This is a genomic window from Bradyrhizobium sp. Arg816 (assembly GCF_029989365.1).
Classification (GTDB): Bacteria; Pseudomonadota; Alphaproteobacteria; order Rhizobiales; family Xanthobacteraceae; genus Bradyrhizobium.
In genome coordinates, this window is sequence record NZ_JAPRAQ010000033.1 from 1 (window position 1) to 56801 (window position 56801).

The 56801-nt window shown below is 63.9% G+C and carries 54 protein-coding genes, 1 tRNA gene and 3 pseudogenes (1 of these 58 running past the window's edge); 31 read left to right on the top strand and 27 right to left on the bottom strand.

What is annotated here, in order from left to right; genetic code table 11:
• A partial coding sequence (locus OWC48_RS41425; protein ID WP_282525168.1) for a hypothetical protein occupies nt 1-1146 on the top strand: 1146 nt, incomplete at its 5' end.
• Between the two features lie 83 nt (nt 1147-1229).
• Here OWC48_RS41425 and OWC48_RS41430 read toward each other — a convergent pair.
• The 3 genes from OWC48_RS41430 to OWC48_RS41440 form a co-directional block, all read right to left on the bottom strand.
• Nucleotides 1230-1496, bottom strand: coding sequence for a hypothetical protein (locus OWC48_RS41430; RefSeq protein WP_028151045.1), 267 nt, complete (start codon nt 1494-1496; stop codon nt 1230-1232).
• A gap of 256 nt (nt 1497-1752) precedes the next feature.
• Nucleotides 1753-1983 carry a hypothetical protein gene (locus tag OWC48_RS41435; RefSeq protein ID WP_014492498.1) on the bottom strand — a complete coding sequence of 77 codons (231 nt, stop codon included), beginning with the start codon at nt 1981-1983 and terminating at the stop codon, nt 1753-1755.
• 37 nt (nt 1984-2020) lie between these two features.
• Entirely contained in the window at nt 2021-2266 is a 246-nt protein-coding gene (locus tag OWC48_RS41440) for a hypothetical protein (protein WP_282525169.1), read from the bottom strand.
• Nucleotides 2267-2414: 148 nt separating this feature from the next.
• On the opposite strand from OWC48_RS41440, the gene OWC48_RS41445 reads away from it, so the two are divergent.
• Both OWC48_RS41445 and OWC48_RS46995 read left to right on the top strand, forming a co-directional pair.
• Entirely contained in the window at nt 2415-2840 is a 426-nt protein-coding gene (locus OWC48_RS41445) for a DUF5413 family protein (protein ID WP_282525170.1), read from the top strand.
• Nucleotides 2841-2901: 61 nt separating this feature from the next.
• Nucleotides 2902-3442 (top strand): annotated as a pseudogene (locus tag OWC48_RS46995) (DUF4112 domain-containing protein).
• A gap of 137 nt (nt 3443-3579) precedes the next feature.
• Here OWC48_RS46995 and OWC48_RS41455 read toward each other — a convergent pair.
• The 4 genes from OWC48_RS41455 to msrA form a co-directional block, all read right to left on the bottom strand.
• Nucleotides 3580-3873: a hypothetical protein gene (locus OWC48_RS41455; RefSeq protein WP_014492502.1), complete on the bottom strand. Its 294-nt coding sequence runs from the start codon at nt 3871-3873 to the stop codon at nt 3580-3582.
• Between the two features lie 214 nt (nt 3874-4087).
• Nucleotides 4088-4252: a DUF3309 family protein gene (locus OWC48_RS41460; protein WP_282525172.1), complete on the bottom strand. Its 165-nt coding sequence runs from the start codon at nt 4250-4252 to the stop codon at nt 4088-4090.
• 107 nt (nt 4253-4359) lie between these two features.
• Nucleotides 4360-4779: a peptide-methionine (R)-S-oxide reductase MsrB gene (msrB, locus tag OWC48_RS41465; protein ID WP_282525173.1), complete on the bottom strand. Its 420-nt coding sequence runs from the start codon at nt 4777-4779 to the stop codon at nt 4360-4362.
• A 45-nt stretch (nt 4780-4824) separates the two neighbouring features.
• On the bottom strand, nt 4825-5529 hold the full coding sequence (gene msrA, locus OWC48_RS41470) for a peptide-methionine (S)-S-oxide reductase MsrA (protein ID WP_282525174.1): 705 nt from the start codon (nt 5527-5529) through the stop codon (nt 4825-4827).
• A 262-nt stretch (nt 5530-5791) separates the two neighbouring features.
• Here msrA and OWC48_RS41475 point away from each other — a divergent pair, with 262 nt between their 5' ends.
• Nucleotides 5792-7459, top strand: coding sequence for a caspase family protein (locus OWC48_RS41475; protein ID WP_282525239.1), 1668 nt, complete (start codon nt 5792-5794; stop codon nt 7457-7459).
• 238 nt (nt 7460-7697) lie between these two features.
• Here OWC48_RS41475 and OWC48_RS41480 read toward each other — a convergent pair whose 3' ends face one another.
• From OWC48_RS41480 to napE, 6 genes are all read right to left on the bottom strand, one after another.
• Entirely contained in the window at nt 7698-8813 is a 1116-nt protein-coding gene (locus tag OWC48_RS41480; RefSeq protein ID WP_135216357.1) for an ATP-dependent RecD-like DNA helicase, read from the bottom strand.
• Nucleotides 8814-9064: 251 nt separating this feature from the next.
• Complete coding sequence (locus tag OWC48_RS41485; protein WP_282525175.1) at nt 9065-9718, bottom strand: NapC/NirT family cytochrome c; 654 nt, start codon at nt 9716-9718, stop codon at nt 9065-9067.
• A complete protein-coding gene (locus tag OWC48_RS41490) occupies nt 9715-10185 on the bottom strand; it encodes a nitrate reductase cytochrome c-type subunit (RefSeq protein ID WP_282525176.1) in 471 nt (156 codons plus the stop codon). Before OWC48_RS41490 ends, OWC48_RS41485 begins: the two co-directional genes overlap by 4 nt.
• Entirely contained in the window at nt 10182-12695 is a 2514-nt protein-coding gene (napA, locus tag OWC48_RS41495) for a nitrate reductase catalytic subunit NapA (protein WP_282525177.1), read from the bottom strand. The genes OWC48_RS41490 and napA overlap by 4 nt, the downstream gene beginning before the upstream one ends.
• A 17-nt stretch (nt 12696-12712) precedes the next feature.
• On the bottom strand, nt 12713-13027 hold the full coding sequence (locus tag OWC48_RS41500; protein WP_282525178.1) for a chaperone NapD: 315 nt from the start codon (nt 13025-13027) through the stop codon (nt 12713-12715).
• A gap of 26 nt (nt 13028-13053) precedes the next feature.
• Complete coding sequence (gene napE, locus OWC48_RS41505; protein ID WP_027532529.1) at nt 13054-13239, bottom strand: periplasmic nitrate reductase, NapE protein; 186 nt, start codon at nt 13237-13239, stop codon at nt 13054-13056.
• 328 nt (nt 13240-13567) lie between these two features.
• Between napE and OWC48_RS41510 the strand changes: the two genes are divergently transcribed.
• The 16 genes from OWC48_RS41510 to OWC48_RS41585 all read left to right on the top strand — a co-directional run bounded on the left by OWC48_RS41510 (nt 13568) and on the right by OWC48_RS41585 (nt 29664).
• Nucleotides 13568-14431, top strand: a complete 864-nt coding sequence (locus tag OWC48_RS41510) for a transglutaminase family protein (protein WP_282525179.1) — start codon at nt 13568-13570, stop codon at nt 14429-14431.
• Nucleotides 14432-14552: 121 nt separating this feature from the next.
• Nucleotides 14553-14801 (top strand): hypothetical protein, encoded by a 249-nt coding sequence (locus tag OWC48_RS41515; RefSeq protein ID WP_166080580.1) that lies wholly within the window; start codon nt 14553-14555, stop codon nt 14799-14801.
• 385 nt (nt 14802-15186) lie between these two features.
• Nucleotides 15187-16326: a helix-turn-helix domain-containing protein gene (locus OWC48_RS41520; RefSeq protein ID WP_282525240.1), complete on the top strand. Its 1140-nt coding sequence runs from the start codon at nt 15187-15189 to the stop codon at nt 16324-16326.
• An 86-nt stretch (nt 16327-16412) separates the two neighbouring features.
• A complete protein-coding gene (locus OWC48_RS41525) occupies nt 16413-17651 on the top strand; it encodes an acyltransferase family protein (protein ID WP_282525180.1) in 1239 nt (412 codons plus the stop codon).
• A gap of 56 nt (nt 17652-17707) precedes the next feature.
• Entirely contained in the window at nt 17708-18913 is a 1206-nt protein-coding gene (locus OWC48_RS41530) for an LLM class flavin-dependent oxidoreductase (protein ID WP_282525181.1), read from the top strand.
• Between the two features lie 275 nt (nt 18914-19188).
• Entirely contained in the window at nt 19189-19977 is a 789-nt protein-coding gene (locus OWC48_RS41535) for a LuxR C-terminal-related transcriptional regulator (RefSeq protein ID WP_282525182.1), read from the top strand.
• 164 nt (nt 19978-20141) lie between these two features.
• A complete protein-coding gene (locus OWC48_RS41540; RefSeq protein WP_282525183.1) occupies nt 20142-21023 on the top strand; it encodes a L,D-transpeptidase in 882 nt (293 codons plus the stop codon).
• 229 nt (nt 21024-21252) lie between these two features.
• The gene (locus OWC48_RS41545) at nt 21253-22065 is read left to right on the top strand and encodes a hypothetical protein (RefSeq protein WP_282525184.1); all 813 of its coding nucleotides are present in this window, start codon (nt 21253-21255) and stop codon (nt 22063-22065) included.
• A gap of 248 nt (nt 22066-22313) precedes the next feature.
• Complete coding sequence (locus OWC48_RS41550; RefSeq protein WP_282525185.1) at nt 22314-23480, top strand: cytochrome P450; 1167 nt, start codon at nt 22314-22316, stop codon at nt 23478-23480.
• Nucleotides 23481-23997: 517 nt separating this feature from the next.
• Complete coding sequence (locus OWC48_RS41555) at nt 23998-24948, top strand: sulfonate ABC transporter substrate-binding protein (RefSeq protein ID WP_282525186.1); 951 nt, start codon at nt 23998-24000, stop codon at nt 24946-24948.
• A 38-nt stretch (nt 24949-24986) separates the two neighbouring features.
• The gene (locus tag OWC48_RS41560) at nt 24987-25949 is read left to right on the top strand and encodes a sulfonate ABC transporter substrate-binding protein (protein WP_282525187.1); all 963 of its coding nucleotides are present in this window, start codon (nt 24987-24989) and stop codon (nt 25947-25949) included.
• Between the two features lie 8 nt (nt 25950-25957).
• Nucleotides 25958-27124 carry an FMNH2-dependent alkanesulfonate monooxygenase gene (ssuD, locus tag OWC48_RS41565; RefSeq protein WP_282525188.1) on the top strand — a complete coding sequence of 389 codons (1167 nt, stop codon included), beginning with the start codon at nt 25958-25960 and terminating at the stop codon, nt 27122-27124.
• A complete protein-coding gene (gene ssuC / locus OWC48_RS41570; protein WP_282525189.1) occupies nt 27121-27927 on the top strand; it encodes an aliphatic sulfonate ABC transporter permease SsuC in 807 nt (268 codons plus the stop codon). Before ssuD ends, ssuC begins: the two co-directional genes overlap by 4 nt.
• A 20-nt stretch (nt 27928-27947) precedes the next feature.
• Nucleotides 27948-28796, top strand: a complete 849-nt coding sequence (locus OWC48_RS41575; RefSeq protein WP_282525190.1) for an ATP-binding cassette domain-containing protein — start codon at nt 27948-27950, stop codon at nt 28794-28796.
• A 32-nt stretch (nt 28797-28828) separates the two neighbouring features.
• The gene (locus OWC48_RS41580) at nt 28829-29410 is read left to right on the top strand and encodes a flavin reductase family protein (protein WP_282525191.1); all 582 of its coding nucleotides are present in this window, start codon (nt 28829-28831) and stop codon (nt 29408-29410) included.
• A 98-nt stretch (nt 29411-29508) separates the two neighbouring features.
• A complete protein-coding gene (locus OWC48_RS41585) occupies nt 29509-29664 on the top strand; it encodes a hypothetical protein (protein ID WP_028160973.1) in 156 nt (51 codons plus the stop codon).
• Between the two features lie 115 nt (nt 29665-29779).
• Here OWC48_RS41585 and OWC48_RS41590 read toward each other — a convergent pair whose 3' ends face one another.
• The 9 genes from OWC48_RS41590 to OWC48_RS41630 all read right to left on the bottom strand — a co-directional run bounded on the left by OWC48_RS41590 (nt 29780) and on the right by OWC48_RS41630 (nt 39487).
• Entirely contained in the window at nt 29780-30928 is a 1149-nt protein-coding gene (locus OWC48_RS41590; protein ID WP_282525192.1) for a M20 family metallopeptidase, read from the bottom strand.
• Between the two features lie 254 nt (nt 30929-31182).
• A complete protein-coding gene (locus OWC48_RS41595) occupies nt 31183-32568 on the bottom strand; it encodes a sigma-54-dependent Fis family transcriptional regulator (protein ID WP_014492540.1) in 1386 nt (461 codons plus the stop codon).
• A 51-nt stretch (nt 32569-32619) separates the two neighbouring features.
• The gene (gene fliN / locus OWC48_RS41600) at nt 32620-32970 is read right to left on the bottom strand and encodes a flagellar motor switch protein FliN (RefSeq protein WP_282525193.1); all 351 of its coding nucleotides are present in this window, start codon (nt 32968-32970) and stop codon (nt 32620-32622) included.
• A complete protein-coding gene (locus OWC48_RS41605) occupies nt 32967-33596 on the bottom strand; it encodes a FliH/SctL family protein (protein WP_282525194.1) in 630 nt (209 codons plus the stop codon). The genes fliN and OWC48_RS41605 overlap by 4 nt, the downstream gene beginning before the upstream one ends.
• A complete protein-coding gene (gene fliG / locus OWC48_RS41610) occupies nt 33596-34687 on the bottom strand; it encodes a flagellar motor switch protein FliG (protein WP_282525195.1) in 1092 nt (363 codons plus the stop codon). Before fliG ends, OWC48_RS41605 begins: the two co-directional genes overlap by 1 nt.
• Before the next feature lie 17 nt (nt 34688-34704).
• Nucleotides 34705-36315 carry a flagellar basal-body MS-ring/collar protein FliF gene (gene fliF, locus OWC48_RS41615; RefSeq protein WP_282525196.1) on the bottom strand — a complete coding sequence of 537 codons (1611 nt, stop codon included), beginning with the start codon at nt 36313-36315 and terminating at the stop codon, nt 34705-34707.
• A 188-nt stretch (nt 36316-36503) separates the two neighbouring features.
• Complete coding sequence (locus OWC48_RS41620) at nt 36504-36779, bottom strand: DUF1153 domain-containing protein (protein ID WP_002714638.1); 276 nt, start codon at nt 36777-36779, stop codon at nt 36504-36506.
• Nucleotides 36780-37182: 403 nt separating this feature from the next.
• Nucleotides 37183-37890: a flagellar hook assembly protein FlgD gene (locus tag OWC48_RS41625; protein ID WP_282525197.1), complete on the bottom strand. Its 708-nt coding sequence runs from the start codon at nt 37888-37890 to the stop codon at nt 37183-37185.
• A 13-nt stretch (nt 37891-37903) separates the two neighbouring features.
• Nucleotides 37904-39487, bottom strand: a complete 1584-nt coding sequence (locus OWC48_RS41630) for a flagellar hook-length control protein FliK (RefSeq protein ID WP_282525198.1) — start codon at nt 39485-39487, stop codon at nt 37904-37906.
• A gap of 358 nt (nt 39488-39845) precedes the next feature.
• Here OWC48_RS41630 and mnmA point away from each other — a divergent pair, with 358 nt between their 5' ends.
• The 5 genes from mnmA (at nt 39846) to OWC48_RS47100 (ending at nt 43100) form a co-directional block, all read left to right on the top strand.
• Nucleotides 39846-41027, top strand: coding sequence for a tRNA 2-thiouridine(34) synthase MnmA (gene mnmA, locus OWC48_RS41635; RefSeq protein ID WP_028160966.1), 1182 nt, complete (start codon nt 39846-39848; stop codon nt 41025-41027).
• A 20-nt stretch (nt 41028-41047) separates the two neighbouring features.
• Nucleotides 41048-41686 (top strand): class I SAM-dependent methyltransferase, encoded by a 639-nt coding sequence (locus OWC48_RS41640; protein ID WP_282525199.1) that lies wholly within the window; start codon nt 41048-41050, stop codon nt 41684-41686.
• Between the two features lie 185 nt (nt 41687-41871).
• Nucleotides 41872-42234, top strand: a complete 363-nt coding sequence (locus OWC48_RS41645) for a hypothetical protein (RefSeq protein ID WP_282525200.1) — start codon at nt 41872-41874, stop codon at nt 42232-42234.
• Between the two features lie 275 nt (nt 42235-42509).
• Nucleotides 42510-42586 (top strand) — tRNA-Met (locus OWC48_RS41650).
• Nucleotides 42587-42827: 241 nt separating this feature from the next.
• Entirely contained in the window at nt 42828-43100 is a 273-nt protein-coding gene (locus OWC48_RS47100) for a hypothetical protein (protein WP_282525201.1), read from the top strand.
• Nucleotides 43101-43175: 75 nt separating this feature from the next.
• On the opposite strand, the pseudogene OWC48_RS47105 reads toward OWC48_RS47100, so the two are convergent.
• The 3 genes and pseudogenes from OWC48_RS47105 to OWC48_RS41670 form a co-directional block, all read right to left on the bottom strand.
• Nucleotides 43176-44213: pseudogene (locus tag OWC48_RS47105) on the bottom strand (recombinase family protein); the annotation flags it as partial.
• Nucleotides 44113-44421: a hypothetical protein gene (locus OWC48_RS41665; RefSeq protein ID WP_282525202.1), complete on the bottom strand. Its 309-nt coding sequence runs from the start codon at nt 44419-44421 to the stop codon at nt 44113-44115. The pseudogene OWC48_RS47105 and the gene OWC48_RS41665, both read right to left, overlap by 101 nt.
• A 365-nt stretch (nt 44422-44786) precedes the next feature.
• Entirely contained in the window at nt 44787-45704 is a 918-nt protein-coding gene (locus OWC48_RS41670) for a hypothetical protein (protein WP_282525203.1), read from the bottom strand.
• Between the two features lie 264 nt (nt 45705-45968).
• Here OWC48_RS41670 and OWC48_RS41675 point away from each other — a divergent pair, with 264 nt between their 5' ends.
• From OWC48_RS41675 to OWC48_RS41685, 3 genes are all read left to right on the top strand, one after another.
• Nucleotides 45969-46304: a helix-turn-helix domain-containing protein gene (locus tag OWC48_RS41675; RefSeq protein WP_282525204.1), complete on the top strand. Its 336-nt coding sequence runs from the start codon at nt 45969-45971 to the stop codon at nt 46302-46304.
• Nucleotides 46297-47544 (top strand): type II toxin-antitoxin system HipA family toxin, encoded by a 1248-nt coding sequence (locus OWC48_RS41680; protein WP_282525205.1) that lies wholly within the window; start codon nt 46297-46299, stop codon nt 47542-47544. Before OWC48_RS41675 ends, OWC48_RS41680 begins: the two co-directional genes overlap by 8 nt.
• Before the next feature lie 104 nt (nt 47545-47648).
• Nucleotides 47649-48665: a hypothetical protein gene (locus tag OWC48_RS41685; protein ID WP_282525206.1), complete on the top strand. Its 1017-nt coding sequence runs from the start codon at nt 47649-47651 to the stop codon at nt 48663-48665.
• A gap of 172 nt (nt 48666-48837) precedes the next feature.
• Here OWC48_RS41685 and OWC48_RS41690 read toward each other — a convergent pair whose 3' ends face one another.
• On the bottom strand, nt 48838-48984 hold the full coding sequence (locus OWC48_RS41690; protein ID WP_282525207.1) for a hypothetical protein: 147 nt from the start codon (nt 48982-48984) through the stop codon (nt 48838-48840).
• A gap of 420 nt (nt 48985-49404) precedes the next feature.
• Entirely contained in the window at nt 49405-50442 is a 1038-nt protein-coding gene (locus tag OWC48_RS41695) for an IS110 family transposase (RefSeq protein WP_282525208.1), read from the bottom strand.
• Between the two features lie 403 nt (nt 50443-50845).
• Here OWC48_RS41695 and OWC48_RS41700 point away from each other — a divergent pair, with 403 nt between their 5' ends.
• The 3 genes and pseudogenes from OWC48_RS41700 to OWC48_RS41710 all read left to right on the top strand — a co-directional run.
• Entirely contained in the window at nt 50846-51808 is a 963-nt protein-coding gene (locus OWC48_RS41700; protein WP_282525209.1) for an ArdC family protein, read from the top strand.
• Between the two features lie 103 nt (nt 51809-51911).
• Nucleotides 51912-54028: pseudogene (locus OWC48_RS41705) on the top strand (ParB/RepB/Spo0J family partition protein).
• Nucleotides 54029-54211: 183 nt separating this feature from the next.
• Nucleotides 54212-56801: the 5' portion of a bifunctional class I SAM-dependent methyltransferase/DEAD/DEAH box helicase gene (locus OWC48_RS41710; RefSeq protein ID WP_282525210.1), read on the top strand. It continues 1733 nt past the right edge of the window; 2590 of the gene's 4323 nt are visible here — the first part of the coding sequence; its start codon is at nt 54212-54214; its stop codon lies beyond the right edge, outside the window.

Below are 56801 nucleotides of genomic sequence, written 5' to 3' on the forward strand. Positions count from 1 at the left end.
ATGCCGGAGCCGCCGGCTGCTCCGCCGGCCGGACGTGACCGCCCGCCCGGGCGCCGTCCGCCCGACATCGGGCCGCCGCCGCCTCAGCCGCCGGCACCGGGCGTCCGCGGTTTTCGCGACATCACCGCCGACGTGAACGATCTCGGCGGCGCTGCCGCGCAGGCCAACCGCGCCGCGCGTCGCACCTACGCCAATGTGCCCTCGCCCTCGCCGGAGTTCGACCGGCTGGAGCCGAGCCTGGAAAATCGCGCCGGCGAGCAGGACGCGCCCTATTCCTACGACGAGTCGATCGAGGAGGCCGAGCGCTACACGCCGCAGCCGCCGTCGCCGCGTTCGCGCGTCGCGCCCGAGCGCGAAGCCAAGAAGCGCGCCCGCACCGGCTCTGCCTTCCCGTTCAAGAGCGCGATCGCCGTCGGCATCGTGCTGATCCTGGTCGGCGCCGGGATCCTCTGGGGCAAGCCCCTGATCCAGACCGTGAGCGGCCTGTTCAAGTCCTCGCCGACCCAGGTGGTGGAGGCGCCGAAGGATCCGGCCCAGCCGCAGAGCAAGCCCAAGATTCCGGATCGCGTCGGCCAGCCTTCGGCCAGCGACCAGCCGGTCGCGCCGGTGGCGCAGAAGGTCGTGCTCTATGACGAGGATCCGTCCGACCCGAAGGGCAAGCAATATGTCGGCTCGGTGGTGTGGCGGCTCGAGCCGATCAAGGCCTCGGGCAACCAGAAGGCCGACGTCGCCGTGCGCGCCGACATCGAGATCCCCGACCGCAAGTTCAAGATGACGATGTCGTTCCGCCGCAACACCGACTCGTCGCTGCCGGCGAGCCACACTGCGGAATTGACCTTCATCCTGCCGCCGGACTTTCCGGGCGGCAGCATCTCCAACGTGCCGGGCATCCTGATGAAGTCGAACGAGCAGGCGCGCGGCACGCCGCTCGCGGGTCTCGCGGTCAAGGTCACCGACGGCTTCTTCCTGGTCGGCCTCTCCAATGTCGACGCCGACCGCGCCCGTAACGTCCAGCTCCTGAAAGAGCGCTCATGGTTCGACGTGCCGCTGGTCTACGCCAACCAGCGCCGCGCCATCATCGCCATCGAGAAGGGCGCACCCGGCGAGCGCGCCTTCAACGATGCGTTCGCGCAGTGGGGCGATTAGGGCCGGCGCGCGACCGATGTTCACCTCTCTCGATGAGAGAGGTGAATCGAACTCTCAAACGATCCGATCGGGAATGAACCGGCCTACTGCGCGGCGGCCTCTCGCTTGCGCGCGGCGGCGTGCTCGCGGTCCATCACGGCGCGGCAGCCGGGGCTGACCTGCGCCTTCTTCTGCACCATGCAGGCCCTGACGCGCGAGATGTCGGGTATCTCACTGGAGCACAGGCGCATCGCATCACCTGTGCACATCTGCTGTGCTTCGGACGAGAAGGCGAGGCCGGGCGATGTCTGGAGTACGATGGCGGTGGTTGCGAAAGCGAACAGCGAAACGATGGTCGTGTAGCGTGTCATGACGAATGCGTCCCCAAGTTCCGTGGTTTGAACCACTTGGTTTTGGGGCGCCGCACGCGGCTTGATCTGCCGCATGTCACAGCCTTCACGCCGGGAACTTTGGTCCCGCATGTGGTCGCTCGATCTCTCGTGGTGTTCGAATCGAAAAGTGCTGCGCCGCCCGATTCGAGTATGCGCCATTGTCACGCGGCTGCAATGGTCCGCTCGAATGAATTCGCAGTTGTTGCGTGTCCGTCACGCAGCATGCGGCGCGAGATCAGATCAACCGATCGGACGACGCGCTCGCTTCTTCCGCATCGCTCGCGCCTGATGCTGCAGGGTGTTCCTCGACGGCGGTGACGCCTTTCGCAGTGAGCTCGAACAGATCGCCGTCCTTCATCACGTAGCCGTCGGCGATCAGCTCGCCGATCTTGCCGTGCCGGTCGTCGGCAAAGGCGACCGACTGGCTGATGTCCCGCAGGATCGAGAGCTGTTCGTCGCGCAACATGGCTTCACTCTCCGTGCGCCGGGGATCGTTCCCGGCCTTACATGCCGTGGCTCTGAAACACCTTGCTGCAGGACTTCGAGAGCTTGGCCCGGTTGGCTTGCAGGCACCCCTGCACCGCGCCGTCATTGCCGAGGTCCTTGCGGCAGAACCGCGAGGCATCGCGCGAGCAGGCGTTCTGCTCCTGCGGCGTACCCATGTGGCCTTGCGCGAGAGCAGGCGTGATCGAGATACCGCTCAGGGTTGTCAGGGCGAGCGTCGCCATAAGGACGGATTTCCGGGACATCGACAAACTCCAATCTGACTGCTGGTATGAATTTCAGTCCTGTCTGAACTCGTCGCCTTGCCGCTTGTTCCCGTCAGGACGGGCCGGGGCCCCGCTATTCAAGGTTCCCGCGTCGCTGCTATAACAGCGGCGAAGGATGAGGATACTGATGAAACGCTATCTGGTGTTTGCTCTGGTCGGTCCGTTCGTCGGCGGGTTCCTGCTGCTGCTGACGACGACCTATCAATCCGGTTATTGGGCCCAGACCAATCTCGGCGAGGTCGGAAAGCTGTTCGCGGTGTTCTTCAAATCGCTGCAATACAGCTATCTGTTCGGCTTCCTGCCCTCGCTGATGATCGGTGCGGTCGACGACATCCTGATCCATATCCGCCGGATCGGCCCGGTGCTGCGGATGCTCCTGGTCGGCCTGTTCGCCTTCGTGCTGGCGTCACTGACCTACAGCTCGCGCGGGCCGGATTCGGGCGCGGTGCAATTCATCCTGTACGGCTTGGTCGGATTTGTGCCGGCAGTGCTTTCATCCTGGCTCGTGCATAAATATGTCGAGGAGCCGCAGCCGGCTGCGGCTCAGACCTGAACGCGCGACGTTCGGGCGCGGCGCGGCAACTTCCGCCACACCAGTGCGTTCTCCAAAGGCCATGGCCATGCCCGACGACGATTCTTGCTCCGCGCCGACCCCGTGCCGAGTCCCGCCCGCGCGGGAGTTTTTCGGGCACTGAAGCGCGCGGGCCGATCATCGACCAGGACGGCCACGAGATCCGTCCCGAAACGCTGGAGCAGGGGTTTCGCGAGTTTCGCTTCGAGTTCGGCCAGGGAAACCCGTTCGGCAATCTGACGCGGGAGCAGCGGGTGGCGCGGATCGAGGCGATCGCAAAGCTGCTCGATGTCGCCTTCGTCCTGCCCGGCACGAATATCCGCTATGGCATCGACGGGCTGATCGGGCTGATCCCGGTCGTCGGCGACATCATCACCACCGCGATCTCGCTGTGGCTGGTGCGCGAGGCCCGCGCGCTCGGCGCGCCGTGGTATCTCACCGCGCGCATGCTCGGCAATGTCGCGGTCGACGGCGTGGTTGGCATAGTGCCGTTCGCGGGCGATGCCTTCGACGTCATGTTCCGCGCCAACATGCGCAACGTCCGACTGCTCCGCCGCTGGCTCGACAAGCAGCCGCGGATTTAGCGTGGCGCTTCTTCGCCTCTCCCCGCGAGCGGGGAGAGGGGAAAGAAAAGAAGAGAAGAGGCGTCGCCTCCAAACGCGAAAAGCGCGACGGCCTTTCGGCCATCGCGCTTTCAGCGCATATCGGGCTTAGCGAAAACTTACGCCGCGTCGGCGTCGGTCTCGGCGGCCGGCGCCGGCCGGGGCCGGCGGGGCAGCGGGAAGGCTTCGCTCTCATAGAGCGAGCGGATGCCGTTCTGGTCGAAGCGTGCTTCCTCGACCTGGAGATAGGCGCCGTTCAGCGAATCCGTCGGCAACTGCTCCATCGCGAACTGCACGGCTTCGGCCGCGGTGCCGAACCGGCGATAGGTAAAGCCCGCGCGCTTCTTCTTGCGGATCGCGGCGGGGAAGAGCTCGGCGGAGGTGTTGAAGTTGAACGGACGCAGTGGACGCATGGTCAAAGACCTCGTGATCTTGTCTGGGGCTTTAAGCGCGTGGGGTTTTGAAAGGCAGGGGCCACCATCGAGTGGGCCCGCCGCACATGTCATTTTCGCCCTCTAATATAGGCTGTTTTGACAGAAATGCGACCCCCGCGATGGGAGATGATGAATCCGCGCATGGCAGCTCCGCGAGCGCTATAAACCAAGTAATTCCAATGCGTTAGATGGTTTACAGTTTGCCAAGCAGCAGCAGCACGATCAGTATCACCAAAACGACGCCGCCGATCCCCATGCCGGAATGGCCCATGCCATAGCCGTAACCACCGAACCGGCCGGACATGCCGCCCAGCAGATAGATGATCACCAGGATGATCAGGATGGTCCCAAGCGTCATGGCATCCTCCCTGGCGGCTGCCGGATCGCGCGCATCGGCCGCACCGCCAGAAGAGAAAAGCACATCGCGCCGCCGGGTTCCATGACGGAACCGGGCGGCGCGCAATGTTATTTGGGCTCGAGCTTCAGCGCGGCCGAGTTGATGCAGTAGCGCAGGCCGGTCGGGCCGGGGCCGTCGGGGAAGACGTGGCCGAGATGGCCGCTGCACTTGGAGCACAGCACCTCGGTGCGGACCATGCCGTGGCTGGCATCGTGCTCCTCGTCGACATGGCTCTCGACCGCGGGCTGGGTGAAGCTCGGCCAGCCGCAGCCGGAATCGAACTTGGCATCGGACTCGAACAGCTCATTGCCGCAGCCGGCGCAGACATAGGTGCCGGCGCGGTGGTCGTGCTCATATTCGCCGGAGAAGGGACGCTCGGTCGCCTTCTCGCGCAGCACCGCGTACTGCATCGGCGACAATTCGCTGCGCCACTGCTCTTCGCTCTTGATGACCTTGTCGTCGGTGGTTTTCGTCTTGGTGTCGGGCATGGGTCTCCCGTTTGCTTGGTGAACTTGTTTTCGGTGATCTTGCGATCAGTTGGTGGCCTTGCTGGCGCTCACCAGCGTCGGCTTCTCAATGTAGTTATCCGCGAACAGCTTTTTCAGGTTCTCGACCTTCGGAATGTCGTTGTAGGCGATGTAGGGCTGGTTCGGGTGCAGCGTCAGATAGTCCTGGTGATAGGCCTCAGCCGGGTAGAACGCTTCCAGCGCGCCGACCTTGGTCACGATCGGCCTGCCGAACACCTTGGCGGAGTTGAGCTGGGCGATATAGGCATCCGCCACCTTCTTCTGCTCGTCGGAGGTGGTGAAGATCGCCGAGCGATATTGCGTGCCGGTGTCGGGGCCCTGGCGGTTGAGCTGGGTCGGGTCGTGCGCCACCGAGAAGTAGATCTGGAGGATCTTGCCGTAGGAGATCTTCTTCGGGTCGTACTTGATCTCGACCGACTCGGCGTGGCCGGTCCGGCCGCTCGAGACCGTCTGGTAATCGGCCGTCGCCTTGGTGCCGCCGGCATAGCCGGAGACTGCGTTGACGACGCCGGCGGTGTGCTGGAAGACGCCCTGGACGCCCCAGAAGCAGCCGCCCGCGATGACGGCGGTCTGGATCCCGGTTGCGGGCGCGGCATCCACGGTGGGAGCGGGGATCACGACCGCATCCTCCGCGGCCCTGGACGGCAAGGCGAAGGCCAGCGTCAGTGCGGCGGTGGCGGCGAGCAGCGAGGCGAGGGCGGTGCGGCGCATGGCGATCCTCTTCGGAAGGTCTGACAGTGTAGGGCGGCCGGGGACGGGCGAACAGCCTGTTTGGCCGCGTTTTCGGACATCTGAAATACGGGCGCAGACGGCGATTGTTACGGGGAAACGGACACGAGTCTGTGAAAAATAGCCTCAGACGGTGCGGCTTGGCGAGGCCGGGAACTCCGGGCTAGATGAACGCGCGCGATCGGCGCTCGACTCAAATATGTGGTGGCTGGAGCTGACCTGACAACATGCTGCGCGTCATCCCCTGACCCTCGCCATCCTGATCTCAAATGCCGCGATCGCCGCGGCCGAGCCGCAAGCCGGCGACGACCTCGCCACCTGTCGCGACCGCCAGGCGGAGGGCCAGGCCCGCGCGACGGCCTGCGACAATTTGTTGAAGGCCGATAAGCTCGGCGGCAAGGACAAGTCGCTCGCGCTCGTCGTGCGTGGCAATGCGCTGATCAACAAGCGCGACTATGACCGCGCCATCGAGGCGCTGTCGTCCGCCATCGATCTCGATCCGGAAAATGTCGGCGCCATCAACCTGCGTGGGCTCTCCCATGAGCGCAAGGGCGAGGACGATCTCGCCATGGCCGACTACAATCTCGCCATCCAGAAGCGCGCGAATTTCGGCTATGCCTACAACAATCGCGGCACCATCCATCTGCGCCGGGGCGCGCTGCAAAGCGCGCTCGACGACTTCAACCTGTCGATCAAATACACGCCCGCGTTCCTGCTCGGCTGGACCAATCGTGCCCGCATGCGCACGCTGAACAAGGATTTCGACGGCGCGATTGCCGACTTTGCGGCAGCCGAGAAGATCGACCCCGCCGCGCCGCAGATCGCCGGCAACCGCTGCATCACCTACGGCATGATGGGCAAGTACGACCAGGCTTTCGCCGACTGCGATGGCCTGATCCAGAAGCAGCCCAAAAATACCTTCGCGATCAACAATCGCGCCGAGGTCAACGTGATGAAGGGCGACCTCGACGCCGCGCTGAAGGACTACAACACGGTCATCCAGCTCAATCCGAACAGTGTGCGCGCCCATTCCGGCCGCGGCCAGATCTACGAGCGCAGGAAAGATCTCGCCCAGGCCCGTGCCGATTATCGTGCGGCGGCCTATTCGCTGACGAGGTTCGACGAGCCCGACGTCGCACGCGCCCGCGCCATCGCGCAGGAGCGCCTGGCCGCACTGACGCCGCAGGCGCCGGCCGGGTCCACCGGGCGCCGCGTGGCGCTCGTGATCGGCAACGGCGCCTACAAGAACGTCCACGCCTTGCCCAATCCGCCGCGCGACGCGAAAATGATTGCAAACGTGTTGCGCGATGTCGGCTTCCAGACCGTGATCTCCGTCAGCGACCTCTCCCGCGACAAGTTCTTCGAGGCGCTGCAGACGTTTGCCACCGAAGCGGAGAATGCGGATTGGGCGGTGGTCTATTACGCCGGGCACGGTTTCGAGATCGGCGGCGTGAACTATCTCGTCCCTGTCGACGCCAAGCTTGCCGCCGACAGGGACGCCGAGACCCAGGCGGTTGCGCTGGAGCAGGTGATCGCAGCGGTGGGCGCTGCGAGAAAAGTGCGTCTGGTGATGCTGGATGCCTGCCGCGACAATCCCTTTGCGCCGGCCATGCAACGCACGCTGTCGCTCAAGCTGGTGGACAAGGGCTTTTCCAACATCGAGCCCGGCGCCGGCTTCATGGTGGTCTACGCCGCCAAGCACGGCGAGACCGCGCTGGACGGCGACGGCGGCGCCGACAGCCCCTTCGCCACCGCGCTCGCCCGCGAGATCAAGGTGCCGAAGGTCGAGATCCGGAAACTGTTCGACATCGTCCGCGACGACGTCTGGTCCGCCACCAAGCACGAGCAGCAGCCGTTTTCATACGGCTCGCCGCCGGGACGCGAGGATTTTTATTTCGTGGCGGGGAAATGAGGGGTTGAGAGGCCGTAGCCCGGATGGAGCGCAGCGAAATCCGGGAATCGCGAGCGCGGACCCGCCCCCCGGATTACGCTTCGCTCCATCCGGGCTACAACAGTGCCGTAGGGTGGGCAAAGCGACTTGTCCGCCGTAGCTCGAAGAGCGAAGGCGGAAGCGTGCCCACCATTTTCACTGCGCGCTCGGATAGATGGTGGGCACGGTGCTTCGCGCCTTTGCCCACCCTACGGCAGCTTCAAACGACAATACTCAACCGCTTCGCCGCGCGCGTAATCCCCGTGTACAGCCACCGCGCCCGGCTATCCTGGAACGCAAAGCTCTCGTCGAACAGCACGACGTCGTCCCATTGCGAGCCCTGCGATTTGTGCACCGTCAGCACATAGCCGTAGTCGAACTCGTCATAGGGCTTGCGTTGCTCCCAGGCGATCGCCTCGACGCCGCCCTCGAAGCAGTCGGCGCGCACCGAGACCTTCGTCACCTTGTGCCCGAAGTCTTCATCCGGCGACAGCCGCATACTGAGGATGCGCGATTTCGAGCGCGAGGTGTTGCGCGATTTCACGCGCCACAGGCCGCCGTTGAACAGGCCCTTCTTGCGGTTGTTGCGCAGGCACACCAGCTTGTCGCCGGCGACCGGGAAGACGTCCTCGATGTTCTGGCGCTGGCGCACCCGCATGTTGTAGGCGCGGCGCGTGTTGTTGCGGCCGACCAGCACCTGGTCGGCGCCCATGACGCGGTCGGGATCGAGCTCTTTCCGCGACACCACCTCGCTCTCGCCGTAGCGGCCGATGTCGAGCTCGCGGCCCTCGCGGACGTCCATCGACATCCGCACGATCGGATCGTCCTGGGCCTGGCGGTGCACTTCGGTCAGCATCGCGTCGGGCTCGGTGTTCGTGAAGAAGCCGCCGCCCTGGATCGGCGGCAGCTGGGCGGGATCGCCCAGCACCAGCAGCGGGCAATCGAACGACATCAGGTCGCGGCCCAATTCGGCATCGACCATCGAGCATTCGTCGATCACGATCAGCTTGGCCTTGGAGGCCGGCGCGTCGTCCCACAGCTCGAAGCTCGGCTGCTCCTCGCCGGATTCGCGCGCGCGGTAGATCAGCGAGTGAATGGTGGAGGCCTCATCGCAACCCTTGTTGCGCATGACCAGCGCCGCCTTGCCGGTGAAGGCGGCGAACTTCACCTCGCCGTCGACGCCTTCGGCGATGTGCCGCGCCAGCGTGGTCTTGCCGGTGCCGGCAAAGCCGAACAGGCGGAACACCGGCGGCGTGCCGTTGCGGCCGGGTTTTGCCTTGAGCCAGTCGCCAACGGCTTTGAGCGCGGCATCCTGATGCGGGGTGAAAGTGGCCATGTCTGTCTTGAGGAAGGGGCGAAACGATGCGATTCGCCATCCCCCAAAACTAACCATTCGCCCCGCCGGTTCAAGCGCGGGACCACCGTTCCCTGCGGCCATCCTTCGAGACGCCCGCCTTTGGCGGGCCCTCAGGATGAGGACGGAGTGTGTGGCGCCGGTTTCAACAGGCCAGGATGCCGCTTAGCCTCATCCTGAGGAGGCTGCGAAGCAGCCGTCTCGAAGGACGAGGCGCTTGCTCAGGACCCGCCCTACTGCCACCCAGGCACGCCGCGCATGTCGGGCAGATGGTGGGCGATGCCCTTGTGGCAGTCGATGCAGGTCTTTTCCTTGGTGAACAGGAAGCGCTGGTGCGCCACCGAGGCCCGCGGCGACTGCTTGGTGATGTCCATGGAATCGGCGCTGTGGCAGTTGCGGCACTCCAGGGAATCGTTGGCCTTGAAACGCGCCCATTCGTGCGCGGCGAGCTCGAGCCGGTGATCCAAGAATTTCTCGCGGGTGTCGATGGTGCCGAAGATCTTGCCCCAGACCTCCTTGGAGGCCTGCATCTTGCGCGCGATCTTGTCGGTCCAGTTGTGCGGGACGTGGCAGTCCGGGCAGGTCGCGCGCACGCCGGAGCGGTTGGTGAAGTGGATGGTCGACTTCAGCTCGGCGAAGACGTTTTCGCGCATCTCGTGACAGCCGGTGCAGAACTTCTCGGTGTTGGTCAGTTCCAGCGCGGTGTTGAAGCCGCCCCAGAAGATCACGCCGGCCGCAAAGCCCGCGAGCACCAGCACGCCGAGCCCGAACACCGAGCTCGGCCGGATCAGCACCTGCCAGAGCTCTAGCGCGAAGTCCCAGCAGCGCAGGATAAAGCTACGCTTGGCTTCCACCTTTCCCTTGGGCTCGTCAGCAGCCGTCGTCATCGGCGGCCACCGGGGCTTGAGCGGGAGAGCAGCGTGTCGATGTCGATGAAATCGTTGCTCACCGGCGGCGTCGCGGTGTTCTGCGGCACGTGGCATTCCGTGCAGAAGAAGCGCCGCGGCGAGATCGAGGCCAGGAACTGGCCGTCGCGGTCCATGAAATGCGTGATCGAGACCATCGGCGCCTGTGATTCCGCGATGCGTGCCCGCGCATGGCAGGACAGGCATTTGTTACCGTTGAGGTCGATCTGGTAACCGTCGATGGTGTGCGGGGTCACCGGCGGCTGCTCCGGGTAGTTGCGCACCTCTCTCTCGGACGTATTGCGGTTCGGCAGCATCGGCGGCGCCGCGCCCTCGTCATTGAGCGGGGCCGGGCCGCGCAGGCCTGAATTCACCGTCTGTGCGGTGAGAGAGCTCGCGCCCGCGGCGATCGCGACCGCGAGCAGGGCTATGCCAAATCGTTTCATCATGACAGGTTCACCCGCTCGATGCGCACGGCGCATTTCTTGTAATCGGTCTGCAGCGAGATCGGATCGGTGGCGTCCAGGGTCACCTTGTTGATCATCTTGGATTCGTCGAACCACGGCACGAACACGAGGCCACGTGGCGGCCGGTCGCGGCCGCGCGTCTCGACGCGGGCGCGGATGAAACCGCGGCGGGATTCCACCTTCACTTCGTCGCCGCGCCGGAGCTTGGCTTCCGACGCATCGTCGGGATGCATGAAGCAGACGGCCTCGGGGAACGCCTTGTAGAGCTCGGGCACGCGGCGCGTCATGGTGCCGGAATGCCAGTGCTCCAGCACGCGGCCGGTCGAGAGCCAGAACGGATATTCGCTGTCGGGCGATTCCGCCGGCGGCTCGTAGGGCAGAGCGAAGATGCGCGCTCTGCCGTCGGGATAGCCGTAGAACTGCACGTCGGTGCCCTGCTTGACGTAGGGATCGCTGCCCTCGCGGAAACGCCATTTGGTTTCCTGGCCGTTGACGACGGGCCAGCGCAGGCCGCGCTCGCGGTGATAGGCCTCGAACGGCGCGAGGTCGTGACCGTGGCCGCGGCCGAACGAGGCGTACTCTTCAAAGAGCCCCTTCTGCACGTAGAAGCCGAACGCCTTGGATTCCGTGTTGGCGTAGCCTTCCTCGATCTCCGAGGTCGGAAACTTGTCGACCTGGCCGTTCTTGTAGAGCACGTCGAACAGCGTCTTGCCGCGAACCTCCGGCTTCTTTGCGATCAGCTCCTCCGGCCAGACTTCCTCGATCTTGAAGCGTTTTGAAAATTCCATGAGCTGCCAGAGATCGGACCTGGCCTCGCCGGGCGCGTTGACGAGCTGGTGCCAGAACTGCGTGCGCCGCTCGGCATTGCCATAGGCGCCTTCCTTCTCCACCCACATTGCGGTCGGCAGGATCAGATCGGCGGCCAGCGCCGTCACCGACGGATAGGCGTCCGAGACCACGATGAAATTGTCGGGGTTGCGGAAGCCCGGATAGGTCTCCTCGTTGACGTTGGGACCGGCCTGGAGGTTGTTGTTGACCTGCACCCAATAGGCGTTGATCAGGCCGTCCTTCAGCATCCGGCTTTGCAGCACGGCGTGGGCGCCGTTCTTGTCGGGAATGGTGCCTTCCGGCAGCAGCCAGAGATGCTCGGCCTTGTCGCGGTGCGCCTTGTTTGTCACGACCATGTCGGCCGGCAGGCGGTGCGAGAAGGTGCCGACCTCGCGCGCGGTGCCGCAGGCCGAGGGCTGGCCGGTCAGCGAGAACGGGCTGTTGCCGGGCGAGGAGATCTTTCCGGTCAGGAGATGGATGTTGTAGACGAGGTTGTTGCACCAGACGCCGCGCGTGTGCTGGTTGAAGCCCATGGTCCAGAACGAGACCACTTTTGTCTTCGGATCGGCGTACAGCTCGGCGAGCGCCTCTAGCCGGTTCAGCGGCACGCCGGACATCTCGGCAGCTTTCTCAAGCGTGTAGTCCGAGACGAATTTTACGAATTCGTCATAGCTCATGTCGGTGGAGTCGTTGGCTTTGGCCGCACCGGTTGCTTTTTTCTGGAGCGGATGCTCGGGCCGCAATCCATAGCCAATGTCGGTCTGCCCGCGCCTGAAAATCGTATGCGCAGCGACGAAGTCCTTGTTGACGCGTCCGGTCTTGATGATGTGGTTGGCGATGGCGTTGAGGATGTAGAGGTCGGTCTGCGGCTTGAACACCATGCCGATGTCGGCGAGGTCGAACGAGCGGTGCTCGAAGGTCGAGAGCACGGCGACGCGGACATGCGGCGCGGACAGCCTGCGGTCGGCGAGGCGCGTCCACAGGATGGGGTGCATCTCCGCCATGTTGGAGCCCCACAGCACGAAGGCGTCGGTGGCCTCGATGTCGTCATAGCAGCCGGCCGGCTCGTCGATGCCGAAGGTGCGCATCATGCCGGCGACGGCGGAGGCCATGCAGTGGCGCGCATTGGGGTCGATGTTGTTGGTGCGGAAGCCGGCCTTGTAGAGCTTCGAGGCGGCGTAACCTTCCCAGATCGTCCACTGGCCGGAGCCGAACATGGCGAGACCGTTCGGCCCGCGCTTCTTCAGCGTCTCCTTCCACTTCACCTCCATGATGTCGAAGGCTTCGGTCCAGCTGATTGGCGTGAACTCGCCGTTCTTGTCGTACTTGCCGCCGGTCTTGCGCAGCATCGGCTGCGTCAGGCGGTCGTGGCCGTACATGATCTTGGAGAGGAAGTAGCCCTTGACGCAATTGAGGCCGCGATTGACCTCGGCCTTGATGTCGCCGTGGGTGGCGACGACGCGGTTGTCCTTGGTCGCGACCATCACGGAGCAGCCGGTGCCGCAGAAGCGGCAGGCGGCCTTGTCCCATTTCAGTTCGCTGTTGTCGCGCTCGGCGACGAGATTGGCGGCGAGCGCCGGTGCCGGCATGCCCGCAGCGGCGGCCGCGATCGCGGCGGCCTCGAGCTTCAGCATCTGGCGGCGGTCGAGCTTCGGCGATGTCATGATGGCTCTCCCGGCTCTTAGGCGGTTTCGATGGCGTGGAAGACCAGCGCCGCGGAATAGACGTTGGGCAGCGACTGGATGGTGTTGAGCAGGGTGCCGAGGCTGCCGGCATCCGGCGCTTCGGTCACCACGACGAGCTTGCCGCGGGCGTCGCGGCCGTGGATCTCGCAGCCGGGCATCGCGGCGATCTCGGCTTCCAGCTCATCCAGGTGCTCGGGGCGCGCCTGCACGATGATGCTGGCGATCTCGCAGCCTGGCGGCGCGACGACGCGGTCGGCGGTGAGCACCCGGCCGGTGATCAATGCGCGGCGGTTGAGTGTGGATTGGGCCATGATGCCTGTCTTTCGCTGTTCGGAGGTCAATGCGGGGAGGGTGGCGGGCCGGGAGGACCGGCGAACATCTGGTAGATCCAGACGCCGAGCCCGTATGAGCCGACCGTTCCGACCGCGAGGACGGGCATCACGACCGCGGTCAGGAACAGGAAAGCGAAAATCTCCATGCGCTTACGGCGCACGCGCGAAGTCGTGTCGTCAGGGGCCGACATATTCGGTCTCTCTGAAAGGTATAGGAATCGGGACGGCATCCGGGCCGTTGCCTTGCTGCAATTTAAATGGAGCAGGGCCGCTAACGCGTTGATCTGGATCAACCCGTCGACTTGACCGGATGTCGCGGCGCGGCCAACGGACCGTGCCGCGGCGCTCCGTGAGCGCGAGAGAAGCAAGCGGCAACGATCGTTACCCAAAAGCGAAGATGCTTTGCGGCTCGGGGGTCAGGCCGCATACATCTTCTCTTGCCTCGGAAATGCCCGCGACCTACTACCAGTGGTAGCGGGCGCCGCAACATCCATCGCTGCTACGTGGCGGGAGCTACATATGAGGCGAATCCGAATCATTCATAAGACCGAATATTTTTACAATCGGCCGGTCACCTTCGGCACTCATCGAGCCATGATGCGGCCTCGCGAGGGACATGACGTCCACATCGTGAGAGGGTCGGTCGATATCGAGCCGAACGCTGAAGTTCGCTGGTTGCGCGACAATTACGACAATGCCATCGCAGTCGTGACCTTTTTGGAATTATCCGACACGCTCAGGATCGCAAGCGAGGTCGACGTCGACCTTTACCACGACGACCCCATTGAATGGCGGATTGCGCCATTCGCCAGTTCATTTCCCTTCCAATATCCCCCGGAGGAGCAACTTGAGCTGACGGTGTATCGTCTCCCGAGCTATCTCTACGACGCGACCGCCCTGCTCGAATGGTTGCGCGATCTCTACAAACCCGGCCAGTTGATCGGCACGCTGGACCTTCTGAACAATTTGAATACTCACATCTACCGATCGTTCAAATACGTTTCCCGCGAGGCTCACGGGGTTCAATCACCCAACGAAACGCTGCGGCTCGGCAGCGGGACCTGTCGTGACTATGCCGTGTTCATGATGGAAGCTGCCCGCTACTGGGGATTTGGTGCGCGCTTTGTCACTGGCTACATCCAGATGGCCGAGGGACAACACGGCGCCACGCACGCCTGGACCGAGATCTATATCCCCGGAGCCGGGTGGCGCGGCTATGATCCCACCAACAACAAGATCGTCGGCAGTGAACACATACCCGTCGCCGTGACGCGCGAACAGGAAAGGGCCTCTCCGCTTTCCGGGACGTGGGATGGTCCGGCGGATGCATTCAGCCGGATGAACGTCTCGGTGCAAGTCATATCAATACCAGCATCGCCATGATCGTAGTCCACGGTCGATCACGGCAAGCGCGGGTTGGCGGCCAGTCGGTGTGTCCTTGATCCCTCGTCCGTCTTGTCATCATCATTTGAATTGAAGTCGGCGACTTCCATGGCAGGCATCCATGTTTGATCCGACGATTGTCTTGGTCCTTCTCGGGGCTGCGATCCTGATGTTCGCGATCAACAGGCCGCGCCTGGATGTGGTCGCACTGATCATGCTCCTTGCGCTCCCCTTCACCGGTGTCCTCACCATGAGCGAAGCATTGGCAGGTTTCAGCGATCCGAACATTGTGCTAACGTCGGCAACCCGAACCTCTCGGTCTGGATCGATGAGTACAAACTCGCGGACCGCGAATAACGGCTGCGCGTGACTGTCGCGAGGGAAATGCATGCCTCGCCGTATCCGTTTGCAATGACGGTGGGCTGGCTGCTTCGACTGCTTTCATGACGCCTGTGTCGTCGCCGGTTAACACGTTGGTGGTCGCCCCCGGACATTGCACGTTCGGTGACTTTGTGCGCATCGGCGTACCGTTTTCCCGGGTCGTCTTGATCGTCTGCACCTTGTTCGTGCCCTGGCTGTTGCCGCTCTGAACCGGGCAACGTCCTGAATTTGTTAAACGTGATTTGCTTCGCGATCTCGTCGGTCACCGCGGGGAGATTGGCGGGCCGGGACCACCGCCGCAATTTTGGATTGTGCCCGCGCAAGGGCGGTGCGAGAGTCTGATCTCGAACGGGGAAACGCGGATTGTGAACGCGATGGGGCTCTCGGCCATCGATCTCGGGCTTCGCGGCGCGGCGAGCGGCGTGTTCCTGTTGATCGTTCTCATGGTGCTGCAGCGTCGTGCCACCAATCAGCTCGCCTTGCTCGGCACGGCCATGGCCGCCGGCGGAGCGTTCTATGCGATCGTCACCGCGCCGGTCTTTCCCAAATCGTCATTGTGGTGGACGTTGCCGATCCTGTCCTCGCTGCCCGCCGTCTTCTGGTTGTGGGCGCGCGCGTCGTTCGACGACGATTTTGTGCTCCGGCGACGGCATGGCGTCCTGTGGCTGACCATCTTGGCCGTCGGATTTGCGGTGTCGCTTGGCTGGACGACCTGGCCCAACTTGGCCAGCGGTGGCAGCAAAGTCCTGTCGGCCGTGGCCGTGCTGCTGGCGCTCGCGGCCGCGGTCCAGACGGTCAAGACCTGGCGAGTCGATCTGGTCGCGCGGCGGCGCCGGCTGCGGCTGGCTGTGCTCGCGATCAATGTCGTGTTCATCGGGGTCGTGGCCGGAGCGGGCGTCGCCGCGGTCCCCGTCGCGGTTCCCGGCGAGCCCAGCAGTCTTCCGACCGCGATCAGCCTGTTCGTGTTGGCGATGCTCGCCGGCCTCGGCGTTTTGGACCTGCGGGCGATTGTCACCGTCAATGATGCCGCGGCGGCGATCGGACCCGGCGACACGGCCGGGCGACCGGTGACCGATCGTGCACCCACAGGGCGGGGCACGGCCGACCCCGTCCTGTTGCGGCGCCTCGACCATCTGATGACCGTGGAGCGAATCTACCGGCAGGAAGGTCTTGCGATCGGCGCGCTCGCGGCGCGGCTCGATGTTCCCGAGCACCGACTTCGCCAGGCCATCAACGAAGGGCTGGGTTATCGCAACTTCAACGCGTTCCTCAATCACTATCGCATCGAGGATGCCAAGCTGGCGCTGTCCGATGTGACGCAACGGGAGGTGCCGGTGCTGACCATCGCCATGGATGCAGGCTTCCAGTCGATCGGGCCTTTCAATCGCGCCTTCAAGGCCGAGACCGGCATGACGCCAACCGAATTCCGGCGCGAGGCGCTGAGCCGGCCGCAAACGGCGCCGGATGCCGACCGCTATTTCGAAATCGGCCAGCTGCGCCGAGAAATCGGCTAGCCGATTATGGGATTGGGCAAGAGAAACGTGACATGATCGGGCAGATTGCCGGAAACAAGCCTTTCACCAGCAAGCCGAGTCCGTCCATGTCCCGATCGACCGCCATCGCCCCCGCATCGGAACGGCTGCACGCGCTCGACGCGGTCAGGGGTTTTGCGCTGCTGCTCGGCATCGTCCTGCATGCGACCTTGTCGTTCGTGCCGGCCCCGACCAGGATCTGGATCATCCAGGACACCCATCAAAGCCTGGCCCTGGGCCTGCTGTTCTTCGTCATCCACGTCTTCCGGATGACGACCTTCTTCCTGATGGCGGGTTTCTTCGCCCGGATGAGTTTCCATCGCCGTGGGACCTTGGGCTTCTTGAGGGACAGGTTGCAGAGGATCGGACTGCCGCTCGTGATCGGCTGGCCGATCGTGTTTACGCCGATGGCTCTGGTCGTCATCTGGGCCGCGGGCTTTCCGAACGGCGGCCCAATCCCCGGCGCACCTCGCTGGCCGCCGGTGCTGCCGAATTTCCCGCTGACCCATCTCTGGTTTCTCTATGTGCTGCTGGAGCTTTATGTCGCCATGCTCCTGCTGCGCGGCGCAATTGTCTGGCTCGATGTATCAGGCACGCTGAGAACGGTTGTCGACCGCCTCTTTGCGCAGATCATGCAAAATCCGCTGGCGCCCCTGGTCCTGGCGATCCCGATCGGCATCGCGTTCAGCCTGGACCCACGGTGGATCAACGTGATGGGCGTGAGGACGCCGGATCAATCACTCATCACCAACGCGCAGGCCTGGATCGGTTTCGGCACCGCATTCGGCGTCGGCTGGTTGCTGCATCGTCAGACCGATCTACTGCGGATTTTGGAGCGACGCTGGCTGTGGAATCTCCTGCCGGCGCTCGGCCTCATTCTGATCAGTTTCGTGCTTGTCGGGGTGATGATGTCCGTGCCGGGTGCGCCGAAACTGCCGGTCAGCTTCGCCACGCTCAGGCTCGTCTCCGCCATCCTGTATGCGCCGGCGATATGGATCTCGACCTTCGCTGTCCTCGGCCTCGCGCTCCGCTTCATGTCCGGCTTCAGCCCGACCCGGCGCTACCTCGCTGATGCCTCCTACTGGCTCTATCTGATCCACATGCCGATCGTGATGGCGCTGCAGGTCGCGCTGTCGCAGCTCGACTGGCCCGGGCCGGCCAAGTTCGCCATCATTCTCGTCGTCGCGATTCTCCCGATGTTGGCGAGCTATCATCTGCTGGTGCGCTTCACCTTCATCGGCGTGGTGCTGAATGGCCGCCGCACCGAAAAGCGCGTTCTCCCGCGCGGCGGAATTGCGACCGCGTAGACAGCGCCTCCCCGCTCACTAAGATGAGCGCAACAAGAATAAGCGGGAGAGGCGTCATGAAGTTCGGCATCTTCTATGAGCTGCAGCTGCCACGGCCCTGGGTGGCCGGCGACGAGCTGAAGCTCTACCAGAACGCGCTCTCGCAGATGGAACTTGCCGATAAGCTCGGCTACGACCACGCCTGGGTCGTCGAGCATCACTTCCTCGAAGAGTACTCGCACTCACCCTCGCCGGAATCGTTCCTCGCCGCCGCCAGCCAGCGCACGAAAAACATCCGGCTCGGCCACGGCATCCTCCAGCTCACGACGAACCACCCGGCGCGCGTCGCCGAGCGCGTCGCGGTGCTCGACCTGCTCTCCAACGGCCGCTGCGAATTCGGCATGGGCGAGAGCGCCTCCATCACCGAGCTCACGCCGTTCGGCCGCGACATGGAGACGAAGAAGGAAGTGTTCGAGGAGGCCGTAGCCGCGATCTTCCCGATGTTCAGGGATGCCGGCTCCGAGCATCACGGCAAGTATTTCGACATCCCCTTGCGCAATGTCGTGCCGAAGCCGGTGCAGAAGCCGCATCCGCCTTTATGGATGGCCTGCTCGCAACTGCCGACCATCGAGCGCGCCGGCCGTCACGGCTTTGGCGCGCTCGGCTTCCAGTTCGTCAGCGCCGATGCCGCGCATGCCTGGGTGCACGCCTATTACAACGCGATGACCAAGCGGTTGCACAAGCTCGCCGACTACGAGATCAATCCGAACATGGCGCTGGTGTCGTTCTTCATGTGCGCGAAGACCGACGAGGAGGCGCGTGCGCGCGCCGACGGCGCTACCTTCTTCCAGTTCGCGCTGCGCTTCTACGGCGCCTCGCAGAACCGCCAGCGTCCCGCGCCCTACACCGTCAACATGTGGGACGAGTACAACAAGTGGAAGCGCGACAATCCGGAGGCGCAGGAGGCGGCGCTGCGCGGTGGCCTGATCGGCTCGCCCGAGACCATCCGCAAGAAGCTGAAGCGGTTCCAGTCCTCCCATATCGACCAGGTCATCCTGCTGAATCAAGCGGGCAAGAACAGCCACGAGCACATCTGCGAATCGCTCGAGCTGTTCGGCCGCGAGGTGATGCCGGAGTTCCAGAACGATCCCGTGCAGGCCGCCTGGAAGCAGGGCGTGATGAGCGGCGAGATCAAGCTGGAGGAGATCGACACCGAGGCGTTCACGGACCGTTACGGCAAGCTCGCGATCAACGTCGCGCCGGCGAAGGCCGCGGCGGGGTAGGGGTAGTCCCGCTGCGGCGGCATGGGCCCCGGCTCAGCAGCGCCATAGCGCGTCGAAGACGCGCGTAAACGCGCTTATGTCACGCTGCGCTGCGTCCGGGGCACGAGACCATCCTCTGCATCGACCAGCAACACTCTCGTGTCCGGACGCGCTGCAACGCGTAGCGTTGCTGCGCAGAGCCGGGACCCAGAAGCGGCAAAAGCCGCCGTCTCCGACTTCCTGCCAAATCCTCTTGCTGATATCTTCCGCCAAAAGAACTTTTGCGGAGGAAACCAATGCGGCCCCACGACATGGCCTCGACTCCAGCGGCGAACGACATCGCGCCGGCGGTGCTCGCCATCGGCCGACCTGATTTCCCGAATGTCCTCATCGACACACTGCGCCGGCAGGCCGGCGTCGGCCATTGCATGGTGTTCGCCCTGACGCGCACCGGCGCGGCCAGTTGCCTGCTCGATGCCGGCAACATCCCGATCGGCAGCGATCTCGGCGCGGCCTATGCCGGTCAGTTCCACGAATCCGATCCCAATCGTGATGCGCTGTTCGAAGGCGAGGGCAGCGCGCCGATCATGCTGCCGTCGTTCGCGCCGCGCATGTATGGCGCACGCTACCGGAAAATCTTCTTCAACGACTCTGACATCATCGACAAATGCGCCACTGCGATCTGGGTCGACGACACCTGCTTCTATGTCAACTTCTACCGCATCACGGCCCAGGGCCGCTTTGGCGACGCCGAGCGTGCGCGGCTTCAGGCCATTGCGCCCGCGATCAGCGCCAGCGTTGCGCGTCATTTCCAGCAGGCGGCCGCCGCGACGCCCGACCAGAACCTCGCCGCGTTGTTCGCAACGCGCGCGCCGCTCTCCGCGCTGACGCCGCGCGAGCAGGACGTCTGCCGCCGCATCCTGCTCGGCTTCAGCTCCGAGGCGATCTCGCGAGCGCTCGGCATCAGCCTGCATTCGACCCTGACCTACCGCAAGCGCGCCTATGAGCGGCTCGGCATCTCCTCGCAGAATGAACTGTTTTCGATCGTGCTGGGCTTGCTGGCGGGTCCGCGCGGTCTGAACTGAGGGGACACCAAGTCCGGAATGTCCATTTCCGAGAGCAAAGCGGATGCGTCGAACAAGAGTTCGGCGTTAACCACGACTAACGGTTCCAGTCTGAGCGGCATCGCTTCGAAGTTTCTTAAATTTTGCTGGGTACCTCTCTTGGGCATGGTGACCTGGGGAAAGACATGAGCAAGCGGGCCAAACGTAAGAAGGCAGAGGCCCTCGCAATACCCATGGCCGCGAGAGTTGCGATTGGCGCCGTGGCCGTCGCCGTCGTGGGGTATAGCTTGCTGTCTAGCCCGGCGGACGTGCAACCGATACGAAAGCCGTCCGCACAGCAGGCCCAGGCGTCGTCAACTCCGGTTTACGTGTCGACTCCAGTTCGTGCATCAGCGCCAGTTCCGGCTGCGATTCCGGTCCCGGCTCCGATCCCGGCCCCGGCGCCTCTGGTCGAACCACCCAAAGCCGACGCTGGCGTTCCCGGAGCACTTGTCCGGCAGGTGGTTGACTACGCCAGCCGTCAGGCGCCGGGCACCGTGATCATCGATACCGGAAACACATTCCTCTATTTCGTTCTGAACGACGCCCAAGCGATGCGCTACGGCATCGGTGTCGGCCGCGAAGGTTTCACATGGTCCGGTGAGCAGACTGTGGCCCGTAAGGCAGAATGGCCGGATTGGCATCCGCCTGTGGAGATGGTCTCGCGTCAGCCTTATCTGCCGCGGTTCATGGCGGGCGGTCCCGGCAATCCGCTCGGCGCCCGGGCGATGTATCTCGGCGAGACCGAATATCGCATTCACGGCACCAACAACCCCGCTACCATCGGGAAGAAGGTTTCGTCCGGCTGTATCCGGCTGACCAATGACGACGTCACGGATCTCTATGAGCGGGTGAAAGTCGGAGCGAAAGTGATCGTGCTTCCGGCAACGGCGGCACGTCGACCATCCCAGGGAGCGCCGGCCGACGCCGCTTTCCGGTTGCCGGACCCGGCATCGCCGTCGAAGCGGCCCCTGGCGGCTAACGCGCAGATGTTGTCACCTGGACCGAAGATCGCCGAGGTCCGGTAAGTCAGTGCTCCGTCCTCGGGCCGCAACTGAGGACAAGGAGGCATCCAGTTGTCGCCTTTAGGTCAGCTTGTGCCCCGGAGCGGCCCTCAGCACCGTCACGTACTGCAGATACCAGAGCTTAACCTTTGGTTGCTTACGTAGTCAGCTTCAATCAAACGAAAGGGACAACATTCGGCGCGAATCTTAGCTGCCGCAATGGTCTGGTCGCTCTGTTCAATCGGTGACGCTGGTGCTCAAGAAAGTGATCGCGGCGGCGCTGTTTTGCGGGGCGGCAGCAATGTCCGTTGTCCTCCTGGTGACGGATTGGCCTGTCCCGCATTCGCGCCGGACTGGGTATTTCGCCGTTACGACATCGGAAAAGTCGGACCTCTCCCACATCGACGAGTGGAATCGTGCAGCTAAAGCCAAGTATGGACCGGATGCGTCGACATCTGCGTCGATGTCTTCCCATGAGCTGACATGGGTCGCCCGTGTCGGAGACAAGGTGGTCGAAACACGTCCCTTTGGATTTTCCGTGTACGGCTTCCTTGGCGTGTTCATGGTGTCGAACGTGGAGAGCTTTCCGTTCGAGCTTTCGATCGAACCAAAAGATCCTGTTAAGCCGGGCAAGACCGTCGACAAGGTCAAGGCTAGCTTCGCGAAGACGGCCCCGGCGGAGGCGCTTGAATTTGGCAACCGTGAATGGCGGCCGGCTCACTGCCATTCCCCCAAACCACCTGAGTTCGGGTTTCCGTTGTACAGCTCAGACCTTGGTGTCGATACGAGTTCGATTTGCCTGATGCAGTCCGATGGAGGCCCGCATACTGCGTTGATCGGCTTTGCCCGTCTCGACGCCAGTTTCTGGGTGCGTCTGCTCTCTCGAAGAGTCTGCCGTATTCTGGCGACATCCTGGATCGAATCGATGATGTCGCAGCCGGATGTAAAGCGTCCCGACTATGTCGCCTGTATACTGGCAACGAAAGCCAGTGGCGCCAGCCGCGAGGTCGTGGCGGCTCGCTTCCTCGAGGTCCGCGATGACAAGACTCTGGCGGTCTTCGACTGAGTTCCGGTGACCGACGTCGCGTCTTGAACCCTCACGTTTTGACGTCCACTTATGGACCATAACGACCGTCGCTCCTGCGTTTGTCGATGTCCGCTGTTGTGGGCCATGCGGACCTCGCTATCGCGCCCGCGCGGATCAAGCTTATGAACACACGCCCCAATGCCGTCCGTCCCTATCGCTAGGGACAGACGCCGGCAGCAGAGTCCGGTAGTCTCGCCTGAAGCACACGAGGATCAGGGGAGACCGCCTTGAGCACCGCGCCGCGCATCGACATCGACCCTACAGCGTTCTGGGCCGATCCCTATCCGATGCTCGCAAAAATGCGTAAGGAGGCGCCGATCGCCTTCGTGCCGCAGCTCGGCTCGACGCTGCTTGCGAGCCGCGACGACATCTCGATCTCCGAGAAGCAGATCGACGTGTTCTCCTCGCACCAGCCCGCCGGCCTGATGAATCGGCTGATGGGCCACAACATGATGCGCAAGGATGGCGAGGCGCATCAAATCGAGCGGCGCGCGATGTTTCCGACGGTGTCGCCGAAGACGGTGAAGGCGCACTGGACCGCGCTGTTCCAGGCCCATGCCGACCGCATCATCGGTGCGATCGAGCCGGGGCGGATCGATTTTATGCGCGACTTCGCGCTGCCGTTTTCCGGCGAATGCCTGAAGTCGATCACCGGCCTCACCAATATCGGCTTCCAGGACATGGACGCGTGGTCGCAAGGCATGATCGAGGGCATCGCGAACTATGGCGGCGATCCCGCCGTCGAGGCGCGCTGCCATGCCGCGACGTCAGGCATCGATGCTGCGATCGACGACATCCTGCCCGTGATGCGCAAGCATCCCGATCAAAGTATCCTCGGCGTACTCCTCGCTGCGGGCATGCCGATGGAGAACGTGCGCGCAAATGTAAAACTCGCGATCTCTGGCGGCCAGAACGAGCCGCGCAAGGCGATCGCCGGCACGGTGTGGGCGCTGCTGAGCCATCCCGACCAGCTCGCTCTCGTGCGCAAGGGCGAGGTGTCCTGGCTCGAGGCGTTCGAGGAATACGCGCGCTGGATCTCGCCGATCGGCATGTCGCCGCGGCGCATCGCAAAGCCGTGGAGCATCCGCGACGTCTCGTTCGAGCTGGATGAGCGCGTGTTCCTGATGTTCGGCTCCGCTAATCGCGACGAGAAGCATTTTGAGCGCGCCGACCAGTTCGACGTGCGGCGTGACACCTCCAAGAGCGTCGCCTTCGGCGCGGGCCCGCATTTCTGCGCCGGCGCCTGGGCCTCGCGTGCGATGATCGCGGATGTCGCGCTGCCGACGGTGTTCGCGCGCGCCAAACAGCTCGAGATCGCCGATGACGAGCCGGTGCGGATCGGTGGCTGGGCGTTCCGCGGGCTGCAGAACCTGCCGGTGAGATGGTTGCATTAGCTTACAGGGCGCGCCGTCGCCACAAAGGCGTTGTCATCGCCCGCGAAAGCGGGCGATCCAGTACGCTGCGGCAGTCGTGTGAAGCATTGACGTCTCTGGGATACTGGATTCCCCGCTTTCGCGGGGAATGACAACGAGGTGGTGGATGGAGCTCTCCGTCACCACAGATCCTGTTCGCCACGGTGCCATCATGCGCCTGTTTTGCCCGACGTGTCAAACGAACTTCGGATAATACGTAAGTCATTGATCGGACTATCGTCGGCTACTGTGCATGGGGTTGTTTTCGACATTTTATGTTCCGGCGCTGGGAGCGTTGACCAGATCCACGCGGCTCTCACATTCGCGTGCGGAAAAAAATCCCTCTGCATGAGCGCGGCCGCTTGAAAGATTAATCATGCGCTTCGCCACACGCGCAGTGCTCGCATCGCTATTTTCCTTGGCGTCTCGACACTCTTCCCGCTCCGCACCATCATTCATCAGAAATGAATGACGGCCGCGTGTGGCCGGGAGTTTTGGAATGCAGCGTCGTGACTTCTTGAAATTGTCCGCTGGAACCGCAGTGGCGGCAGCGTTCGCCTCGCGCGCGAACGCGCAGGGCGCGGTGAAGGAAATTCGTATCGGCTACCAGAAGACAGGCGTGCTGGTTATCACGCGCCAGCAGGCTTCCTTGGAAAAGCATTTCAATCCGCAAGGCATCGACGTGAAATGGGTCGAGTTCTCCTCGGGCCCGCCGATGATGGAGGCGATGAACGTCGGTAGCGTCGATTTCGGCGCGGTCGGCGATTCCCCGCCGGTGTTCGCGCAGGCCGCGGGCGCCGCGATCGTCTATGCCGCGGGCCAGCCCATCACCAACGGCCAGGGCATCCTGGTGCCGAAGGATTCGCCGATCCGCTCCATCGCCGATCTGCAGGGCAAGCGCATCGGCTTCACCAAGGGGTCCAGCGCCCACAATGTCGTGGTGCAGACGCTGGAGAAGGCCGGTCTCACCTATGCCGACATCACCCCGGTCTATCTGACGCCGCCGGACGCGGGCCCTGCGTTTGCCAATGCCAGCATCGAGGCCTGGGCGATCTGGGATCCGTATTTCGCGATCGGCGAGACCAAACAGGGTGGCCGCATCCTGATCAATGCGCGCGAGGTCACCAAGACCAATTCCTTCTACATCGCCAACCGCGAGTTCGCGAAGAATCACGGCGCCATCCTGCAGCAGATCGTCGACGTGACGACCGCGACCGGCAAATGGGCCGAACAGAATCGCGGCGAGGTCGCCAAATGGCTCGCCGCAGTCACCGGCGTCCCGCTGGACATCCAGACGGTCGCGGCCGACCGCGCGAACTTCGTGGTCGGCCCCGTCACCGACGACATCGTCGTGACCCAACAGGGCGTCGCCGACCGCTTCTACAAGCTCGGCCTGATCCCGAAGCCGATCGTCGTTCGCGACATCGTCTGGCGTAACCCGGCAGCCTGATCGTGCCGACCACTCTTCCCACGCACAAGGGTTTGAACATGAGGCGTATCATTCAACGTCTGATCGCGGCCATCGTGCTGTCGATCGGCATCGTCGCCGCCGCGGTCGGCACGTCCTACGGCCAGGACAAACAAGACAAGGTCGTCCGCATCGGCTACCAGAAATACGGCAAGCTGGTGCTGCTCAAGAGCAAGGGCACGCTGGAGCCGAAGCTCGCGGCGGACGGTTACAAGGTGGTGTGGACAGAATTCCCGTCCGGCCCGCCGCTGCTTGAGGCGCTCAATGTCGGCGCGATCGATTTCGGCAACACCGGTGAGGCCCCGCCGATCTTCGCGCAGGCCGCCGGCGCGCCGATTCAGTACGTCGCCTACGAGCCGCCGGCGCCGAAGGGCGAGGCGATTCTGGTGCCGAAGGACAGCCCGCTGAAATTGGTCGCCGATCTCAAGGGCAGGAAGGTCGCGCTCAACAAGGGCTCCAACGTCCACTATCTCCTGGTCAAGGCGCTGGAGAAGGCGGGCGTCAAATATTCCGAGATCGAGCCGGTGTTCCTGGCGCCGGCCGATGCGCGCGCCGCCTTCGAGCGCGGCGCGGTCGATGCCTGGGTGATCTGGGATCCTTTCCAGGCCGCCGCGGAAGCCGCCACCGGCGCGCGCACGCTCGCCGACGGCACCGGCATCGTCGCCAACTACCAGTTCTATTTCGCCTCGAAGAAATTCCTCGAAGCCAACCCGAAGATCGTCGACGCCGTGCTGGCCGAGCTGAGTTCGGTCGACGATTGGGCCAAGGGCGACATCCACGCGGTTGCCGAGCAGCTGGCTCCGGCGATCGGCCTGTCGGTCCCCGTGGTCGAGGTGGCGCTGAAGCGGCAGGCCTACGGCATCAAGCCGATCACCGATGCCGTCATCGCCGACCAGCAGCAGGTTGCGGATGCGTTCTTCGCGCTCAACCTGATCCCCAAATCCATCAAGATTTCCGACGTGGCCCGGAAACCAGGATCGTGAGCAAGCATATGAGTAAGCAGTCCAACGCCAACATCCTCTGGTTCCTGCCGACCCACGGCGACGGCCGCTATCTCGGCACGGGCATCGGCGGCCGTGAGGTCAACTTCAACTATCTGCGCCAGATTGCGCAGGCCGCCGACCAGCTCGGTTATTACGGCGTGCTGTTGCCGACCGGGCGGTCTTGCGAGGATTCCTGGATCGTCGCCTCCTCGGTTGCGCCGTTCACCGAGCGGCTGCGCTATCTCGTGGCCGTCCGCCCCGGCCTGCAATCGCCGAGCGTGGCGGCGCGCATGACCGCGACGCTCGACCGCGTCACCAATGGCCGGCTGCTCGTCAACGTCGTCACCGGCGGCGACCCCGTCGAGAACAAGGGCGACGGCATCTTCCTCGGCCATGACGAACGCTACGAGGTCACCCGCGAGTTCCTCAACGTCTATAGCGACCTGCTCGCCGGCAGGACCGTCAATGTCGAGGGCACGCACATCCATGTCGAGGGTGGCAAGCTGCTGTTTCCGCCGGTGCAGGCGCCACGGCCGCCGCTCTATTTCGGCGGTTCATCCGATGCCGGCATCGACGTCGCCGTCGACGCCGTCGACAAATATCTCACCTGGGGCGAGCCGCCGGCGCTGGTTGCCGAGAAGATCGCGAAGGTGAGGGAGGTCGCAGCTACGCGCGGCCGCAAGCTCTCCTTCGGCATTCGTCTTCATGTGATCGTCCGCGAGACCAATGAAGAGGCCTGGCGCGCTGCGAACGAGCTGATCAGGCATGTCAGCGACGACACCATCGCGCTGGCGCAGAAGAACTTTGCCCGCATGGACTCGGTCGGCCAGCAGCGCATGGCGCAGCTCCATGGCGGCCAACGCGACAAGCTCGAGATCGCCCCGAACCTGTGGGCCGGTGTTGGTCTCGTGCGCGGCGGCGCCGGCACGGCGCTGGTCGGCGACGCCCAGACGGTGGCGGCCCGCATCAGGGAGTATCAGGACATCGGCATCGATACCTTCATCATGTCGGGCTACCCGCATCTGGAGGAAGCCTATCGCTTCGCCGAGCTGGTATTCCCGCTGCTCTCGCTTGAGCAGCCGAGCAACGTAACCAAACTGCACTTCAACGGCGGTCCGTTCGGCGAGACCGTCGGCAGCGATTACCGTCCGCAGCAGCGAGTGTCCGAGTCATGAGCCTGATCGACAGCGTTTCACTTCCGCGCAGCTTCCGCCTGCCGCGGGTTGACGGCCTGATCCAGTGGATCGTGCCGCTCGCCATCATCGCAATCTGGCAGGTCGCGAGCGTCACCGGCTTCGTGCCGACGCGGGTGCTGCCGGCGCCGAGCGACGTCGTGCTCGCGGGCTGGAAGCTGCTGCTCTCCGGCGAGCTCGTCCGTAACATCTGGGTGTCGTTCTGGCGCGCCTCGATCGGCTTCCTGATTGGCGGCGGCATCGGTTTCGCGTTCGGTCTCGCCAACGGCCTGTCGCAGCTCTCGGCCAAGCTCACCGACACCACGCTCCAGATGGTGCGCAACGTGCCTCATCTGGCGCTGATCCCGCTGGTCATTCTGTGGTTCGGCATCGACGAGAGCGCAAAGCTGTTCCTGGTGGCGCTCGGCGTGTTCTTCCCGATCTACCTCAACACGCTGCACGGCATCCGAACCGTCGACCCGCAGCTGATCGAGATGGGCCGCATCTACGGCATGACCGACAGCGAGCTGTTCCGACGGGTGATCTTCCCCGGCGCGCTGCCTTCGATCTTCGTCGGCATCCGCTTCGCGCTGGGCATCATGTGGCTCACCCTGATCGTCGCCGAGACCATCGCGGCGTCTTCAGGCCTCGGCTACATGGCGATGCAGGCGCGCGAGTTCATGCTGATCGACGTCGTCGTGCTCTCGATCCTGATCTACGCCCTGCTCGGCAAGCTCGCCGACAGCGCCTCCCGTGTGCTGGAGCGCCTGACGCTCTCCTGGCACCCCGCCTTCCAGAAACGCTGAGCAGAAATACTGGGAATCACATGCAGACAGCTCTTCGTACGACCCTTCCCGAAACCGAGCTCGCCAGCCGCGCCAATTTCGTGCCGCAGGCGCGCGTCGTGCGCGAGGAGCGCCAAGAAGAACGTCAAGCGCAGACCACAGGCCTGCCGCTCAGCATTCGCGGCTTGCGCAAGTCCTTCGTCGACAACGAGGTGCTGCGCGGCATCGACCTGCACATCCCCGCCGGCCAGTTCGTCGCCATCGTCGGCAAGAGCGGTTGCGGCAAGAGCACGCTGCTGCGTCTGATCGCCGGTCTGGAAAAGTTCGAGGCCGGCAGCATCAGCTTCGGCCAGGATGTCCAGCCCGAGGACATCCGCGTGATGTTCCAGGAGCCGCGCCTGCTGCCCTGGGCGCGCGTGCTCGCCAATGTCGAGGTCGGCCTCGGCCGAGATCGGTCCTCCGGCGACGCGCATGCGCGCGCCGAAAAGGCGCTGACCGAGGTCGGGCTGGCCGACAAGCGTGACCAGTGGCCGTCGGTGCTGTCGGGCGGCCAGAAGCAGCGCGTCGCGCTCGGCCGCGCGCTGGTCTCCCGTCCCCGGGTGCTCGCCTTCGACGAGCCGCTCGGCGCGCTGGATGCGCTGACCCGCATCTCGATGCAGCGTCTGCTGGAGCGGGTCTGGCGCGACCAGGGCTTTACCGCGATCCTGGTGACCCACGACGTCTCCGAGGCCGTTGCCTTGGCCGACCGGGTGCTGGTGATCGATGAGGGCCGGATTGCCCACGACGTTACGGTTAACGCCGCCCGGCCGCGCGAACGCGGCTCCGCCGAGCTCGCAAGCCTCGAAGGCTCGATCCTGAGCCATCTTTTGTCGGCGGAAGATCGTACCTAAATACAAGGGAACCCCGGTTCGGGGACCATGCCATGAATGTAGTGCCCCGCGATCTCATGACTGAAACTGCCGTCTCGTCCGCCGATTTCCGCGGCGCCATGCGCCACCTCACGGGCGGCGTCAGCGTCATCACCGCCGGGCGGGGCAAGGACATCACCGGCATGACGGTCACCTCGGTGACCTCGCTGTCGGTCGAACCGCCGACGCTGCTGGTCAGCATCAACCGCGATGCCTCGTCCTTCCCGCTGATCAAGCGTTACGGTGCCTTCGGGGTGAATATGCTGGCGGCCGATCAGCTGGACGTCGCCGAGCGTTTTGCCGGCAAGGGCGGCCTGAAGGGCGCCGATCGCTTTGCCGGCAGCCAGTGGGTGACGGCGGTCTCCGGCGTTCCGCTGCTCGTCGGTGCATTGTCCGCGGTCGATTGCGAGGTCGAGGAGATCGTCGAACGCCACTCGCACGGCATCGTCATCGGCCGCGTCAGGAGCGTCAGGAATTCGACCCGCAATGCTGCATTGGCCTATTGGCACGGCCAGTATGTGGCGGTCGACCAGGACGAGGACGCGGCTCGGCTCGCAGACGTCAGCCTTCCCGCCCGGGGCCTGCGCGGCGTTTGATCGCCGCTGACAAGCGGGCCTTCAGGCTGGCCTTTTCCCCGTCATCGCTCTAGAAGCGCCCTAAGCGGTCCCGTCCGGGACGGCAATGGAGCGGAACGATGAAACGCGTCGCGACCTGGGCCTTCTACGCCATCGGCGCGCTCGCAATCGGCTACCTCGCGCTCTACGCCTATGCAATGTTCAGCGGCCAGCCGATCGTGCCGGGCGACCCCATCCACATCTTCCGCAAGCCGGACGCGCCGAGTTATTCGTAGGACTTGGTAGGTCTCGTAGGGTGGGCAAAGCGAAGCGTGCCCACCGCTGCTATCGAACGAGACGAATGGTGGGCACGGCGCAAACGCGCCTTTGCCCACCCTACGGCACCTGTGTTCACCCCCGCAAAATCGCCAGCGCCAGCGCCTGGGCGCGCGGCACGATGCTGTCGAGCTCGAGATATTCCTCCGGCGTGTGCGCGAGCCCGCCAACCGGCCCGAGGCCGCAGATCGTCGGCGTGCCGACTGCGGCGGTGAAGCCGGAATCGGCGCAGCCGCCGGAAAACTCGCCCTGGAGCGTCGTAAGGCCGACCTGCTTTGCGGCCGCTTGATAGCCGTCGAACAGCGTCTTCGACTCCGCGCTCTGCACCACCGGCACGAACTCGCCCTTGACCGTCAGCGTCGCACTCGTGCCCGGCACGTAAGAGGTCGCGATGATGGTCTCGATCGCGGCCATGATCCTCGCACGATCCGCCGGATCGACGTAACGCAGGTCGATCTGGCCCTCTGCTGAGGGCGCCGTTGTGTTCACCGACTGCCCCCCCGAGACGAGACCGACATTCAGCGTGATGCCCTTGTCGAGATCGGTCAGCGCGTGGATATGGACGATCTTGTGCGCGAGCTCGCCGATCGCACTGACGCCCGCGGCGAAATTGGCGCCGGAATGCGCGGCTTTGCCGGTGATGGCGAAGTGCATGAAGATGCCGCCCTTGCGGCCGGTGACGATGTTGCCGGTCGGCCGTCCCGGCTCGGAATTGAACACGGCGCGTGCGGCGCGTCCCTCGCGCTCGATCACCGGGCGCGAAGAGGGCGAGCCGATCTCCTCGTCCGAGGTGATCAGCACCTTGATCGGATGCGGGCTGCCGCCGAATTTGTGGAAGGCGGTCGCCACGAAGATGTTCATGACGACGCCGGACTTCATGTCGGCAACGCCGGGTCCATAGGCGCGCTTGCCCTCAATCGTGAACGGACGCCGTCCGGCCTCGCCCTTGCCGAACACGGTGTCGCGATGGCCCATCAACAGCACCGGCTTCTCGTTGCTGCCGGGTTTGGCGATCTCGGCATGGATCGCATCGCCGAAGGTGGCGTTGCTCTCGCGCCGGAACGGAATGCCATGCTCGGCAAAATGCCGCTCGAACCGCGCACCGACCGAATCGACGCCTTCCTTGTCATAGGATCCGGAATCGATGTTCACGACGTCGCGCAGCAGATCGATCATCGCCTGCCGCTGCGACGCCAGCCAGTCCGTGATTTGAGCTTCCGACATGTGTATCCTCGCGTGGTTCTAGGGCTTTGCTTATAGAGCCTCGCGTAGGCGCGACCTAGTCGCCGGATGCGGTGCGGCCATGTGATAGGTCCCGTAGCCCGGATGGAGCGAAGCGAAATCCGGGAATCCCGATCGCGGAGCTAACCCCGGATTGCGCTTCGCTCCATCCGGGCTACGGGACTCTGCCGGTGGACGCGCAAAACAAGATGCCCGGGACCAGCCCGGGCATTTGCATTCTCAACCAGTGTGGAGACCTACGCCCCCACCATCGGCATCCGCGGATATTCGCCCGGCGTCCCCGCCGGTGTGATCGGAATTCCGCCGTCGGAATATTCGTTGAGCTTGTTGCGCAGCGTGCGGATCGAGATGCCCAGAATGTTTGCGGCATGGGTCCGGTTGCCGAGGCAGTGCTTCAGCGTCTCCAGGATCAGGTCGCGTTCGACGTCAGCGACGGTGCGGCCCACAAGCGCCCGTGTCACCTGCTCGGCGGCCATGGTCGCATGTGCCACGGCCGGGGCGGTCTTGGCGAGGTCGAGGCGGTCGCCGTCCGGGGTGAGGATGGCGTCGGGGCCGATCTCGTCGCCCTGCGCCATCAGCACCGAGCGGTGCATGGTGTTTTCGAGCTCGCGAACGTTGCCCTGCCAGCGGTTGGTGGAGAGCACGCGGCGCGCTTCCGCGGAGATCGGGCGCACCGGTACGCCGTTGGCTTCGGCATATTTCTTCACGAAATGCTGGGCGAGCTCGAGGATGTCGAGGGGACGTTCGCGCAGCGGCGGGATCTTCAGATTCACGACGTTGAGGCGGAACAGCAGATCCTCGCGGAACGTGCCTTCGCGCACGGCTTCAGCCAGGTTGCGGTTCGAGGTCGCGATGATGCGGATGTCCACCGGCACCGGCTTGGTGCCGCCGACGCGGTCGATCACGCGCTCCTGGATGGCGCGCAGCAGTTTTGATTGCAGGCGGACGTCCATCTCCGAGATTTCGTCGAGCAGCAGCGTGCCGCCGGTCGCTTCCTCGAACTTGCCGATCCGGCGCGCGATCGCGCCGGTGAAGGCGCCCTTCTCGTGGCCGAACAGCTCGGATTCCAGCAGATGCTCGGGGATCGCGGCGCAGTTGATCGAGATGAACGGCCGCTTGGCGCGGGCCGAGCGGGTGTGGACGTAGCGGGCCAGCACTTCCTTGCCGGTGCCGGATTCGCCGGTGACCATAACCGAGGCATCGGAGCCCGCGATCTGCTGGGCGAGTTTGATCACCTTGGCCATGGCCTCGTCGCGATAGACCAGCTCGCGGGAATCGTTGGCGACGGCGGCCAGCACTGCGGCGATCAGCTCCGGATCCGGCGGCAGCGGGATGTATTCCTTGGCGCCGGCGTGGATCGCGGCGACCGCGGCGCGGGCGTCGTTGGTGATGCCGCAGGCGACGATCGGCGCGTGGATGTGCTCGGCCTCGAGCCGCATCACGAGGTCGCGGATGTCGAGGGCGACGTCGACCAGCAGGAGGTCGGCGCCCTTGCCGCCGCGCAGCACGCGCATCGCCTGCTCGTGATCCTCGGCGTGGGTCACGGTGGCGCCGTTCTCCATCGCGATCTTGGTGGCGGTGGTGAGCTGGCCCTTCAATGTGCCAACGATGAGAAGCCGCATGTCAGTCTCCTGTCCGTCTGGTCGCGCTGCCGCGCGTCATTCCTTGCGCTATTAGCTGCGTTCGGTCTTGATGATTTCGGTCATGGTCACGCCGAGCTTGTCCTCGACCAGGACGACTTCGCCGCGGGCGACCAGCTTGTTGTTGACGTAGATGTCGATGGCCTCGCCGACGCGGCGATCGAGCTCGAGCACAGTGCCGGGCCCGAGCTTCAACAGCTCGCTGACGTCCATCTTGGAGCGGCCGAGCACGGCCGAGACCTGCACCGGCACGTCGAACACCGCCTCGAGGTCGGCGGCGGCGCGCGCCGCATATTCGTCCTCGTTGTAGCCGATGTCGGTGCCGGCAGGCGGCATCGGACCGTTGAGATCGGGCAGCGGGACCTGTCCGTCCGTGGCGCTCATGGCTTAGCTCCCCTGCGGGACGCGATATAGCGTCCGACCATTTCGTCGATCTTGGCCGCGATGGCACCGCGCTCCAGCACGACGCCGCCGTCGGCCCATTCGATCCGGCAGTCGCCGGTGGCGATATCGGGCTCGGCCAGGATCACCAGCCGGCCCTCGAAGCCGCTCTGCTTGGCGAGCCGCTCGACCTTCTCGCGCGCGCTGTCGTAGAGCGCGTCATTGATGCGGACGACGAGATGCGGCGTCGCGACCAGGTGCGAGAAGCAGTCCTTGACCAACGCCATGATCTCGCCGAGCGGCTCGGCGGCAACCAGATCGGCGCACAGCTTGCGCGCCACCGCCACCGCGACGTCGACCGCCTCGGTCTCCATCTTGGTCTCGATGTTGCCGATGCCGGCGGCGACGCCCCGGATACCGATGTTGATCTCTTCCATGGCGAGCGCGACGCGGCGGTCGCTCTCGGCCTTGGCTTCGCGCTGGCCGGCGGCAAAGCCGTCCTGATAGGCGCGCGCCTCGGCTTCCGCGATCTTCTGGGCGATCTCGGCGGCGGTCGCAGCCCTCTCCCGCGGCGACCGCTCCGGCGCTGCGAAGTCGGTGTCGAACAGGAATTTTGCCGGGGCGCCCATCAATACACCAGCTCGTCGTCGGCGCGGTTCTTGGTCAGCATGATCTCACCCTTGGCGGCGAGGTCCTTGGCGAGGTTGACCAGCAGCGCCTGGGCCTCGTCGACGTCGCGCAGGCGGACCGGGCCCATCGCCGCCATGTCGTCCTGGAGCATCTTGGCCGCGCGCGAGGACATGTTGCCGAAGAAGAAGTTGCGGACGTCCTCGTTGGCGCTCTTGAGCGCGACGCCGAGCTTGTCCTTGTCGACATTGCGCATCAGGGTCTGGGCCGAACCGGAATCCAGCTTCACGAGGTCGTCGAAGGTGAACATCAGCGCCTTGATGCGCTCTGCCGATTCGCGATTGTCCTCTTCCAGCGACGTGATGAAGCGGGTTTCGGTCTGGCGGTCGAAATTGTTGAAGATTTCCGCCATCACCTCGTGGGCGTCGCGGCGGCGGGTCTGTGACAGGTTGGACATGAATTCGGTGCGCAGCGTCTTCTCCACGCTCTCGATCACCTCCTTCTGTACCGCTTCCATCTTCAGCATGCGGTTGACGACGTCGAGCGCGAGCTCCTCGGGGAAGATGCCGAGCACGCGCGCGGCGTGTTCCGGCTTCAGCTTCGACAGCACGACCGCGATGGTCTGCGGATATTCGTTCTTGAGGTAGTTGGCGAGGACCTCTTCCTGCACGTTGGAGAGCTTTTCCCACATGTTGCGGCCGGCGGGGCCGCGGATCTCGTCCATGATGCCGTTGACGCGCTCCGGCGGCAGGTATTGCTGCAGCAGCCGCTCGGTGGCGTCGAAATTGCCCATCAGCGCGCCGGAAGCCGACATGCGCGAGACGAATTCGAGCAGCATGTCCTCGACCGTGTCGACCTCGACGGTGCCGAGCGTCGACATTTCCAGCGAGAGCTGGCGCACCTCGTCGTCGTCGAGCATCGACCAGATCTTGCCGCCATATTGCTCGCCCAACGCCAGCATCAGGATCGCGGCGCGCTTGGGTCCCGTCACCGCTTCGCTCTTGCCGCCCGCGCGGCTGCCCTGGCGGGCGCCGAGCGTCGAGATCACGCTGGTGATGTCGTTGGAATTGGCGTTTTGCAGGTTGCCGGCCATGTCAGTTCACTTCTCGATTATTTCGCGGGTTCGGTCAGCCATTGGCGGATGATGGCGACGGTTTCGTTGGGGTTGCGCTCGGCGAGCTCGCCGACGCGATGAACGGACTGGGCATGGACCTGGCCCTGAATGGTGGCGACGTCGATCGCGCTGGCGGCGCCGCCCGGCAGCAGCGCCTGCCCGGCAGGCGCGGCCTCCTCCGAAGCGGCGGGGCCGGTGAGGGCGCCGGAGATGGCGGCGGCGACCTCCTCGGAGGCGAGGATGCGCTTGACCAGCGGGCGGATCACCAGGAACAGCACGACCAGGCCGAGCAGCATCATCACGCCGAGCTCGACGAAGTACATGACGTCGTCCTTGGTGAACTGCAGCGTGCCGAGGAAACCGGAGGGCTCGGCGATCGGGGCGGTGGAGGGGGCGTCGGCAAAGCGCAGGTTGACGACCTCGACCTGGTCGCCGCGCTTCTGGTCGAAGCCGATCGCCGAGCGCACCAGGGTGGCGATGCGGTCGAGCTGTTCCTTGGTGCGGTCCGTGTAGGCGAGCTCGCCCTTGTCGTTCTTGGAATAGATGCCGTCGACCAGCACCGCGACCGAGATGCGGTTGACCCGGCCGGCCTCGGTCACCTCGGTCTTGGTGGTGCGGGAGATCTCGTAATTGTTGGTCTCTTCGGTCTTCTTGCTCTGGTCCTTCGCCGTCGGACCGCTGTTCTGCTGGTTGCCGGGCAGCTCGTTGTTGACGGTGACCTGGCCGTTATTGTCGGCGGTGAGGCTGCTCTCTTCCCGGGTCTGGCTCGAGCGCAGCACGCGGCCCTCGGGATCGAACTTGTCCGAGGTCTGGGTGACCTTGTTGAAGTCGAAATCGGCGGAGAGCTGGACGCGGGCGCGGCCGGAGCCGACCACGGAGGAGACGATGTCCTCGACCTGCTTGCGCATCCGCTTCTCGAAGGCGGTGCGGCGCTCGTCGCCGACCGCCTGCTCCGGATCGGTCGCGGCGCCGTCGGCGAGCAACGAGCCGGCCTCGTCGACGATCGAGACCCGCTGCGGCTTGAGCCCGTTGACGGCGGAGGCGACGAGGTGGCGGATGGCGCGGATCTGCTGGGCCTCGAGCGAGCCGCGGACCCGCACCACGATCGAGGCCGACGGCTCCGGCGCCTCGCGCGAGAACAGCGGGCGCTCGGGCAGCACGAGGTGGACGCGGGCGGCCTGGATGCGGTCGATGGCACGGATGGTGCGGGCGAGCTCGCCTTCGAGCGCGCGGAGATGGTTGATGTTCTGGACGAAAGAGGTGGTGCCGAGTGCATCCGACTTGTCGAACACTTCGTAGCCGACGCCGCCGCCCTTGGGCAGGCCGCCCTCGGCGAGCTTCATCCGCAGACGGGTGACCTTGTCCTTGGGCACCATGATGATGCTGCCTTCATTGCGCAGCTCGAACTGGATGCCCTGTCGCTCCAAATCCTTGATAATGCCCGAAGAATCCTCGACCGAGAGGTCGGTGAACAGCGTCGTCATCTGCGGCGTGGTCACGCGCATGATGACGAACGCGAAAAAGCCGATGAGCGCGGCGGTGACCGCGATCATCGCCCCGAACCGGGCGGCGCCGATACCCTTCAAAAAGTCCGCAAGACCTTGCAAGCAACCGCCCCGAAGCTTCGACCCGCAACCGAGCGGTCGAGTGGGCAATTATTGCCTAGGTGATGGTTTCGATATGGTTAACGAAGGTTAAGAGCTGGGACAAAAGTCGCGCCAAAAGGAAACATGAAAAAAATCGGCCTCGCGGGGCGGGGCCGATTTTCGTCAAAAGCTGCAGATTTCCGGATCGCTTACTGGCGATATTGCTGGATGCGGGTGGTGCGAAGACCCGCCAGACCGTGCTGGTCGATGGAAAACTGCCAGGAAAGGAATTCGTCGACCGTCAGGGTGTAACGGCTGCAGGCCTCCTCGAGGGAGAGAAGTCCGCCACGCACAGCGGCGACGACTTCGGCCTTGCGGCGGATGACCCAGCGTTTGGTGCCGGGTGCGGGCAGATCTGCGATCGTCAGCGGACTGCCGTCCGGCCCGATGACGTATTTTACCCTCGGGCGATGGGGTTCTGTCATGGCGTACTCACAAACTCTCAACCACTGAACTCACGCCGTAACCCTACGCGTGCGGGCTTAAAAATCCGCTAAGCCTAAGGCTTCAATACAATTCTCGTTGAAAATGGCTGGAACACAGCCGGCCCGGAGGGCTGGACACCATGATCCGAGCCGTCCGAGCGGGCAGAAGGTAAATACTTTACTAACAAACGGAGCCTGCGCGCGGTGCCGCAAAGCCCTCAGCCGTCGTCCCGGGGGCGTGCGTCGCGCGAGCCCGGGACCCATAACCCCAGGGAGTAGTTTGACGACGACTCGGGGTTACGTCTCACGCGAAAACGACGTCCTGTGGTTATGGATCCCCGCCCCCGTGCGCAATTGCGCACTAGGCGGGGATGACATCTCGTGTGTGGCGAGGCGCGCGCCCTTAATTGCTGCTGGTGGCGATGATGCTCTTGACCTGGCTCAGGGTGTAGCTGGCGCCGTCGATGGTGAGCAGCGGTGGCGACTGGGTCAGGTCGACGGACGACACCACGCCCTGCACCTGCGCGGCGATGCCGACATTGTTGTTCGCCACGTCCTTGCCCGTCGCCGTGATCGTGTACTTGCCGTCGGGCCATTGCGTACCGTCATTGCCCATTCCGTTCCAGGTGAAGGGAATGTCCTTGCCGGCCGCGGCGGTATATTTGCCGGTGAACACGGTCTGGCCGCTGGAATTGGCAACCGTGATGTTGACGGTCGAGTCACTGGGCACGTTGAGATGCCAGGTCGCCGACGACTTCGTCATGGTCGCGGTCGAGCCGTCGACCAGCGCGGTCTTGCCGACGAAGCCCAGCGCCTGGGTCGCCTGCGTGGTCTGCTGCAGGGTGACGAGCTGGGACAGTGAATCGTTGGTCTTGAGCTGCTGCTCGACGCCGGCGAACTGCACCAGCTGCTGGGTGAACTGGTTGGTGTCGAGCGGATCGAGCGGGTTCTGGTTCTGCAGCTGCGTCGTCAGCAGCGTCAGGAAGGTCTGGAAGTTGCCGGCGAGCGTCGCGCCCGTGTTCGAGCTCAGCGAGTTCGACGAGGACGACTTCGGGACGTCGGTCGTCCCGGAGACAGGCGTCGGGGCGGTGGCGGCATTCGTGGTGGTCATGTTCGAATACTCCTCACACTCTGATGTCGACGCCGCTGCTCGATCCGAGCATGCGGCCGTAACCGCGCCCGACGGGCGCGGCAGCAACGGTGTCGTCCTCGCTGATGATCAGCCGGCGGGCATTGCCGCCATTGTCGTTGTTCTGGCCGGAATTCTGGCCCGATGAATTCTGGTCGCGCAGGCTGAAGGACAGCCCGTTACTGCCGGTCTTGAGGCCGGCATCGTCGAGCGCGCGCTGCAATTGCGGCGCGTCCTGCCGCAGCATCTGCAGCGTCTCCGGCTTCTCGACGGTGAGATGCGAAGTGACCTGGCCGTTGCGGTCGACATTGATGCGGACGTCGATGCGGCCGAGGTCGATCGGATCGAGGCTGATGTCGAACCGCGTCTTGCCGGCACGTGCGGCCGCGGCGATCTCGACCGGCACGCCGCTGATCCGCACGGCATTCGTGTTGGCCGCGGTCGCGGTCAGCGTTGCGGTCGAAGCTGTCGCGGCGGAGGTCGTATTGGTCACCGGCGCCTGTATGGCGGAAGCCGCCTGCGCGCTGGTGTCGGTCGTGGGCACGGCGGCCTGCGTGCCGGCATGCGCGTGCGTGTTCGCGGCAGTGGGCGTCGCGTCAGTGGCGCCGGCTTTCACATCGGCCTTCGCATCAGTCGCAGCGGAATCGGCCTGCGGCTTGGCGGCTTGCACATGCGCGGCGTTGGCGGTCGTCGCGGTTTGCGTGGCGTTCGCCTTGCCCGCGTCCTGGCCGATATTGGAGACGTCGCTCTCGCGTTGCGCGGTCGCGACGGCCTTGAACGAAGGCTTCGGCGTGCCCTGGTCGACGGCGGCGACCAGGCCGCCATTGGTCTTGGCGTCGGTCGCGGTGCCGTCGGTCGTGCCGGTGGCGGCATCGCCCAGCTTTGTCGTCGTGTCGGTATCGACCTTGGCACCCGCGGTCTTGGCGCTCTTGTCGCTCGCCGTGGCGGTATCGGTCTTGCCGCCTGCGATCTGCGCCGCGGTCGAGGCGCTGGCGGCGATGCCGGCGGCCGCAATCGTCAGCGGGGAGGCGGCGGCATCGCCGGCCTGGCTCGCGGCCGCGTTCGGATCGACCGGTACCACGGGCGGGGCCACCACGATGGCGTTCGGATCCGGCACGGCGACCTGCGTCGCGTCGGGCTGCACGGCGGCATCGACGGTGGCGGCAGCGGTGCCGTCGGTCTTGTCGCCTTTGGTATCGTCGGACTTATCCGCCGGTTTGGCGTCGGAGGTCTCGGACTTGTCCTTGGTCGGCTTGGCCGGATCGGCCGTCGCGTCGCTCGCGGTGGGGGCCGATGTGTCGGTGTCGTCGTTCGCCCTGCTCTGCGAGGGCTGGTCGGTCGGGGCGGTATCGCGCGGGCCCTTGTCGGAGGCGGATGACGACGAGGATGACGACTCGGTCCGGCGCGGCGCGGTGTCCTGCGAGGCTGCGTCGTTGCTTATCGCCTGGGTGTTGCTGTCGACCAACGAGCCGAAGGAATCGTTGCTGGACGTGTCCTTGGAGCTCTGCGACCGGGCAGGCCTTTGCTGCGCGCTCTGGACTTGCACGCTGGCTGCTACATCTGACGTCCGACCGACCACGGAAAACCTCTTGGAAACATCTTCGGCGGCATAGAGGTAGCAAGGAGCGGGCCAGCTTCCTGGCGAGCTATTTTAGCTAGCAAAATCAATTAATTGATTGATTCTCGCCTTCGCCGCGAGAGGCGCAAGAGCCCCGCCATTTCTGCCTCCCCGGCAAGAATTGCCCTAAGCGGCCGCCCGCATGATTGCTTCACCGGAATGCCGCCTATATTAAAGAGCTGCTCTCAGCCGCTTTCGACCGGGCAGTCGTGCCCCCGGGGGAACCAAAGTTCCCGGGGATCGTCGATGTCCCGCCGGAAGCCGAAATGTCCACGTCATCGCGGATCGCGAACGCCGCCGTCACAACGCTTTAAGGCCCATGCTGAACAGTCTGGATCTCGAAGGCCGTCCTGAGGACACCAGGGTCGTCGTTGCCATGTCGGGCGGCGTCGATTCCTCGACGACGGCTGCGCTGCTCAAGGCCGAAGGCTATGACGTCGTCGGCATCACGCTGCAGCTCTACGACCACGGCGCGGCGACCCACCGCAAGGGCGCCTGCTGCGCCGGCCAGGATATCCACGACGCCCGCGACGTCGCCGCCAAGCTCGGCATTCCCCATTACGTGCTCGACTATGAGGACCGCTTTCGCGAGTCCGTCATCGACAATTTTGCCGACTCTTATGCGCTCGGCGAGACGCCGGTGCCGTGCATCGAGTGCAACCGCTCGGTCAAGTTCCGCGACCTCCTGAAGACCGCGCGCGAGCTCGGCGCCCAGGCGCTGGCCACCGGCCATTACGTCGCCTCGCGCCGCCGCGACGACGGCTCGCGCGCGCTGGTCTGCGCCGCCGACAGCGACCGCGACCAGAGCTACTTCCTGTTCGCGACCACGCAGGAGCAGCTCGACTTCCTGCGCTTCCCGCTCGGCGACATGACCAAGCCCGAGACGCGCGAGCTTGCGCGCCGCTTCGGTCTCGCGGTCGCCGACAAGCACGACAGCCAGGACATCTGCTTCGTGCCGACCGGCCGCTACACCGACATCATCACCCGCCTGCGCCCGAACGCGATGGACCCCGGCGACATCGTCGATCTCGACGGCCGCGTGCTCGGCCGGCACAACGGCATCGCCAATTTCACCGTCGGCCAGCGCCGCGGCCTCGGCATCGCCGCTCACGCGCCGCTGTTCGTGGTGCGGCTGGATGCTCCGGGCCGCCGCGTCGTTGTCGGCCCGCGCGATGCGCTGAAGATGCACCGCATCGTGCTGCGCGACGTCAACTGGATCGGCGGCGGCGACATCGACCGCGCCATCGGCGCCGGCCTCGAGATGTTCGTGCGCGTGCGCTCGACCCGCAGCCCGCAGCCGGCTTGGCTGCGCGGCGGCAACGGCCATTACGAAGTCGAGCTCGTCGCCGGCGAGGAGGGCGTCTCGCCCGGCCAGGCCTGCGTGTTCTACGACGCGCCTTCGGGGCAGGCGCGCGTGCTCGGCGGCGGCTTCATCCAGAGCGCCGCCGCGAAGGTCGCAACGAGCACTGCGAGGCCGCTGGTGGAAGCGGTACGCGGCTAGAAAATTTCCGGGGCAGGGGCATGGCAGCAGACATCTCGCGGGCCGGGGTCGAGAAGGCCTATGGCCGCTGGGCGCCGGTCTACGATCTCGTGTTCGGCAAGGTTTTTGACGCCGGACGGCAGTCGACCATCGCGGAGGCCGACCGCATCGGCGGCCGCATCCTCGACGTCGGTGTCGGCACCGGGCTGTCGCTCTCCGATTATTCGCGCACCACGAAGATCTGCGGCGTCGACATCTCGGAGCCGATGCTGCGCAAGGCGCAGGCGCGCGTGCGTGCGCTGCGGCTTAGCAATGTCGAAGTGCTCTCGGTGATGGATGCGAAGAACCTCGCCTTCCCCGAAAACTTCTTCGACGCGGTGGTGGCGCAATATGTCATCACCGCCGTGCCCGATCCCGAAGGCACGCTCGACGAGTTCGTGCGCGTGCTCAAGCCCGGCGGCGAGCTGATCCTGGTCAACCACATCGGCGCCGAGAGCGGCCCGCGCAAGCTGTTCGAGCTGGCCTTCGCGCCCGTCGCCCGCCGCCTCGGCTGGCGTCCGGAATTCCCGTGGGACCGCCTCGTCAACTGGGCCGCCAAACACGGCGGCGTCACGCTCGCCGAGCGCCGCCCGATGCCGCCGATGGGACACTTTTCGCTGATCCGCTACGTCAAATCGTGACTGCGATCGGCCGGGCTCGCGCCGCGAGTCGGCGCCCTGTCGCCGCGAATCGAGACCTCATCCTGAGGAGCCCGCGCCAGCGGGCGTCTCGAAGGATGCGCCGCCACGAAACCCGCGACATTCCAGCGCTTCAATTCGCCGTGCGTCGGCCGGAACCTCCGCATGGCCGGAGACGTTTCCCTTCCATGCGCACGACATCAAACATCATCCTGGCCAGCCTCGTGATCGCAGCCTCAGGCGCCGCGATCGCGCAGGCGCCGCCCGCCCCGGCCACGCCGCCGCAAGCGACCGCGCCGCCATCCCCGCAACACGCCGCCAACTGCACCCCGCAGGACCGCCCGAACCGGGCCACCGCGCCCGACGGCACCACCACCGGCCAGTCCCGGGAACCGCTCGGCGATAAACTGGCAAAATCCGACGGCGTGCTCTGCCCCCCCTCCGGCGTCGACCCCGACATGCATGCCCCGGCGCCCTCTACGGACGGCGCCATGCCGGTCATCCCACCCCCCGGCAGCCCTGGCGGCGACCCGACCGTGCGGCCGAAATAGGGCTCTTCCCTTCCTTCGCCTCTCCCCGCCCTTGTCCCGCCGAAGCCTTGGCGAAGGCGGATGCGGGGAGAGGCCGGAGCGCATCGAAGATGCGATCCGGGTGGGGGGACTATCCACGAGTCTGGTGCCGAAAAATTGCAGATTCTGGTGCTAAATTCGGCACAAACGGCCTTGTCACGCCAAAGCTTTAGCGAAGGCGGATTGACAGCCCGCCGCCCCCTTCCTTATATGCCGCGCGTTCGCGAGATCGGCCGTTCCGCCGTTCGCGACCCTGTGGCGGGGTAGCTCAGCTGGTTAGAGCACGGGAATCATAATCCTGGGGTCGGGGGTTCGAGTCCCTCTCCCGCTACCACGTATCCCCCACTATTGTGGTGGGCCTCCGGAAAGACCTCCCCGCCTATCAGGGTGGCGAGTCTACCTTTCACTTCGACTTCGAAGCCCTTCCATGGACACTTTGGATGGACAGTGACGCTGTGCACGAGGGCCCGAAAATCTTCCACTAGGGAACCGCGGTCGTCCTCTGCCTTCGAATGGCCAGCCATTGTCTCGGCAAGCGCCTTCACTGCACCGATGTAGCGATCCAAGGCAGATGGGTGGAGCGCGATCGGAACGGGGGCTTCTTCGAGCGCGGCCATTTCGGCCTCGACGCGCAGCCGCTCCTCCTTGAGCTCGCCGATCCGCTGCTTGGCGTCCTCCTCGGATATGACGTACTTGATCACAAGATCAATGTTGCGTTGCCGCTCACCTTCTATTCGGTCACGTTTCGCCGTCAATCGCGCACGCACCGCGACTGCGTCCCCCGCAAGCCGCTCTCGTTCACTGTTATAGCCGCGCACATAAGTCTCGATCAGCCGCGGATCCTTTAATTCCTCGGCCATGCCGCTGAGCACAAGCCTTTCGATATCGCGCAGGTAGATGATCCTACGATTTGAACAACTCCCGCTCTCGCGAACCGCAGAACAGCGGATCCTTGTCTTTCCAGTCTTGTCACGGTCATGAACCGACATTCCCGACCCACAACAACCGCAGCGAAGAAGACCTGAGAGGAGATGCGGCGCCCGTCGCTTTACGTGGCTGGCCAAGTGGCTCTTCTTAGTCTTTAAAGCGTGAGCCTGCTCCCAAATGGACCGTTCGACGATGCGTACCTGAGGCGCCTCGATGCTCTGCCACTCATCACGAGGGTTCGGGCGAGATAATCGCTTGCCCGTATCCGGATCTTTGACCATCCGGACTTTGTTCCAGACGATACGGCCGGCATAGAGTTCGTTGAAGATGAGCCCGGCACCACGTTGGGCGTTGCCATTGATCGTCGACGCGTTCCATCGCTGGCCTCGCGGTGGACGAACGTTCTCTCGGTTGAGATCGTGTGCGATGTCCCGGGGCGTTCGTCCCGCGGCGTATGCCGTGAAAATGCGCCGCACGATCGCAGCCTCGTCTTCGACGATTTCAAGTTCACCGGGTTTGCCGGGAACGGCTCGATATCCGTAGGCACGCCCCCCGGCGTGGCGACCGTCTCGTATCACACCGGCCATGCCGCGACGAACCTTCTTCGCTCCGTCTTCGCGCTGCATCTGTCCAACGAGGCCGCGAATTCCAATCAAAATCGAGTCCGCGGTCCCGTCATGAACGGCTTGGATTTCGATCCCTTGAAATGTTAGCCTTTTGTGGATGCCGGCCAAGTCTTCCATATCACGAGAAAGTCGATCCAGCGCTTCCACAATGACAACGGTAAAATGTTGTTGGCGCGCCGCATCCATAAGCTGCATCAAGCCATCACGCCCGAATACAGAGGCCCCAGAACGAGCTTTGTCCGCAAAAGTAGCAACGACGTCGAGTTGATGACGGGCCGCATAGGCCCTGCACAACGCAATCTGATCTTCAGTCGACTTTTCGTTCTGAAGCTCGGTCGAGAACCGAGCATAAACTGCTGCGGGCTTCATATTGGACACCACCGCTGATGCGCTTATCGCCGGCGGCATCGAGATGATCTTTCATCAGCCGCTCACTCTCAAGCAGATGATCGCGCCTCGCGTCGGCTATTGCAAGGGCTTCAACAAACTTGAACAGAGCAGGATCAATCTCACGTGGGGGTACACATTGTAGTGCACGATGAAACACGTCCCTCGTCTTCGTACGTTTCATCCCGGCAGGATGCCGCGTGGTTTCCACGAACGGCAGGCCGCTCACACGTCGGTCGTAGAATTGGATACGATTGAAGGCAGAACGGATACACTCTCAGAAGCGGAAAGATCAGGAGCGGAGCTGCTGTTCTAGACAAGATGGGAGATACTTGCGTGTCATTGTCCGTAGTGGCTCAGAAGGAACGCAAGTAAACGGTCGCGGCAGAATGCTTCGGGTTGGCTCAGCAATTGCCACTCTCCAAGCGCTTTGCTGTCACCCTCTCAAGGCTGAAACAGGGGTCCGATTCTCCCTAGGGAGCGCCAGTTATTTCAATGGCTTAGGTCTACTCTGGTGAAGTCGTCGAATATTCGTTGAATAAGCGTCGGCGAACGTTGGCGAACTCCGCAACACTAATTCAGTGATCCAATCACCTAGCTCTCTGTCATCTTCGATAGCACATAACGGCCGTTATCGGCGAATGCTTCCGCATCCAGCTCGTTGAGAATAGCGTCAACTCGGTTCGTGACCGTTGCGGCATCGAGGATACGATTGCGTTCTGGTTCAAATAGCAGCCGGATCAGGTCAATTTCTGAGGCACGCAAATCGATTTTCGCGCGCCCTTCAATGAACGGAATATCCTCTTCGTCGAGCTTGTTTGCATCAAGGCCGATGAGATCGGCGATGACCTTGCCCAGCGCGCGCCAGTCGTCGAGGAAGGAAAAGATGACCGAGCCGACCGGACGGCTCTTGGCGATGACATGCAGTGGAGCCCTGTTGAGTTCTGCGACCCGCAGGCAAAACTCAAACCCGCCCACGCGAAAATCCGGGGTTGTCGCGGCTCCAGTAGAATAGACGGCCCGGCCATCGATCCGGCCATGGACCAACCCCTGGCCGTGAACGGCACCGAGAGCTTCCGCCAAACGGCGCAAATTCTTCCAGAGGAGAACGCGCTGACGCGGTCCGTGTAGGCTGCGGAGCCAATGATCGGGGCGCACAAATCGGGAGGCGTGTTCCAGCGGAGCGACGTCGCTTGGCATGACAATGTAAAATGCATCGTCACTTTCTCCCGAGGCCAGAACCTCGACAACGACTTCATTCCCCCGCGGGAAAGCACGCACGCGCTCGCTCTGGCGCATTTCATGCCGCCACAGTTCTCGGAAGTCCGCGTCGACCGCGGTTCCGGTCTTTGCCCAGTATTTGAGGACCACCGGATCGTCAGTACGACGGTCGGTCGCACGGATCACTGCAGATTTCAGCGCGGCCGTATTTGGGGATGACAGGAAGGTTTCATCGAGCTCGAAGCGTTGCTCAAGCGTATCGAGTTGCCGTTTGGCATTCCTTGATTGCATCAATCTCCCCAACTCCACTTCGAATGCAGACGTCGATATGGCGCTTGCGCGTTGTTCGAATCAGTCACGGTGGAACCCTCACGATCTGTGTTTCTTGTTTTGTTCGCAAGGAGGTTCATGGTAGCCAGCTGCCCGAGTCCGACGAGGCCTCGCTGGCTGTCTCCATTGGGCGGCGCCATTCCAGGGTAGCGGCAGCCCGAAGGACTGGCGAAACTGTTAGCTTCGTGCTACATATATTCCAATTTTGTAGTGCGAAGGTGTCAAATGCCGACTCCTCACAATCCTCCCGCCGCTGTGCGGCGCGCCCTGCGCAAGCTGGGCGCGGACATCCATGACGCCCGCCGCCGACGACGGCTGCCCATGGCGGTCGTGGCGGAACGCGCCTTCACGTCCCGCTCCACCCTCCAGAGAGTCGAAGCCGGCGACACCAACGTCAGCATCGGCATCTATGCCGGTGTCCTCCAAGCGCTCGGTCTCCTCGACGGCCTGAGCCAGATTGCCGACATCAGCAACGATAGCGTCGGGCGGGCCCTCGCCAGTGCCGAGCTACCCAAGCGCATCCATCTCAAACGGCCGGCTGGACCGCCCCGTAATGGCTGATTTCGAGGTCCATATCGATCTCGAAGGTCGCACGCGCCAGATCGGGCTGGCGCGGAGCAATCGCGTTCGCGGCGCCGAGACGATTCTCTTCGAATATGACGGCGCGTGGCTGGAAGACCCCGACGCCTTCTCGCTTGAACCCGCCCTCGCTCTGGGCCGCGGCGCCTTCGCGCCGCCCGCCGGCCTTGCAACTTTCGGTTCCATTGGCGATTCGGCTCCTGACACCTGGGGCCGTCGCCTCATGCAGCGTTCCGCGCGCCGCCTCGCCGAACGCGAAGGCCGTGCGGTCCGTACGCTCGCGGAGAGCGATTATCTTCTAGGCGTCGCCGACGAGACCCGATTGGGCGCGCTGCGCTTTCGCTGGGCTGGCGACGATACCTTCCAGGCGCCGATTCGCACGGGCGTGCCTGCCCTGGTCGAGCTTGGCCGCCTGCTTCAGATCACCGAACGTATCCTTCGCGACGAGGAAACCGACGAAGATATGCAACTCATCTTCGCTCCTGGATCCTCCTTGGGCGGGGCGCGGCCCAAGGCGTCGGTGATCGACCAACACGGGCAACTCTCCATCGCCAAATTCCCCAAGGAAACTGACGACTACAGCATGGAGACATGGGAGGAGATCGCGCTGCGCCTCGCGGGCCAGGCCGGCATCGTCACCCCCAGACATGAATTGATCGATGTCGCCGGTAAGAAGGTCATGCTGTCACGGCGCTTCGATCGGCGTGGCGCAATCCGCATTCCGTTCTTGTCAGCCATGGCGATGATGGGCGTCCGGGACGGCGAACGCGGCAGCTATCCCGAAATCGTCGATGCCCTCGCTGAATATGGCGCGCAGAGCAAGACCGACGCCCATGCTCTTTATCGGCGCGTCGTCTTCAATGTGCTGATCTCCAATGTCGACGATCATCTGCGCAACCACGGTTTCCTGTGGCTCGGAAAGGCAGGATGGTCGCTCTCTCCGGCCTACGATCTCAATCCTGTCCCGACGGATCTCAAGGCGCGGGTTCTGACTACCAACATCGATCTTGACGAGGGCACCTGTTCGCTCGATCTGCTGGAGGCTGCTTCCGAGTTCTTCGCGCTGACGCTGGTGCAGGCTCGCGCGATTATCAAGGAAGTCGCCACCGTCACCGCGACCTGGCGCCACACCGCGAAGGCGGTGGGCGCCCGCGGGGCCGAGATCAACCGCATGGCCAGCGCATTCGAGCACGACGACCTGAACCGAGCGCTCGCCTTATGACGAGAACCTTTCTTCACAGCTTCGACCCGCCGACCGCCAATCCCGTCACTGGTCCCACCGTCGACCTCGATGTCGCAGCCATCGAGGACGCCGGTATCCGGGAAGTGCTGCAAACGCCGGGCGCTGCCTATGGCGCATGGTCCATTCTGGATGCGCTGCTCACCCCAACCGGCTTTGGAACGCCCTTCATTTTCAAGGAGCCACTTGGTCAGGCCCGCGAGGTGAAGGTGGCCCTATCTGGTCTGTTCGGGCGCTTCATCGCGCGCACCTACCTTGAGCGGTACTTTAGCCTGTCGATCTTCGCGCATCTCGGCAGCCGCGTCATCGATCTCGACGGGCGCCGAAAGGTGAAGATCAAGCGCTTGTCCCGAGGTGATCTGCCTGACTGGGTCGCTTGTGCCTCCGACTTGGCCTCCCTGACCGTCGCGGAGGCCAAGGGCTGCCATGATGCAGGAGGTCCGGCAGCGGCATTGGCCCGCGCCTGGAAGCAGGCCGCGCGAATTGATGTGACGGCCCGAGGCCGCAAAGTCACCGTGAAGCGCATCGCCGTCGCAACACGTTGGGGCATGACCGTCTCAGGCCCGGCTAGTGCCCATCTCTCGGTCAAGGACCCCGTGGACGAGGGCGAGCCCATCAAGCCAGAGGAGACGGACGCACTCTTCATTGGGCTGCTCCGCCTCCACATCGCCAATCTGATTCGGCCACTTGGTCATGTCGAACTGTCGGATGCCCTGAAGCGCATGACCCATCAGCCCTTCGCCAACCGGCTCCAGGCTGACGTCCAGACGGCACGATCGCTGCTCGACGCCGCCCCGGTGGGCGATGTTGAAAAGGCGAGCGCGATCGGCGGGCTTGTCGGTGGAATCGTCACACGCGCCGGACCTGTAAACGATGCCGATATTTCCGGTGCCGATCAGGAAGCGCTCGCCCGCCTCAATCTCCGGCCGATCTTCGTTGGGATAGACCGGGATCTCATCCGCGCCGCCATCGACGCCGAGCCCGACGCAGTGCGCGTCCGGCTGACCGAGACCGCGCAGCCGGATGACTTTGCACGGTCTGATCGTGCGGGGGGCTGGATCGTGCCGCTCGGCCAGGAACGCCGCATCATCAGAGCGACCTGAGATGGTGATTGCGAGAACGAAACATAGAAACGTGGCCTGTGGCAGCAGGTAAAGGGCGGGGGAAACCATGGACGGACAGGACGAGGATCTTTCGAACGAAGCAGCAGCTCTTGCCGACATTCTCAAATGGTCGGCGGATTTGCCGGCTTGGCAGCGCGATGCGCTGCGGCGGCTATGTAGTCAGCCCCTGCTGGAAAGCGCCGATATCATAACGCTTGTCGCCATCTGCAAGGCCGCCGAACAGGGAGTGCCCCTCGACGCCAGCCACGTCCGCGACCCGTCGGCCAGCCATGCCGTCGTCAGCCTTGGCGCCCTTCATGGCCTCTCGCACGTCAATGCCCTCGCGCCCGGCGAGCGGCTATCCTTTGGCAAAGCCGGCCTCACGGTCATCTATGGTGACAATGGCGCAGGTAAGTCCGGATATGCTCGCGTTCTCAAGCAGCTTTGCCGCGCGCGTTCGCCGAAAGGCGATGCGATCCTGCCTAACATCTACGCGGCCATACGCCCGCGACCGGAGCCGCGAAGCGTCTCCGCCCGTTGGGTCACGATCGTTGCCGCTTACTGCTTCTGCCTGGTCCGCGCTTCTGTTCGGAGTCGGCCAGAAATGGCTCGCTCCATGATGGGGTCCGGCGAGGCGAGGTCGTCCAAGCTCACAGCACGTGCTGGAACGCACAGGGATCGAAACGGACTGACCTTCCCCACGTCCTCGGCAGAGCAGATAGCTACGCCGGAACGATCCTTATGTCGTGCGCGCCGCCGGTGGCTGGCCGAAGCGGAAGTCCGCACCAGCCACCCACATACGGTGCATGATGATAGCCAGCTTCCTGGCTACTGCCACGCATGCTTTCTTCGCACCTATGCGTTTGGCGAGCTTCACGCCCCATGCCCGCAGAACCGACCATTTCTTCGCGATCCGGAGATGTGAATTTGCTGCCTCGTATAGAGCGTGGCGCATCATCTTGTCACCGCACTTGCTGATATTGCCAGACCGGTCGATCTCGCCAGATTGATAGACACGTGGGGTCAGTCCCAGGTGCGCCGCCACGGCCCTCGAGTCCTTGAAACGCGCGGGGTCGTCAATCGTCGCCTTGAAGGACAGGCTCACGATCGGTCCCACGCCTGAGACGGTCATCAAACGCCTGCAGACCCCATCTTTACGGGCCACTTGCGAAAGCTGACGGTCCAACAGGGCTTTCTTTGCCCATATGGCGTTCCGTACGTCGAGTAAGGGCTCGATTGCCAATCGCAGTTCCGGTGCGTCAGCAAGCATGGCCTCGACCTTTGCGGCGAAGCGGGCGCGATGCACGAGCCCCAGCTTGAGGCCATGCACCTTTAGCAAGCCGCGAACGGTATCTTCGATCGCCAGCATGTGATCGACGAACTTCCGACGGGCGATCAAGACGGTCCTTAGGATCTGCGAAGCCTCGCTCTTGACGTGTACTGCGCGGTAGTGGCCAAGCCGCATCATCTCGGCAATGCCGCGCGCATCGCTACGGTCCGTCTTGTTGGGCCGAGACGATAGGAAGCGCTGAGCGTGGCGCGTCTCTATGCACACGGTCTCAAAGCCACTCTCTACCAATGCGCCGTAAAGCCATTCTGACAACGGGCAAGCTTCAATACCAACCCGCGCAATCTCATCGCGCCATCCAACTAGGGCTTTGATGAGTGCGAGAGGTTCGCTCTCGGCTTTACCTTCCCATACCGGCGAGCCGTCTGCTTCGACGACACAGATCGAAGTGGTCTTGAGCGAAACATCAAGTCCGACGAACAAAGCCATTTTGCGTCTCCCTTGCCGGGCCGAATCAGTCCCAGACCAGGGTAGCGAAGGGCTGGGGATCGGATTACCCCAGCTCGCGCAGAGCTTTGGTGCTCCTCGCCGGGGGCACTCGGGAAAGGGGGCTCGCCTGCGGCGATCGCTATCACTGCCCCGTTCCCGGGTGCCGCTATTGAACCGGTCTCGTCGCTGCACTCGGACCCGCGTGCCCCTTCGGGTCGCTATGCTCACCGCTCTCCGGGTGCCATTTCTCTTAAGGCGATGCGCCCCTGGCGCACGCCCGATCAGGGCCTGCGGCCCTGAGGCGGATTGCGAAGAGGCTCAGAGTAAGAGTGCAGGCTGGGTTTCTCCGTGACGGGTTACAAGCTGCGAGAGAGGCTCGCGGTGCCCGTCGGGGAGACCCGCGATGTCAAACCTTACTGTTCGCGCGTGCGCCGGCCAGGACCGGGCGAACCTCTATAACGAAATCACCGACAAGATCATCGCCGAGCTTGAGGCCGGACGCGTTCCCTGGGTTCAGCCCTGGGGTACGGCCGCGGCGAAAGCGCCGCTGGCCATGCCGAAAAATGCGTCGACCAACCGGCAATACAGTGGGGTTAACATCCTCATCCTCTGGGGAGCCGTGATCGAACGCGGATTTACCGGGCAAAGTTGGCTCACATTTCGTCAGGCACTCTCGTTTGGCGGTCACGTCCGCAAGGGAGAACGCGGTACCACTGTTGTCTACGCGGATCGTTTCGTGCCGAATGACGAAAAGCGACGCGCCGCCGAGACCGGCGAAGACGCGCAGGCGATTCCATTCCTCAAACGATTTACCGTTTTCAACGTCGATCAGTGCGAGCAACTGCCCGACGGCATTGCCACTGCTGCGCCGCCACCGCCGGCTAGCCTCATCGAACCTACGCTCGACGCCCTGATCAAGGCCAGTGGAATTCCATTTCGGATCGGTGGAGATCGCGCATTCTATGCAACCGCCGAAGACTATGTTCAGGTACCACCGCCGCAGGCCTATTTCGAACCCATCAACTGGCACCGTACGGCCTTGCATGAACTCGGTCATGCGACCGGGCATCCTTCGCGTCTCAATCGCGACCAGAGCGGATCCTACGGTACGAAGAGATATGCCTTCGAAGAACTGGTCGCCGAGTTGAGTTCCGCATTCAGCTGCGCGTCGCTCGGGATCGTCCCGACCGTGCGCCATGCCGACTATATCGGCTCCTGGCTTGAAGTCCTGCGCGAAGACAATCGGGCCATCGTGCGTGCCGCCTCGCTGGCGAGCAAGGCCGCGGACTATTTGCTCGGCTTCGTTCCCGGGTCTTTTGAGCCCCCGTCGCGGGATTCGGTTGTCGCCGATCACGAGACGACGTGATGCTTGGCCTGGTGGCTGCGCGAGAGTGAGAGGAGGGGAGGCTGCTCGCGACGGGTTGGAAGCCGAGAGAGAGTCTCACGGCCGCCCGTCGTGGAGAGCCGAAATGACAAAAGCCGTACAAAAGATCACGCTGTCGCCTTCCCGGGACATTCCCTTTAACAAGCTCGTGCTCAGCCAGTCGAACGTTCGCCGCGTCAAGGCCGCTGTCTCGATCGAGCAGCTGGCCGAGAGCATCGCGCAGCGTACTCTTCTGCAAAGTCTGAGCGTTCGGGCCGTCGTTGATGCAGATGGCAACGAGACCGGCATGTTCGAGGTGCCGGCGGGCGGCAGGCGCTTCGTGCTCTCGAATTTCTGGTGAAACAGAAACGCATGTCAAAGACGCAGGCGGTGCCGTGCGTTGTGCGTGAAGGGGGCATTGCCGCGGACGATTCGGTGGCGGAGAACGATGAGCGGGTCGGTTTGCATCCGCTCGATCAGTTTCGGGCCTTCCAGACGCTCCGGGATATCGGCATGAGCGAGGAAGACATTGCCGCGCGACACTTCGTGAACTCCGCAATCGTCAAGCAGCGCCTGCGCCTGGCGTCGGTCTCGCCCAAGTTGCATGACGTCTACGCCGAAGACGGCATGACGCTCGAGCAGCTCATGGCGTTCTCAGTCACTGCGGATCATGCCCGCCAGGAGCAAGTCTGGGAGAACGTCAGCCGTTCCGGTTATGACGAGCCATACCAGATCCGCCGCATGCTCACCGAGAACACCGTGCGCGGGTCCGATCGCCGGGCCCAATTTGTGGGCCTCGATGCTTATCAGCACGCGGGTGGCGACGTTCTGCGGGATCTGTTCGAGCACGACGACGGCGGCTGGTTTCAGGATGTCCTGTTGCTCGACCGCCTCGTAACCGAAAAGCTCAAAGCCGAAGCTGAGACGATTGCGACCGAAGGCTGGAAGTGGATCTCGGTCGCCGTAGAGTTCTCCTACGGTCACACTCAAGACCTACGAGAAATCGAAGGCAGACCTGTCGATCTCTCGCCTGAGGAGCAGGCCACCATCGATGCGCTGAACGCCGAGCAGGCCAAGCTGGAAGCCGACTACCAGGATGCCGACGAATTGCCCGACGAGGTGGATCAGCGTCTCGGCGAAATTGAGTCGGCACTGGCGGCATTCGAAGACCGGCCGATGCTTTACGAACCGACGGAGATCGCCCGAGCGGGTGTATTCATCAGCATCGATTCCGAAGGACGGCTCTCCGTGGACCGGGGTTATGTCCGGCTGGAGGACGAGGTGCAGGAAATTGATCCTGATGTCGGGCAGGGAGCCGACGCGTCGTCGACCGAAGGTCAAGAAGGGGGCCCTTCCGTGCAGGGCACGGTGATCGCAGTCGCAGGTGGCGCTCCTGATGCCGAAGAGGATGATGAGGACGCGGCCAGGCCTCTGCCGGATCGGCTGATCACCGAGCTGACGGCGCATCGTACGCTGGCATTGCGGGATGCGCTGGCAGAAAATCCTGCGGTCGCGTTCCAGGCGGTACTGCATAACTTCGTGTTGACGGCCTTTTACCGGTTCGCATCGTCCGGGAGCTGTCTTGAGATTGGCCTTCGCACGCCAAACTTTCTAACTCAAGCTCCGGGGCTGAGAGAAAGCGTCTCGGCCAAGGCTGTCGAGGCGCGACATGAGGCCTGGAAGGCTCGGTTGCCGAAGGGCGAAAACGATCTCTGGGATGCGCTCACGGCTCTTGATGGCGGTGCACAGGCATCATTGTTCGCCCACTGTGCATCATTTGCCGTCAACGCCGTCTATGAACCGGCCAATCGCTACAATCAGGGCCGTGTCTCCGCCCACGGCGTTCGGAGGCGTCTCGATCAGGCTGATGTGCTGGCGCGCGCGGTCGGGCTCGACATGGTGCGGGCTGGCTGGCGACCGACCGTCGACAATTATCTCGGCCGGGTCACCAAGCCGCGAATTCTGGAGGCGGTGCGGGAAGCCAAGGGCGAGTCGTCGGCGCAACTGATCGACCATCTGAAGAAGGCCGACATGGCCAAGGAGGCCGAGCGTCTTCTGGATGGCTCGGGCTGGTTGCCAGAGCCGCTGCGTCTCGTCGATCGCAATGCGGAGCCACTGGAGCAGGAGGGTGAAGCGGGCCCGCTGCCCGAATTCCCCGCCGGCGAGGAGGAAACAGAAAATGTCAGCGATGATGATCCGCAACAGCTCGACGCGGCTGAGTGACGTCATAGAGCGGGATGGCTTCGGCCGTCCCGTGGTTGTTTGGGAACCGGCGCGCAGCGCTGGTCCCCATTTTCATGGGCGAGGGTGAGAGGGAGAGTCAGGCCGGGAAGGGTTTGAGCCGTCGGGATCAGAGGAGAGCGCCTGATGGTTCGCCCCATTCCTGCTCTCCGAAAGAACCCTGCCATGACCGAATCTCTCGCCGGCGGCGCTGTCGCCGCGCCGCTCTCGATGCGTGCCACTGCAAGTCTCACCTCTGCTGCCGTCAGGGCCGCGCGACAACTCTTGACCGACCTCGAACGCGGCCGGCGCATCGATGCCGCTGTTCTGCGTAGCGCCATGGAGGCTGCCTTCGGCGCCTCCGACGCGTCTGGTGCCTGGAACTGGAAGACCGCCTATGACGTCTGCGAGGCGACAACCGTGCTGTTTCTTCGCAAGTTCGGCCCGGCCATCCGCGCCAGGGCTGGCTCGACGGCCGCCATGCTGCCGATGGTCGTGCGAGTAGCTGGCCTTCTGCCGACACATACGCGGCGGTCCGAGGACAGCCAGGCATTTCAGCAATTCTCGACGCCGATCCCGCTCGGGCTGGTGGCATGTACCGCAGCCGGAATTACGCCTGCCGATCGCATTCTCGAGCCATCCGCGGGGACAGGCCTGCTCGCCGTCTTTGCAGAGCTCGCCGGCGGCGCCTTGGTGTTGAACGAGTTGGCCGATGCCCGCTCAGAGCTGCTCGGCCATCTCTTCGCCAACGTTCAAGTTACGCGGTTCGACGGCGCCCAGATCGATGACCACCTCGATGCGAGCGTCGCACCGAGCGTCGTCCTGATGAACCCGCCGTTCTCTGCGCTCGCCAATGTCGATCGACGGATGGCGGATGCGGCTTTCCGCCACGTCGCTTCGGCGCTCGCGCGTCTTTGCGACGGTGGACGCCTCGTCGCTATCGCCGGCGCAAGCTTCGCGCGGGATAACCCGGCATGGCGAGATGCCTTCGTTCGCCTCCAGGAACGCGGACGGGTAGTATTTTCTGCCGCCATTGACGGGACCGTTTACGCCAAGCACGGCACTCAGACGGATACTAGGCTGCTTGTGATAGACAAGCTGCCCGCTGCCGATTCTACGGCTTTTCCCGCCTCGCCAGGCATGGCGGGTGATGTCGCTACCTTGCTTGGCTGGGTGAACCTGCATGTGCCTCCAAGGCTGCCCGTCGCGATGCCACCGGAGATCGTTGTTATCGGGCGGCCAACGATGTCGCGATCGGTCAGCGCCGTTGCACCACGCATATCGTCCACTTCGAGAGACGCCGCGCCAGTAGGCGCAGAACTGATCTACGAGACGGTCGAATGGTCCCCGCCGGAAGGCACCCGACTGACCGATGCGATTCATGAGGAATACGGACTACAGTCGATCTGCATTCCTGGATCATGCGCACATCCGACCAAGCTCGTGCAGTCTGCCGCGATGGCGTCCGTTGCGCCACCGAAGCCATCCTATCGTCCGCACCTGCCCGCCAATGTCATGGACGACGGAGTTCTGTCGGATGCTCAGCTCGAGAGCGTCATCTATGCCGGCGAGGCGCATTCCGAATTCCTGGCAGGCTCTTGGACGGTCGACGCCACGTTTGACGTTGTGGCCGCCGCGCCGGACGATGTCGAGAATGCCGTCCGCTTCCGCCGCGGCTGGTTTTTGGGTGATGGCACCGGCGCGGGCAAGGGACGACAGGTCGCCGGGATTCTGCTCGACAACTGGCTCAAGGGCCGCCGCCGTGCGGTCTGGATCAGCAAATCCGACAAGCTGATCGAAGATGCGCAGCGCGACTGGTCTGCGTTGGGTATGGAGCGATTGCTTGTTACGCCACTGTCGCGGTTTCGCCATGGCACCCCGATCCGGCTCTCGGAAGGCATCCTTTTCACCACCTACGCCACGCTACGGACCGACGAGCGCGGCGCAAAGCTTTCGCGTGTCAGGCAGATCGTCGAATGGTTGGGCTCGGACTTCGACGGAGTGATTGTCTTCGACGAGAGCCACGCCATGCAGAATGCGGTCGGGGGCAAGGGCGAGCGCGGCGACCAGGCCGCCTCCCAGCAGGGGCGCGCGGGCCTGAGGCTTCAGCACGCCTTGCCGAATGCACGCGTAGTTTATGTATCGGCGACGGGGGCCACCACGGTCCATAACCTCGCTTATGCCCAACGCCTCGGTCTCTGGGGCGGCTCCGACTTCCCGTTCGCCGCGCGTGCCGAGTTCGTCGAAGCGATCGAGGAGGGTGGGGTCGCGGCCATGGAGGTGCTGGCGCGTGACCTCAAGGCGCTCGGCCTCTACGCGGCTCGCTCGCTCTCTTACGAAGGCGTCGAGTATGATCTCGTTCAGCACCAGCTGACGCCGGAGCAGGTTCGCATCTACGACGCCTATGCCGATGCGTTCGGCATCATTCACAACAATCTCGACGCTGCGATGCGAGCGGCCAACATTACCGGCGAAAACGGAACGCTGAACGGGCAAGCAAAATCCGCGGCGCGATCTGCCTTCGAAAGTGCAAAACAGCGCTTCTTCGGTCATCTCCTGGCTTCGATGAAGACGCCGTCGCTGATCCGCTCGATCGAGCGCGATCTCGAGGCCGGCCATGCCGCCGTGATCCAGATCGTCTCGACGGGCGAAGCCCTGATGGAGCGCCGGCTGTCCGAGATCCCGACTGAAGAATGGGGCGACGTCCAGGTCGACATCACCCCGCGCGAGTATGTCCTCGACTATCTCGCCCATTCCTTCCCGGTCCAGCTCTACG

Excerpts from the sequence above, each read along its gene's own strand:
- OWC48_RS41430 (WP_028151045.1), bottom strand. The coding sequence starts at position 1,496 with ATGACACGCTACACGACCATCGTTTCGCTGTTCGCTTTCGCAACCACC.
- OWC48_RS41435 (WP_014492498.1), bottom strand. The coding sequence starts at position 1,983 with ATGTTGCGCGACGAACAGCTCTCGATCCTGCGGGACATCAGCCAGTCG.
- OWC48_RS41440 (WP_282525169.1), bottom strand. The coding sequence starts at position 2,266 with ATGTCCCGGAAATCCGTCCTTATGGCGACGCTCGCCCTGACAACCCTG.
- OWC48_RS41445 (WP_282525170.1), top strand. The coding sequence starts at position 2,415 with ATGAAACGCTATCTGGTGTTTGCTCTGGTCGGTCCGTTCGTCGGCGGG.
- OWC48_RS41455 (WP_014492502.1), bottom strand. The coding sequence starts at position 3,873 with ATGCGTCCACTGCGTCCGTTCAACTTCAACACCTCCGCCGAGCTCTTC.
- OWC48_RS41460 (WP_282525172.1), bottom strand. The coding sequence starts at position 4,252 with ATGACGCTTGGGACCATCCTGATCATCCTGGTGATCATCTATCTGCTG.
- msrB (WP_282525173.1), bottom strand. The coding sequence starts at position 4,779 with ATGCCCGACACCAAGACGAAAACCACCGACGACAAGGTCATCAAGAGC.
- msrA (WP_282525174.1), bottom strand. The coding sequence starts at position 5,529 with ATGCGCCGCACCGCCCTCGCCTCGCTGCTCGCCGCCACCGCCGCACTG.
- OWC48_RS41480 (WP_135216357.1), bottom strand. The coding sequence starts at position 8,813 with ATGGCCACTTTCACCCCGCATCAGGATGCCGCGCTCAAAGCCGTTGGC.
- OWC48_RS41485 (WP_282525175.1), bottom strand. The coding sequence starts at position 9,718 with ATGACGACGGCTGCTGACGAGCCCAAGGGAAAGGTGGAAGCCAAGCGT.
- OWC48_RS41490 (WP_282525176.1), bottom strand. The coding sequence starts at position 10,185 with ATGATGAAACGATTTGGCATAGCCCTGCTCGCGGTCGCGATCGCCGCG.
- napA (WP_282525177.1), bottom strand. The coding sequence starts at position 12,695 with ATGACATCGCCGAAGCTCGACCGCCGCCAGATGCTGAAGCTCGAGGCC.
- OWC48_RS41500 (WP_282525178.1), bottom strand. The coding sequence starts at position 13,027 with ATGGCCCAATCCACACTCAACCGCCGCGCATTGATCACCGGCCGGGTG.
- napE (WP_027532529.1), bottom strand. The coding sequence starts at position 13,239 with ATGTCGGCCCCTGACGACACGACTTCGCGCGTGCGCCGTAAGCGCATG.
- OWC48_RS41510 (WP_282525179.1), top strand. The coding sequence starts at position 13,568 with ATGAGGCGAATCCGAATCATTCATAAGACCGAATATTTTTACAATCGG.
- OWC48_RS41515 (WP_166080580.1), top strand. The coding sequence starts at position 14,553 with ATGTTTGATCCGACGATTGTCTTGGTCCTTCTCGGGGCTGCGATCCTG.
- OWC48_RS41520 (WP_282525240.1), top strand. The coding sequence starts at position 15,187 with ATGGGGCTCTCGGCCATCGATCTCGGGCTTCGCGGCGCGGCGAGCGGC.
- OWC48_RS41525 (WP_282525180.1), top strand. The coding sequence starts at position 16,413 with ATGTCCCGATCGACCGCCATCGCCCCCGCATCGGAACGGCTGCACGCG.
- OWC48_RS41530 (WP_282525181.1), top strand. The coding sequence starts at position 17,708 with ATGAAGTTCGGCATCTTCTATGAGCTGCAGCTGCCACGGCCCTGGGTG.
- OWC48_RS41535 (WP_282525182.1), top strand. The coding sequence starts at position 19,189 with ATGCGGCCCCACGACATGGCCTCGACTCCAGCGGCGAACGACATCGCG.
- OWC48_RS41540 (WP_282525183.1), top strand. The coding sequence starts at position 20,142 with ATGAGCAAGCGGGCCAAACGTAAGAAGGCAGAGGCCCTCGCAATACCC.
- OWC48_RS41555 (WP_282525186.1), top strand. The coding sequence starts at position 23,998 with ATGCAGCGTCGTGACTTCTTGAAATTGTCCGCTGGAACCGCAGTGGCG.
- OWC48_RS41560 (WP_282525187.1), top strand. The coding sequence starts at position 24,987 with ATGAGGCGTATCATTCAACGTCTGATCGCGGCCATCGTGCTGTCGATC.
- ssuD (WP_282525188.1), top strand. The coding sequence starts at position 25,958 with ATGAGTAAGCAGTCCAACGCCAACATCCTCTGGTTCCTGCCGACCCAC.
- ssuC (WP_282525189.1), top strand. The coding sequence starts at position 27,121 with ATGAGCCTGATCGACAGCGTTTCACTTCCGCGCAGCTTCCGCCTGCCG.
- OWC48_RS41575 (WP_282525190.1), top strand. The coding sequence starts at position 27,948 with ATGCAGACAGCTCTTCGTACGACCCTTCCCGAAACCGAGCTCGCCAGC.
- OWC48_RS41580 (WP_282525191.1), top strand. The coding sequence starts at position 28,829 with ATGAATGTAGTGCCCCGCGATCTCATGACTGAAACTGCCGTCTCGTCC.
- OWC48_RS41585 (WP_028160973.1), top strand. The coding sequence starts at position 29,509 with ATGAAACGCGTCGCGACCTGGGCCTTCTACGCCATCGGCGCGCTCGCA.
- OWC48_RS41590 (WP_282525192.1), bottom strand. The coding sequence starts at position 30,928 with ATGTCGGAAGCTCAAATCACGGACTGGCTGGCGTCGCAGCGGCAGGCG.
- OWC48_RS41595 (WP_014492540.1), bottom strand. The coding sequence starts at position 32,568 with ATGCGGCTTCTCATCGTTGGCACATTGAAGGGCCAGCTCACCACCGCC.
- fliN (WP_282525193.1), bottom strand. The coding sequence starts at position 32,970 with ATGAGCGCCACGGACGGACAGGTCCCGCTGCCCGATCTCAACGGTCCG.
- OWC48_RS41605 (WP_282525194.1), bottom strand. The coding sequence starts at position 33,596 with ATGGGCGCCCCGGCAAAATTCCTGTTCGACACCGACTTCGCAGCGCCG.
- fliG (WP_282525195.1), bottom strand. The coding sequence starts at position 34,687 with ATGGCCGGCAACCTGCAAAACGCCAATTCCAACGACATCACCAGCGTG.
- OWC48_RS41620 (WP_002714638.1), bottom strand. The coding sequence starts at position 36,779 with ATGACAGAACCCCATCGCCCGAGGGTAAAATACGTCATCGGGCCGGAC.
- OWC48_RS41625 (WP_282525197.1), bottom strand. The coding sequence starts at position 37,890 with ATGACCACCACGAATGCCGCCACCGCCCCGACGCCTGTCTCCGGGACG.
- mnmA (WP_028160966.1), top strand. The coding sequence starts at position 39,846 with ATGCTGAACAGTCTGGATCTCGAAGGCCGTCCTGAGGACACCAGGGTC.
- OWC48_RS41640 (WP_282525199.1), top strand. The coding sequence starts at position 41,048 with ATGGCAGCAGACATCTCGCGGGCCGGGGTCGAGAAGGCCTATGGCCGC.
- OWC48_RS41645 (WP_282525200.1), top strand. The coding sequence starts at position 41,872 with ATGCGCACGACATCAAACATCATCCTGGCCAGCCTCGTGATCGCAGCC.
- OWC48_RS41670 (WP_282525203.1), bottom strand. The coding sequence starts at position 45,704 with ATGCAATCAAGGAATGCCAAACGGCAACTCGATACGCTTGAGCAACGC.
- OWC48_RS41675 (WP_282525204.1), top strand. The coding sequence starts at position 45,969 with ATGCCGACTCCTCACAATCCTCCCGCCGCTGTGCGGCGCGCCCTGCGC.
- OWC48_RS41680 (WP_282525205.1), top strand. The coding sequence starts at position 46,297 with ATGGCTGATTTCGAGGTCCATATCGATCTCGAAGGTCGCACGCGCCAG.
- OWC48_RS41690 (WP_282525207.1), bottom strand. The coding sequence starts at position 48,984 with ATGAAGGGCGCCAAGGCTGACGACGGCATGGCTGGCCGACGGGTCGCG.
- OWC48_RS41695 (WP_282525208.1), bottom strand. The coding sequence starts at position 50,442 with ATGGCTTTGTTCGTCGGACTTGATGTTTCGCTCAAGACCACTTCGATC.
- OWC48_RS41700 (WP_282525209.1), top strand. The coding sequence starts at position 50,846 with ATGTCAAACCTTACTGTTCGCGCGTGCGCCGGCCAGGACCGGGCGAAC.